This window comes from Streptomyces sp. NPDC048275 (assembly GCF_040652275.1).
In the GTDB taxonomy this organism is placed as follows: domain Bacteria; phylum Actinomycetota; class Actinomycetes; order Streptomycetales; family Streptomycetaceae; genus Streptomyces.
Window position 1 is genome coordinate 1 of sequence record NZ_JBEZLR010000089.1, and the last position, 41420, is coordinate 41420.

At 69.5% G+C, this 41420-nt stretch carries 40 protein-coding genes and 3 pseudogenes; 19 read left to right on the top strand and 24 right to left on the bottom strand.

Annotated features, from left to right (window positions below):
* Together AB0D57_RS36245 and AB0D57_RS36250 are read left to right on the top strand one after the other, a co-directional pair.
* Positions 1 to 593, top strand: a 593-nt coding sequence (locus AB0D57_RS36245) for a M1 family aminopeptidase (protein ID WP_362083305.1), incomplete at its 5' end; no start/stop codon positions are given.
* Positions 590 to 715 (top strand): hypothetical protein, encoded by a 126-nt coding sequence (locus AB0D57_RS36250; protein WP_362083308.1) that lies wholly within the window; start codon positions 590 to 592, stop codon positions 713 to 715. The genes AB0D57_RS36245 and AB0D57_RS36250, both read left to right, overlap by 4 nt.
* A 131-nt stretch (positions 716 to 846) precedes the next feature.
* Here AB0D57_RS36250 and AB0D57_RS36255 read toward each other — a convergent pair.
* Positions 847 to 1180: pseudogene (locus tag AB0D57_RS36255) on the bottom strand (cupin domain-containing protein); the annotation flags it as partial.
* Here AB0D57_RS36255 and AB0D57_RS36260 point away from each other — a divergent pair.
* The gene (locus tag AB0D57_RS36260) at positions 1167 to 1445 is read left to right on the top strand and encodes a hypothetical protein (protein WP_362083420.1); all 279 of its coding nucleotides are present in this window, start codon (positions 1167 to 1169) and stop codon (positions 1443 to 1445) included. The pseudogene AB0D57_RS36255 and the gene AB0D57_RS36260 sit on opposite strands and share 14 nt — an antisense overlap.
* A 214-nt stretch (positions 1446 to 1659) precedes the next feature.
* Positions 1660 to 2316, top strand: coding sequence for a hypothetical protein (locus tag AB0D57_RS36265; protein WP_362083311.1), 657 nt, complete (start codon positions 1660 to 1662; stop codon positions 2314 to 2316).
* Here the strand turns inward: AB0D57_RS36265 and AB0D57_RS36270 are convergent.
* The 3 genes from AB0D57_RS36270 to AB0D57_RS36280 all read right to left on the bottom strand — a co-directional run bounded on the left by AB0D57_RS36270 (position 2241) and on the right by AB0D57_RS36280 (position 5053).
* On the bottom strand, positions 2241 to 2765 hold the full coding sequence (locus AB0D57_RS36270) for an IS3 family transposase (RefSeq protein ID WP_362083414.1): 525 nt from the start codon (positions 2763 to 2765) through the stop codon (positions 2241 to 2243). The genes AB0D57_RS36265 and AB0D57_RS36270 overlap by 76 nt on opposite strands.
* Positions 2766 to 3033: 268 nt before the next feature.
* On the bottom strand, positions 3034 to 4035 hold the full coding sequence (locus AB0D57_RS36275) for a patatin-like phospholipase family protein (protein ID WP_362083417.1): 1002 nt from the start codon (positions 4033 to 4035) through the stop codon (positions 3034 to 3036).
* A gap of 316 nt (positions 4036 to 4351) precedes the next feature.
* Entirely contained in the window at positions 4352 to 5053 is a 702-nt protein-coding gene (locus AB0D57_RS36280) for an SDR family oxidoreductase (RefSeq protein ID WP_362083314.1), read from the bottom strand.
* 93 nt (positions 5054 to 5146) lie between these two features.
* Between AB0D57_RS36280 and AB0D57_RS36285 the strand changes: the two genes are divergently transcribed.
* From AB0D57_RS36285 to AB0D57_RS36305, 5 genes and pseudogenes are all read left to right on the top strand, one after another.
* Positions 5147 to 5755 (top strand): TetR/AcrR family transcriptional regulator, encoded by a 609-nt coding sequence (locus AB0D57_RS36285; protein WP_362083317.1) that lies wholly within the window; start codon positions 5147 to 5149, stop codon positions 5753 to 5755.
* 1079 nt (positions 5756 to 6834) lie between these two features.
* Positions 6835 to 7461, top strand: coding sequence for an NADPH-dependent FMN reductase (locus AB0D57_RS36290; protein WP_362083320.1), 627 nt, complete (start codon positions 6835 to 6837; stop codon positions 7459 to 7461).
* An 11-nt stretch (positions 7462 to 7472) separates the two neighbouring features.
* The gene (locus AB0D57_RS36295) at positions 7473 to 7919 is read left to right on the top strand and encodes a nitroreductase family deazaflavin-dependent oxidoreductase (RefSeq protein WP_362083323.1); all 447 of its coding nucleotides are present in this window, start codon (positions 7473 to 7475) and stop codon (positions 7917 to 7919) included.
* A gap of 460 nt (positions 7920 to 8379) precedes the next feature.
* Complete coding sequence (gene tnpA / locus AB0D57_RS36300; protein WP_362083326.1) at positions 8380 to 8787, top strand: IS200/IS605 family transposase; 408 nt, start codon at positions 8380 to 8382, stop codon at positions 8785 to 8787.
* A gap of 28 nt (positions 8788 to 8815) precedes the next feature.
* A pseudogene (locus tag AB0D57_RS36305) lies at positions 8816 to 10027 on the top strand (transposase).
* Between the two features lie 339 nt (positions 10028 to 10366).
* Here the strand turns inward: AB0D57_RS36305 and AB0D57_RS36310 are convergent.
* The 4 genes from AB0D57_RS36310 to AB0D57_RS36325 all read right to left on the bottom strand — a co-directional run bounded on the left by AB0D57_RS36310 (position 10367) and on the right by AB0D57_RS36325 (position 14381).
* Positions 10367 to 10975, bottom strand: a complete 609-nt coding sequence (locus tag AB0D57_RS36310) for a TIGR03086 family metal-binding protein (protein ID WP_362083329.1) — start codon at positions 10973 to 10975, stop codon at positions 10367 to 10369.
* Between the two features lie 468 nt (positions 10976 to 11443).
* Positions 11444 to 12352, bottom strand: a complete 909-nt coding sequence (locus AB0D57_RS36315) for an MBL fold metallo-hydrolase (RefSeq protein WP_362083332.1) — start codon at positions 12350 to 12352, stop codon at positions 11444 to 11446.
* A 96-nt stretch (positions 12353 to 12448) separates the two neighbouring features.
* Positions 12449 to 12910: a flavodoxin family protein gene (locus AB0D57_RS36320; RefSeq protein WP_362083334.1), complete on the bottom strand. Its 462-nt coding sequence runs from the start codon at positions 12908 to 12910 to the stop codon at positions 12449 to 12451.
* 241 nt (positions 12911 to 13151) lie between these two features.
* On the bottom strand, positions 13152 to 14381 hold the full coding sequence (locus tag AB0D57_RS36325; protein ID WP_362083337.1) for a Cmx/CmrA family chloramphenicol efflux MFS transporter: 1230 nt from the start codon (positions 14379 to 14381) through the stop codon (positions 13152 to 13154).
* A 242-nt stretch (positions 14382 to 14623) separates the two neighbouring features.
* Between AB0D57_RS36325 and AB0D57_RS36330 the strand changes: the two genes are divergently transcribed.
* From AB0D57_RS36330 to AB0D57_RS36345, 4 genes and pseudogenes are all read left to right on the top strand, one after another.
* On the top strand, positions 14624 to 15520 hold the full coding sequence (locus AB0D57_RS36330) for a helix-turn-helix transcriptional regulator (protein ID WP_362083340.1): 897 nt from the start codon (positions 14624 to 14626) through the stop codon (positions 15518 to 15520).
* Between the two features lie 45 nt (positions 15521 to 15565).
* Positions 15566 to 16216 (top strand): annotated as a pseudogene (gene cofE / locus AB0D57_RS36335) (coenzyme F420-0:L-glutamate ligase); the annotation flags it as partial.
* A gap of 277 nt (positions 16217 to 16493) precedes the next feature.
* Complete coding sequence (locus AB0D57_RS36340; protein WP_362083343.1) at positions 16494 to 16898, top strand: ester cyclase; 405 nt, start codon at positions 16494 to 16496, stop codon at positions 16896 to 16898.
* A 2-nt stretch (positions 16899 to 16900) separates the two neighbouring features.
* The gene (locus AB0D57_RS36345) at positions 16901 to 17926 is read left to right on the top strand and encodes an alcohol dehydrogenase (RefSeq protein ID WP_362083346.1); all 1026 of its coding nucleotides are present in this window, start codon (positions 16901 to 16903) and stop codon (positions 17924 to 17926) included.
* Between the two features lie 205 nt (positions 17927 to 18131).
* On the opposite strand, the gene AB0D57_RS36350 is transcribed toward AB0D57_RS36345, so the two are convergent.
* Entirely contained in the window at positions 18132 to 18755 is a 624-nt protein-coding gene (locus AB0D57_RS36350) for a TetR/AcrR family transcriptional regulator (RefSeq protein WP_362083349.1), read from the bottom strand.
* Positions 18756 to 19027: 272 nt separating this feature from the next.
* On the opposite strand from AB0D57_RS36350, the gene AB0D57_RS36355 reads away from it, so the two are divergent.
* Positions 19028 to 19642 (top strand): flavodoxin family protein, encoded by a 615-nt coding sequence (locus AB0D57_RS36355; RefSeq protein WP_362083352.1) that lies wholly within the window; start codon positions 19028 to 19030, stop codon positions 19640 to 19642.
* Between the two features lie 614 nt (positions 19643 to 20256).
* Here AB0D57_RS36355 and AB0D57_RS36360 read toward each other — a convergent pair.
* Positions 20257 to 20697, bottom strand: coding sequence for a helix-turn-helix domain-containing protein (locus AB0D57_RS36360; protein ID WP_362083355.1), 441 nt, complete (start codon positions 20695 to 20697; stop codon positions 20257 to 20259).
* Between the two features lie 564 nt (positions 20698 to 21261).
* Here AB0D57_RS36360 and AB0D57_RS36365 point away from each other — a divergent pair.
* Entirely contained in the window at positions 21262 to 24051 is a 2790-nt protein-coding gene (locus AB0D57_RS36365) for a SpoIIE family protein phosphatase (protein ID WP_362083358.1), read from the top strand.
* A gap of 87 nt (positions 24052 to 24138) precedes the next feature.
* Here the strand turns inward: AB0D57_RS36365 and AB0D57_RS36370 are convergent, their stop codons facing one another.
* Entirely contained in the window at positions 24139 to 25386 is a 1248-nt protein-coding gene (locus AB0D57_RS36370) for an MFS transporter (protein ID WP_362083361.1), read from the bottom strand.
* 93 nt (positions 25387 to 25479) lie between these two features.
* Between AB0D57_RS36370 and AB0D57_RS36375 the strand changes: the two genes are divergently transcribed.
* Positions 25480 to 26031 carry a TetR/AcrR family transcriptional regulator gene (locus AB0D57_RS36375; protein ID WP_362083364.1) on the top strand — a complete coding sequence of 184 codons (552 nt, stop codon included), beginning with the start codon at positions 25480 to 25482 and terminating at the stop codon, positions 26029 to 26031.
* 384 nt (positions 26032 to 26415) lie between these two features.
* On the opposite strand, the gene AB0D57_RS36380 is transcribed toward AB0D57_RS36375, so the two are convergent.
* Both AB0D57_RS36380 and AB0D57_RS36385 read right to left on the bottom strand, forming a co-directional pair.
* Positions 26416 to 27285 carry an aldo/keto reductase gene (locus AB0D57_RS36380; protein ID WP_362083367.1) on the bottom strand — a complete coding sequence of 290 codons (870 nt, stop codon included), beginning with the start codon at positions 27283 to 27285 and terminating at the stop codon, positions 26416 to 26418.
* Between the two features lie 113 nt (positions 27286 to 27398).
* Entirely contained in the window at positions 27399 to 28505 is a 1107-nt protein-coding gene (locus AB0D57_RS36385) for an alkene reductase (protein WP_362083370.1), read from the bottom strand.
* Positions 28506 to 28911: 406 nt separating this feature from the next.
* Between AB0D57_RS36385 and AB0D57_RS36390 the strand changes: the two genes are divergently transcribed.
* Entirely contained in the window at positions 28912 to 29613 is a 702-nt protein-coding gene (locus AB0D57_RS36390; RefSeq protein WP_362083373.1) for a transposase, read from the top strand.
* A gap of 49 nt (positions 29614 to 29662) precedes the next feature.
* Here AB0D57_RS36390 and AB0D57_RS36395 read toward each other — a convergent pair whose 3' ends face one another.
* From AB0D57_RS36395 to AB0D57_RS36430, 8 genes are all read right to left on the bottom strand, one after another.
* Positions 29663 to 30382, bottom strand: a complete 720-nt coding sequence (locus AB0D57_RS36395) for a hypothetical protein (protein WP_362083376.1) — start codon at positions 30380 to 30382, stop codon at positions 29663 to 29665.
* Positions 30383 to 30572: 190 nt separating this feature from the next.
* Positions 30573 to 30989: a nuclear transport factor 2 family protein gene (locus AB0D57_RS36400; protein WP_362083379.1), complete on the bottom strand. Its 417-nt coding sequence runs from the start codon at positions 30987 to 30989 to the stop codon at positions 30573 to 30575.
* A 286-nt stretch (positions 30990 to 31275) separates the two neighbouring features.
* Positions 31276 to 31935: an alpha/beta hydrolase gene (locus tag AB0D57_RS36405; RefSeq protein WP_362083382.1), complete on the bottom strand. Its 660-nt coding sequence runs from the start codon at positions 31933 to 31935 to the stop codon at positions 31276 to 31278.
* 269 nt (positions 31936 to 32204) lie between these two features.
* Entirely contained in the window at positions 32205 to 32459 is a 255-nt protein-coding gene (locus AB0D57_RS36410) for a hypothetical protein (protein WP_362083385.1), read from the bottom strand.
* A gap of 14 nt (positions 32460 to 32473) precedes the next feature.
* Positions 32474 to 32617 carry a hypothetical protein gene (locus AB0D57_RS36415; RefSeq protein WP_362083388.1) on the bottom strand — a complete coding sequence of 48 codons (144 nt, stop codon included), beginning with the start codon at positions 32615 to 32617 and terminating at the stop codon, positions 32474 to 32476.
* A gap of 40 nt (positions 32618 to 32657) precedes the next feature.
* Positions 32658 to 34262, bottom strand: coding sequence for an AMP-binding protein (locus AB0D57_RS36420; protein ID WP_362083391.1), 1605 nt, complete (start codon positions 34260 to 34262; stop codon positions 32658 to 32660).
* Entirely contained in the window at positions 34259 to 36577 is a 2319-nt protein-coding gene (locus AB0D57_RS36425; protein ID WP_362083393.1) for a CoA transferase, read from the bottom strand. The genes AB0D57_RS36420 and AB0D57_RS36425 overlap by 4 nt, the downstream gene beginning before the upstream one ends.
* 16 nt (positions 36578 to 36593) lie before the next feature.
* Positions 36594 to 37460 (bottom strand): alpha/beta hydrolase, encoded by an 867-nt coding sequence (locus tag AB0D57_RS36430; RefSeq protein WP_362083396.1) that lies wholly within the window; start codon positions 37458 to 37460, stop codon positions 36594 to 36596.
* A gap of 134 nt (positions 37461 to 37594) precedes the next feature.
* Here AB0D57_RS36430 and AB0D57_RS36435 point away from each other — a divergent pair, with 134 nt between their 5' ends.
* Positions 37595 to 38065: a MaoC family dehydratase N-terminal domain-containing protein gene (locus AB0D57_RS36435; RefSeq protein ID WP_362083399.1), complete on the top strand. Its 471-nt coding sequence runs from the start codon at positions 37595 to 37597 to the stop codon at positions 38063 to 38065.
* A complete protein-coding gene (locus AB0D57_RS36440) occupies positions 38062 to 38460 on the top strand; it encodes an acyl dehydratase (protein WP_362083402.1) in 399 nt (132 codons plus the stop codon). Before AB0D57_RS36435 ends, AB0D57_RS36440 begins: the two co-directional genes overlap by 4 nt.
* Positions 38461 to 38682: 222 nt before the next feature.
* On the opposite strand, the gene AB0D57_RS36445 is transcribed toward AB0D57_RS36440, so the two are convergent.
* The 3 genes from AB0D57_RS36445 to AB0D57_RS36455 are packed head-to-tail and all read right to left on the bottom strand — an operon-like array spanning position 38683 to position 41311.
* On the bottom strand, positions 38683 to 39651 hold the full coding sequence (locus AB0D57_RS36445) for a zinc-binding alcohol dehydrogenase family protein (RefSeq protein ID WP_362083405.1): 969 nt from the start codon (positions 39649 to 39651) through the stop codon (positions 38683 to 38685).
* Positions 39648 to 40469, bottom strand: coding sequence for an ABC transporter permease (locus tag AB0D57_RS36450; protein WP_362083408.1), 822 nt, complete (start codon positions 40467 to 40469; stop codon positions 39648 to 39650). Before AB0D57_RS36450 ends, AB0D57_RS36445 begins: the two co-directional genes overlap by 4 nt.
* Positions 40466 to 41311 carry an ABC transporter ATP-binding protein gene (locus AB0D57_RS36455; protein WP_362083411.1) on the bottom strand — a complete coding sequence of 282 codons (846 nt, stop codon included), beginning with the start codon at positions 41309 to 41311 and terminating at the stop codon, positions 40466 to 40468. The genes AB0D57_RS36450 and AB0D57_RS36455 overlap by 4 nt, the downstream gene beginning before the upstream one ends.
* Positions 41312 to 41420 lie beyond the last annotated feature (109 nt).

The following is a 41420-nucleotide window of genomic DNA, read 5'->3' on the forward strand; positions in this document are numbered from 1 at the left end:
CCCGCGCCGATGCGGTCCGCGCCATCGACGACCTCGGGAAGCGGTTCGGCCGCTACCCCTACGGCGAGGTCGACGCGGTCATCAGCGACCGGTTCGCTCCCATCGGCAGCATGGAGTTCCCCGGCCTGGTCCTGGTCGCGCTGGACGAGACCGGCAGCGGCATGATCCACGAGCTGGCCCACCAGTGGTGGTACGGGATCGTCGGCAACGACGAGTACGCGTCGCCGTGGCTGGACGAGTCGTTCGCCACCTACTCCGGTGACCTGCTCATCGGCGACCACGGCGAATCGTGTGCGGAGATCGTCGGCTGGGAGGACGACACCCAGGCGGTCACCAACTCGATGGGCTACTGGGCCGCCTACGGTCCCGGCTGGAGCCGCTTCGTCTACGTCAACGGCGCGTGCGTGCTGCACGACCTGGAGAAGGTGCTCGGCAGCCCGGCGATGGCCGCCATGCTGAAGCGCTACGTACGCGACCACTGGTACGGGGTCTCTACGACCACCGCCTTCCAACGCGCGGCGCAGGCGGCGACGCCCACCGACCTCACGTCGTTCTGGCGCGAGCACCGCATTCGAACAGGAACGGCCTCATGACGGCGGACCTACGCGAAATACCCCTGCCCGGAGGGCCGGTGGAGATCCGGGGCACCTTCGACCGGGAGCGCACCGCGGCCGGGCTGCTGCCGCGACGGCTGCCCGCGCGGACCCGCGCGTAGGGCGTGTTTCGAATGTGGGCGAATGTGGGGTCTCAAGATCCGTGACACAGTCTCAGCCGCGTTGGCAGGACGATGGCGTTAGTGCCGTGGGCGGGGCGTTTCCTGACGGTGTTGCGGACCCCCGAGTTCGCTCAGGTGTGACGGAGGTCAGCGGGTCGGTAGCGAGCTCTGAGGTGGAAGCGTTCGCCCTGAGGGCCGAGGATGCTGAGGAACTCCACCGGCCGCGCGTCGGCGTTGCCGAACCAGTGGGAGAGGTGGGTGTCGAATTCGGCGACCTCACCGGTGGCGAGGACGAGGTCTTGGTCACCGAGTACGAGGCGGAGCCGTCCGTTGAGGACGTACAGCCAGTGGTACCCCTCGTGTGAGCGGGGATCGGGTTCGAGATCGGTCGGCCAGGGGCAACAGCAGTTCCAGGCCCGGCTTGCGGTGCCCGGACTCCAGCCGGGACAGCGTGCTGACCGGAATGCTCCCGGCCGGACGGCCTCCAGCCGTGCAGCTGACCGGACTTGCCCTGGCCTCGCACACCTCGGGCGACGCCGGCAGCACCGACATGGAGGTGCTCGCCCGCCTGTGCGGACACTCACCCCACCAGGCCGCCGAACTGCTCGACCGGCTGACCGCATCACTCATACTGACCACCTGGCAGCACAACCAGGAAACCGACGAAGTCGTCTGGCACCTGCCCCAACAGCACGCCACAGCACGGCTTGATGAGCATCGATCGCACTGATTGCGGTCCGTGGATGACAGTGCGGCTGTGAGCACGGCATCCTCCGAGAGGAACAACCGACGCCGCTTGTCCGTACTATCTCTACACGGGGGCAACCCACAGCAGCCGCGGCCCACTCATAACCCCCATCAACTCCAGCCGGAGCACCAACCGCCCCAGGCGCCCGCTCTGCACTTCCTTCAGCCGCGGCCGCAACTGAGGAAAGGCCAGCATCATGCCTGACACCCAGGCCCTTACCACCGAGTTGACATCGCAGTACACGGCCCAAGTGGCCAGCGACCTTGAGCGCAATGCCAAGGAGCAGGAACGCATCGCTGCGGAAATCGACGCGCTGCGGGAACAGCTGCATGCCCTGCAGCACGACCACACCGTGCTGACCAACATGCAAAAGGCACTTGGCACCGCGGACACCGCCACGCAGCCCATCCCCGAAGAGACTGCAGTGCCCTCAGTGCCGCGGCAGAAGACCGACACGGAACCCGGCGCCGGCAAGCGCGTGCGGACAAAGCAGGACTCCGCTGTTCAGAACGGCAAGGCAGCCGCGAAGACGCCCTCCAGGAAGCCCGCAGCCGCAGCCAAGGCGCCGGCCACGAAGGCGACCCAGCCCACTCTCGTCGAGCTCATCCGCCGCCACCTCGCCGATCAGAGCGAACCCCGCTCCGCAGCCGAAATCGCCACCGCGCTCGGCCAGGCCCATCCCGACCGTGCCATCAAGACCACCGTCGTACGCACCACACTCGAAAATCTCGTCGCCAAGAGCCACGCCCAGCGCACCAAGCAAGGCTCCTCCGTCTACTACACCGCCACCGACACCCCGGAACCGGCCACCCCCGCAGCGCCCCCGGCCGACACCCAGCCCGAGGCGAACTGACCGCCAGGCACCATTCCTGGGACTGGCCGGGACCCTGCCGCCGGCACACCCAGCCTGATGAGCCCTTGCGTCGCCGGGCGGCCTCCCCGCATGTTCACAGCTGCCGGCGCACCTGGCCCGCCACGACCGCGTATCGGCACTGAGGTTCCCCCGTTGTGTGGGAGGTGCTGATCAGCTGAAGTCAGGGCGGGTTGACGGGGTTTCAGGTTCGCTTGTTCGGCCGACGCCTGGGCGGTGTAGCACTTCTCCTCGGACTCGATGGGGCTGAGCCGGCCGATCCGGGCTTGGATGCGCCGGCCGCCATAGAAGCCGTCGATGTACTCGAAGAGTGCAAGGTTCGCCTCGACGCGGTCGGCGAAGACGCTGCCGCGGCTGCACTCGGTCTTGATCAGTATCCACAGGTTCTCGGCCAGAGCGTTGTCGTACGAGTCCCCGACGGACCCATTGATGCCTCAATTCGCGCTCGTATCAGGCGAGTTGTGAAATTGATGGATTGTATTGTGACGTCGGCCCGCAACGGCCGGTCGGCTGCTGGCCCCAGCCCCGCTGCCGCGACCCGAGGACTTGGTGGAGGGTGCGAGCGGTGCGGGGACCTGTGGGGCCAGGCGCCCTCCAGGGCGTACTGAGGTGCTGGAACGGCATCTGCACCACCTGCCAACAGTGCCTGCCCAGCAGGACACACGCGACGCCAAGAACGAGACACCTGGCGGAGTCCTCTCAGGAGTCAGTGGCCGCCGGGTGTTCGGGCGTCGTACAGGTGCTGTGGGCCTCGTGGACGGCGGCGCGCCCGGCTTCCAGTGCGGTTTCGAGGAGGTCGCTCTGGCGAGCCAGGCGGCCGACCGGCGGTGTGCCCGGGGCGGGGCGGATCGAGACGATCGTCGGGTGGTGGGCCAGGTAGGCGTCGTCTTCGGCCAGGCGCGCTTCGCGGTCGAGGAACACCCGGCGCAAGGCCGCGGGCTCACGGCGCAGCAACGTCTTGGCGATGACCGGGGCGGAGCGCGAGGGGCGCGCCGTGTCGATGGCACGCCGGGATCGCAGCACCATGACATGGGTCGCGTCCTGGGCCAGCGCGGTTCGGTAGGGCACGGATTCGGAGACGCCCGCGTCGTAGAACCGGCGCCCGCGCAGCATCACGGGGTCGCCCGCCAGCAGAGGCAGGGCGGCGCTGGCCCGCAGCGCCAGGCGCAACTCCGCGGCGTCGCCGATGAAGGGCCGCAGGTCGGTGGAGTTCCCGGTGGCGGCGTCGGTGGCCAGCGGGTGGTACTCGATATCGCTGGCCAGGATCGAGGCGAAGTCCATCGGCGCAAAGTCCCGGTCGCCGTAGCGGTAGAGCACCTCGTAGAAGGCATGCAGGTCCACGAGCGGCCGCCCGCGCAGAGGGTTCGAGTGCCGGATCGCCGTTCTGGCGTAGCGGGGATCCGCCCAGAAGCGCAGCGACTGCGGGCTGCTGCTCAGCAGCCACGCTCCGGACGCGGCGCCGGCGGAGGCGCCGTAGACGGCGTCGAAGCCGTTGGTCAGGCCGAGTTCGTGCAGCGCCATGGCCATCCCGCCGGCGATGATGCCGCGCATCCCGCCGCCCTCGATGGCCAGTGCGACGCGGTGCCCGTCGGCGCGTGCGCCGGGCCGGCTGTCGGCCTGTGCGCGCTCGGTGAGCACGCGCCATACCGGGTGCGGCCCTTCGGGCTCTGTCGCCGCAGCAGGTGTGGCGGTCGTCGTCATCGTGGTCACGGCTCCAGGGGACTGCTCGGGGGCGGGATCTGCGCGCAGGATCGGGGACGGTGGGGCGTGGGCGCCGTCCCGGTGTTGCCCGGCTGCCACTGGCCGGCCTTGCGGGCGATGGCGGCCTTGGCCGAGTGCCACAGTGTGCGGCGGTTCTCCCAGCCGGGGTAGAGGCCGACCGTCCGAGCGACGCTGTCGGCGGTGGTGGTTAGAGGCCGACCGTCCGAGCGACGCTGTCGGCGGTGGTGGTTGCGGAGCTCATGGCTTGCGTCCTTCTCCGCAGTGGTTTTCGGGGCCCGACTTGGGCTCTGAGTGATCAGTGCGCAAGCTGCGGGTAGAGCGCGCCGAGGTCGCCGGACAAGCCGGCCTTGACCTGGCGGGTCACCTCGTCGGCCAGCACCTCGTAAGCGTCGGTTTCGACGCCGTCCAGGGCCAGCGCGGCGACGTTTGCAGGGGAAGACTTGGGGGCGTCGATGCGGGCGGCCAGGTCGGTGTCGACGTAGCCGACGTGCAGTCCGGTGACGTTGATGCCGCGGGGCTTGAGGTCCAGGCGCAGCGAGTTGGTCTGGGACCAGAACGCGGCCTTGGAGGCGCTGTAGGAGCCACCGAGGGCGATCCAGGACACAACCGAGTGCACGTTGAGCAGGTGGCCGCCGCCGTTGGCCTCGATGACCGGGACAAAGGCCCTGGTGGTGTGCAGCGGTCCGTAGAAGTTGGTCTCGAACTCGCGGCGCACGTCCTCGATCGGCGACGTCAAGTAGGAGGCGGCGACGGCCGCGCCCGCGTTGTTGATCAGGATCGTGACGTCCGGCGCGGCCGCCGCGGCGGCGGCCACCGAGGCCGGGTCGGTGACCTCGAGGGCCAGCGCGACGGCGTCGGGGTGGGTGACGGTCCTCGGGTCGCGGGCGGTGGCGTACACCTTCTTGGCGCCCCGCGTGTACAGGTCTTCGACCAGTGCCTTGCCGATGCCCCTGCTGCCCCCGGTGACCAGGACGGTCGAGCCTGCGATTGCGGTCATGGGCCTCTCCTCAAACGTTGGAAACCGATCGGTTTCAGGTCACCGTAAACCGATCGGTTTCCACGGGCAAGTCGACGACGTACCCTGGCTGGCATGAACGCGAGTTCCCCCGCCCCGACCGCCGCCGCGACGACAGCGCAGCCCGCGGCGACTGCCGCACCTCGCGAACGGCTGCTGGAGGCCGCAGCGTTGCTCTTCTACCGGGAGGGCGTCCATGTGGGAGTCGAGGCGCTGTGCCGGGCGGCGGGGGTGTCCAAGCGGTCGATGTATCAGCTGTTCACCAGCAAGGACGAGGTCCTGGCCGCGAGCCTGGAACGCGCAGCGCTGACCTACTGGGAGGCTCTGGTCCCGCGCGAGGACGACCGCCCGCCGCGCGCCTGCATCCTGCACATCTTCGAGCAGCTGGAGTCGCTGTCGCGCTCACCGGCCTATCGGGGCTGCCCGCTGGTGGCCACCGCAGTCGAGCTCAAGGACCCCGAGCACCCGGCCAGCATGGTGGCGCGACGCTTCAAGGACATGCTCACCGACTACTTCCACCAGGAGGCCCGGCGCGCCGACGTCCCGGACCCGGAACAGCTCGCGCACCAGCTCACTGTCGTCTTCGACGGATCCAGCGTCCGGGCCGTCGTGCAGTCTCAGCCTCTGCACGGCCTGGCGGTCACCACCGCGACCACACTGCTGGACGCGGCCGGCCTCCGATAAGAGCTTTCGAGCTCGTCGGCGCCGGCCCAGTGCGTGGTGACCGTACGGCCGTTGAGCAGCCCGGCCGCGGCGAGCGCGAGGCGCGCCGGTACAGATGGACGCGATGCGGGCGCCCCGGTCGAAGGCAAGCCTCAGGGCCGCCGTGACCTCGGGCGCCGGTGGCCGCCGATATTCCCCCTGGCCGGGCACGATGATCGGATCCGCCCCGGCGAGGGCAGGCAGCCCGGCTGCGCCTGCGACCGTGAACCCGGTACTGGTGGTGACGCTGCCACGGGCTCCGCCGCACACCGTCAGTTCGTACGGGGCGCTGGGCCGCGCGTTGAAGATCTGCGCAGGGATGCCGAGATCGGGGCAGCGCCAGAACCGCGACGCGGAGCCATGGCTCCGCTGTTACGAGCGACCGCGGCCGCTCGGATGTCCCGAAACTTACGGACAGTGGCACTGAGAACGGTCGTTGATCAACGTGGCTCCGACGAGAATCGACGGCAACGGCAGCTGCTCACAGAGACAGAAAGCCCTGTATGAGCACCGTCGAAGGCAGGACCAAGGCCGTCGTCCGTGAAGCTTTCGACGCTCTGTTCACCAAGCGGGACTAGGCCGCTGCCGAGCGGTTCTGGTCCCCCGACCACATCCAGCACAGCGCTCGGCGCTCGCATCGAGCCCGGCCGGGAGGGGCTCTTCGACCTGGTCAAGCGCCTCCCGGCGGAGCTGAAGCACGAATGCGAACCCGTCGGCGCCGCCCGCTTCCGGATGGCTGACACCCGTCGGCGGCCCCGATGCGCCACCCCGGCGCAACCTGGGGACCACGTGAGGGGCGCGGGCGTCGTACCGCCCCCCCTGCGCCAACGTGCGCCACCGCACGACGCGCCCGCATCGTGCGCCCGGACCCGGAGGGAGGGCCGGCCCGGGCACCGTGGATGACGGACGGCGCCTCAGCGCTCCCCGGGGAAGGCGTCTCGGTACATCTGCAGGCCGCTGCCGGAGGCACCCGGTGCGGATGCAGCACGCCGCCCCCTTTCCAGGCATGGACACTATTAGATATGTAGTCTACTTTGGAGACCTGCTCGAAGGAGTCCTAGATGCCCCACTCTGTTCTGCGGTGCACTCAGGTCGCCGCTGCCTTTCACTCCGGGTACGGTCACACTGCCGTCCGCGCAGAGGCCGTCCGGCGGGGCACCGAGAAGACCGGCGCACACGTGTCGCTCGTCGCGGTGGACATCATCACCGACGAGCAGTGGCACCGGCTCGACGCCGCGGACGCCGTGGTCTTCGGGTCGCCGACCTGCATGGGCAGTGCGTCCGCCGGCTTCACCGACTCCGCTTTCAAGAGCGGCGACAAGCTGAACACGCTGAACTTCCCTGCTGCCTTCGCGGTGCAGCACCGCATGATCTGGGTGAGCCTGGGACTGGCTCCGGGCTGGAACGCCCTCCAGGCCGGCGAATACGGCCTGAACCGTCTCGGCTTCGGGGTCGGCGCGGGCGCCCAGACCCTGCAGGACGGTGGTACCGAGACGGTGCACGAAGCCGGCATCGCCACGGCTGAACACCTCGGGGCGCGGGTCGCCGCCCAGGCCGCAGCCTCACCGCGGGCCGCGCGGCCCTGGCCTGAGCCGCCGCTTGACGGCACCGGCAAACACCCCCAGGCGGGACCCCACCGCCCATACCCGCCCGCGAACCCCGCGGTCCGTGTCATGAAGAACGACTAGGAGCACACGCAATGCCTCTGCACGGTGAGTACGAGCCCAGCGCCACCTCGTGGGTGCGCGACCAGGTCGCGCAGTACGAGGCCACCGACGGCGCGGAAGGCGGGACCTTCCAGGACCTGCCGGTCATCATCCTGACCACCATGGGCGTGAAGTCCAAGAAGATCCGCAAGATGCCCCTGATGCGCATCGAGCACAACGGCTCCTACGCCGTGGCCGCCTCCAACGGAGGCGCCCACACACACCCTTCCTGGTACAAGAACGTGCTCGCCCACCCCCTCGTCGAGGTGCAGGACCGAGCCGTCAAACAGGACATGACCGCCCGCGAGCTCCACGGCGAGGAGAAAGCCCAATGGTGGAAGCGCGCGGACGCCGCCTACCCGGACTTCGTCGACTACCGCGCCGGAACCGACCGCAACATCCCGCTCTTCATCCTCGAACCGGCTACCGACAAGCACTGACCGGCCCTCACCCGGGTGGAGCCTGCCGAACGGCACCGCTCCACCCGGGCACCCGGACCCGGGACGGCGCCATGACCGCCCGGGTCCGTCCCCGGCCCCGCAGGCGCGAGGCGGCACCCCGGCGGATGGTGCCTCTGCGGCCCGCGCCGGTGCGGCAGGCAGCGGCAGCTGGTCCACGTCCTGGACTCGGGCCGGCACTCATCAGTAAGGCTCCATGCCGCATCTGGCCGGCCTCCGCTCCAGACCGTCTGCGTGCCCTTTCTGCCTCCTGCCGGTTTCTCGCAAGTGGCATCCGACCCACAGGAAGTCCCCGAGCACCATCAGCTATCTAGCGTGGGGACCCGCGCGTTTACGCGTGGGGGGCATCGCTTCTCTGGGCTGCTCTGACCTCAACTGTGCGTACGGATCTGCACTGTTGACCCCAGCCGACTAGATGTGTGTCACGTGTATATTGATCGTCGTGACTGTGACGCGGAAGGTTCGCCGGTACTCCGGCGGCGTGTACGACTTGGGGCTGCACGTGGTGTGGTGCCCGAAGTACCGCCGTCGGGTCCTTGGTGGCCGTGTTGCGGTCCGGCTGCGTGAGCTGATCGAGGCCAAGGCGGCAGAGAAGGGATGGGAGATCATCGCCCTTGAGGTGATGCCTGATCACGTGCACCTGTTCGTCAAGCACGAGCCGAAGGCTTCCGCCTCGTACGTCGCGAACCAGTTCAAGGGCTTCACCTCCCGCGTGCTGCGTGCCGAGTTCCCGCACCTGAAGTCGCAGATGCCCACGCTGTGGTCCTCGTCGTTCTTCGTAGCCTCGGTCGGCGCAGTCAGTGCGGACACGGTGGAGAAGTACATCAACACCCAGTGGGAACGGCCCTGAACGAAGAAGCAGAAGGAGGACATCGAGCATGCACCGCGCGTATAAGTTCCTCCTCCGCCCCACCGTCCGTCAGACACAGGCCCTGTCCGAGATGCTGTGGGATCACTGCTCGCTCTACAACGGAGCCTTGCAGGAACGCCGCGACGCCTACCGGCACGCCTCGAAGACGAGTATCAAGTACGGGCAGCAGTCCGCGCAGCTCAGGGAGATCCGCGCGTTCGATCCGGAGCGTCAGGGCCGCTGGTCGTTCTCCAGCCAGCAGGCGACCCTGCGCCGGCTGGACAAGGCGTTCGCCGCGTTCTTCCGCCGCGTCAAGGCCGGGGACAAGCCCGGCTACCCGCGCTTTCGCGGGGTGAACTGGTTCGACACGGTGGAGTTCCCCAAGGACGGGGACGGCTGCCGCTGGGACTCCACCCCGCACGATCCCGTCACCCGCGTCCGCCTGCAAGGCGTCGGACATGTCCGCGTGCACCAGCACCGCCCCGTGCGCGGCCGGGTCAAGACGATCTCGGTCAAGCGCGAGGGACGCCAGTGGTACGTCATCCTCGCCTGTGACGAGATCCCGGCCGAACCACTGCCCAAGACCGGGGCCGTGACCGGCGTCGACATGGGCATCGCCACTTCCTGACCACCTCCGAGGGCGAGCACCAGCCCAACCCCAGGCACGGCAAGCGCCACGCCGAACGCCTGGCCGACGCTCAGCGCGCCCTCAAGACGTTCCCACGCCGCAAGCGCGAGAACCGCACCGGCAAACACCGCCGGGCGGTCGAGAAGGTCGCCGCTCTGCACCGCAAGGTGCGCCGTCAACGCACCGACCACGCGCACAAGACCGCCCTGGCGATGGTGCACACCTACGACGTCATCGCACACGAGTGTCTGAGCATCGCGAACATGGTCCGCGCGCCCAAGCCCAAGCCCGACCCCGAAGCACCCGGCAGCTTCCTGCCGAACGGCGCGGCGTCCAAGGCCGGACTGAACAAGAGTATCCACGACGCGGGTTGGGGGGGTGTTCCTGGGCATCCTCGCGCACAAGGCTGAAAGCGCCGGTCGTGTACTGATCCCGGTGGACCCCCGCGACACCTCCCGCACCTGCCCCGCCTGCGGGCACGTGTCCGGCGAGAACCGCACCACACAAGAGAAGTTCGAGTGCACCAGTTGCGGACACACCGCCAACGCCGATCAGGTCGGCGCACTCAACATCGCTATCAGGGCCGGGCTGGTCCTTCCCGACGTGGCCTAGCCACGACAGGAGAAGCCCCCCGGATTTATCCGGGGGGAGGAGTCACGGAGGTTGGTGACAGGCGTGCTAGGCGTGCTGGGTGCTGCCTCCCTGGCGGGACCTTCTCGGCCGCGGGCGCGGCCAGTTCCTCCAGCGGCTCGTTGGGCAGACCGTTTTCGGGACGCCGGCACCGGCCTCACGCACGCGCCCTCAGCCCTCTCGCCGGCCCGGGCAACAACACGGCCTCAGCATGTGCCATCAGGTGTGACTCCTACGTGAAGTCACACCTGATGCATGGCACTCCCCACACCACCGCACCGGCAATCAGTCTTGCTGGTCACACCGGATGCGGTTGCAGAACTATCGCGTGGGTCGACTCCAACGGGGGTCCCGGCCGGTCAGGCCCAGCGCGCGGTCGAACAGGGGCGCATCGGCCTCTTGCGGCACCTCGTCGCCGAGAAGGCCCAGGCCGCGCATGCGAGGTGCCTCACGCGTATAGGTGTCGAACGCGGCACTGGCCAAGGACGCGGGGATGTCGATGGGCTGACCGGCGGCTACAGCCATGTCCCAGGCATGGATGGCGAATTCGGCGATGAGGATCCCGCCGAGCGCGGTAGCGGCCATGGGCGGTCCGCCGACGGTCGCTTCCCCTTCCCACGCCGCGGGCGCGGACCATGCCCTCACTGCCGGCTCCGCCTTTTCAGCGATCAGCCCGGCCCAGTCGGACTCCGGTCGTCCGGCGAGAAAAGGCATCGCGTCGGCAGTCAGCAGGCCGGCATCCGGTGCCGCCCGGGTGCCCGCGTCCCTCGTCAGCAAGAGCATCATGGCGATGTGATTCACGAGGCCTCGCACCGTGAATTCCGAACACGGGGTCGGATCCTGGTACTGGTCCACCGACACACCGCTGACCACGTCAAGGGCCAGATCGATGCTCTGCGCCAACAGGTCCACCCTGGTCGATTGCGTCATACGGCGTTCCCTCCTTCTCTTGCCCCAAGCCGGGGCGAACGGTCCTGATTTGATGGTCTGTTGAACGATGTTGCATGTGGACGATGTTGTATGTGGTGATCGCACATTGGGCTGTGTATGGCGCTTCGCCCAAACGGCTTGTGGGCGACCGCCAAGCCGCTGATTCCGTAGTCCGGGGCGTCCCGAGTCCGCCCGACGTGAGGGCCAAGAAGGGGCGAACACACAGTTCCGCGCCCTGTGGACCGGGCAAGCCGGTTTCCCGGTGCGCGTCCTGTCGGCTGAAGCCCATGGCCCGCAAGGGAACCGGGTCGGGCGGACGCCGGGGCCGAAGGCGGGTGATCGAGCCGGAGATCTCCTGACCGCCCAGGCCCAGTCCCCGCCACGCCCCGGCAACGCCCCGGCCTCAGACCTGCCGCGGCCCTGTGCCGCTACGGACACCACATTCCCTCACCGCGCAAGGCGCTCGTCTCAGTCGAGGAAGAGGCTCCATGCGACGGCGTTGAGGTTGTCGGCGAGGAAGATGTCGGTCCCTCCCAGGCGCTTGTCATAGTCCGGCATCAGCTCGGCCGCGCGAGCGACGACCGCGTCCATCCACACCTTCAGTTCGGCCTGCTTGTTGTTCGCCGGCACCTTGAGGGCGGCCGCGGCCTCCTTCAGGTCGACCGTCCGCATCGCCTCGGCCGCGGACTTGCGCAGGTCGTTGATGTAGTCACGGTTCGTCGCCACGTCCTCGGGCGTGCCGTACAGGGACATGTGACCGCTCACGACGGTGTCGAAGTCGTACTCCAGCAGCTGGTCCATGGCCTCGAAGTACGCGGGCACGTGGGCGGAGAAGACGAGGCGGAAGAACGGCGGGTTCTTGACGGAGAAGCTGTCGATCGCCGCCATGGTCCTCAGTTCCGGGACGTGGATGAACAGGTTGCCCGCCTGGTGCCAGTCGCCCGTGTAGTCCAGGGTGAACCGGGTCCCGTCGATGTCCAGCGCCTTGTGCGGACCGCTGAAGGTCACGTTCGGCAGGGGACGGCGGTCGTCGTGCGCCTCCTCGATGAACCGGCCGGTCAGCTCGTGGCCGATGATCTGCAGACCGTCCCGGTTGAGCTGGTGAGCCGCACCGATGTGGTCGGCGTGCGAGTGGCTGTAGATCAGGTGTGTGAGCGGCTTCGGGGTGACCGACTCGATCGCCGCCAGCAGATTGTCGCCCCCCAGGGCCGGAGGAGCGTCCACCAGGACGACACCCTTCTTGGTCTCCACGAACATCGTGTTGACCATGCCCTGGGTGACGCCATAGGCGCCGCCGCCCAGATCGGTCACGACGAACCCGGACTCCGGGATGTCCGGACCCAGGGCGAACTCGGGCATGGGCTTGAATGCGGTCATCAGTGATCTCCTTCTTGTGCCACCCGCCCGGCTGGACAGGTGCATTGGTGTGACAGTGAGTGGAAGATGATCGAGGGTTTTGTTCGGTCACAGGCCTCAGGGCCCGCGGCAGTGAGGTCCTCGATCACGGCGATGGAATGTCAGGCCCACACGGCCGCTGACTGCCGTGTGGTTGCCTGACCAGTCCGGTGGTCGTTCAGGGGGCCGGACCTGCCAGAGTGGCGCGGCCCGCGACAAAGGCTGCGGTCTGCTCCGCGACGCGTGCCCCGAGATGTTCGGCCGTGGCGATGTCCGAGACCGACGGCTGGTGGCCTGTGCGAACTTGCGGAAGCCGGCGGACGCACCACCCATGTAGGTGGGCGTTCCGAAGATCACGGCGTCGGCGGCGTCGAGTTCGCTCCATTGTTCATCGGTGGTGGCGTCCACCTGGATGAACGCGACGTGCGCACCAGCCTTCTCGGCGCCGCGCCGTACCGCCTCGGCAAGGACGGCAGTGTGGCCGTATCCGGAGTGGAAGGCGATGGCGACGCGCGGCTGCGGAATGACGTCTTGGAACATCAGGGCTCCTGATCTCAGGGTTTCTTCAGAGTTCTGGTGCGTGATGGAGTCGGTCGGGTCGGTCGGTGCGAGGCGGGCCGCGCGGGGGGTGGTTCCACGACGCGCCCTGGCCCACGCTGCCGGTCCTGCCGGACAGTTGCGCGCCGGCCTGGACGGCCGCACCGCCCTTCGAACCTGGGCGAAGGGAAGACTCCTGACCTCGTCGCCGGGTCAAGCAGATGCCGGCGGGCTGTGTGGGGTGTCAGTGGGTGGCGGCAGTGGCCTGCTGCAGGTCGGGGATGGCCGTGAGCAGTCCGGCTCCCGGCGTGACCGTCTGGGCCTGATGGCGTCGGGTGAGGTGGCGGTCCAGCAGCGTGCTGCCCATGGCGGTCACCGCGAAGGCTGCGCCGATCCAGGCGGTGCCCGCCAGTCCGAGTCCGGTGTCGATGACGAGACCGGAGACGATGGGGGCGGCGGCGATGCCGATGTTGAAGGCGGCGATGTTCACGGCGCCGCCCAGCGTTCTGGTCTCGCCCAGGATGGAGAACACCCTGGCGTTGACCGCGGGGGTGACGGAGAATTCGGCCGCGCCCAGCAGCACCACGAGCGGGATCGCCGCCCATGCGCTGCTCGCGGTGACGGCGAGCACGACCGCGACCACGGCGAAGGAGCCCATGCCGGCGAGCAGGACGGTGAAGGGGGCGCGGTCGGCGTTGCGTCCTCCGACGGTCAGGCCGGCCAGCGCGCCGACTCCGTAAAGTCCCAGCACGAGGGGTATCAGGCCGTCGCTGATGCCGGTGACGTCCTCGAGGAGGGCGCCGAGGTAGGCGAAGATCGCGAAGTTGGCGGCTACGGACAGTGCGGTGGTGGCGTAGGCGACCCACAGCCGCGGCACCCTCAGCGAGCGCAGCTCCGTGCCCAGGCGGGGCTGTGCCGCCGTGGTGTCACGGCCGCCTGGCAGGACGACCAGCAGTGCGACCGCGGAGAGCGCGGTGAGCGCGGCCACGGCCCAGAAGGCCGCCTGCCATCCGGCGTGCTGGGCCAGCAGAGTGCCGGCCGGGACGCCGACGATGGTGGCCACGCTCAGCCCTGAGACGACGACCGATATGGCCCGGCCGCGCTTGGCGGCGTCCACGAGCGAGATGGCCGCGACCGAGGCCACGGCCCAGAACCCGGCATACGCCATGGCCGACACCACGCGCATGACCAGCAGGAACCCGAAGTTCGGGACGAGTGCGGCGGCGACATGGGCGGCGATGAAGACGAGCTGGAAGCCGATCAGCGCGGCACGGCGCGGCATCTTCAGGGTGGCCAGGCCCAGCAGGGGCGCTCCGGTGAACATGCCGACGGCGAAGGCGGACACCAGCAGCCCGGCGGAGGAGAGGGGGACGTCGAGATCGAGGGCGACGGAGGGCAGCACCCCGGAGAGCATGAACTCCGAGGTGCCCTGAGCGAAGATGCCCAGCCCCAGGACATAGATGACGAACGGCATGATTCAGCTGCTCCGTAAGATGGTCGAACGGCTTCCGCTCCGCTCCTGCGGTCACTGCGCACAGGTGCGGGTTCCGCTTCAAGCCGTACATCGCCGGTGAGGCGGCGCTGCCATCCCGGTTCACCTCCAGCCTCGCGCCCTCCCGGCCCTTGCGGACCCCCCGCGCGCGCCTTGCTGGACCTAGGTCCAGGTGGTCCACCTTCACCGGACCCGTCAGAGCGCTGCGGGGTAACACTGGACACATGGATCAGAACGGTGAACTGGGTGACTTCCTGCGCTCACGGCGAGCCCGTCTGCGCCCCGAGGACGCAGGGCTGGCGTTCAGCGGCGGCGCGCGCCGGGTACCGGGGCTGCGCCGCGAGGAGGTCGCACACCTGGCCGGGGTGAGTACGGACTACTACGCCCGCCTCGAACAGGGCCGCCACCCCCACGTCTCGGAGACGGTGCTGGAGGCCGTGGCCCGCGCTCTGCACCTGGACGACACCGAACGCGGCTACCTCTTCGAGCTCGCCCGGCCCAAGACACCCGGTCCCGGCCGGCACCGACCGGCCCGCGTACCGCGGGTGCGGCCGGCGGTCCACCGCATGCTGGACGTCCTGGACAACGTCTCCCCGGCCCTCGTCCTCAACCACCGCAGCGACGTCCTGGCAGCCAACCACCTCGCCCACGCCCTGATCACCGACTTCGACGCACTCCCCTACCGCGAGCGCAACCTCGCCCGCTTCGTCCTGCTCCACCCCGCCGCCCGCGACCTGTACACGGACTGGGACAAAGCCGCCGAGACATTCGTCGCCAGCCTGCGCCTCGCGGCCGGCCGCCACCCCGACGACCCCCAACTGAACGAACTGGTCGGGGAACTGTCCATCAAGGTGCCCGAGTTCCACACCTGGTGGGCCAGCCACCGCGTGACCCAGTGCGCCCACGGCACCCAGCGCCTCCATCACCCCGTGGTCGGCGAACTCACGCTTTCCTACGAAACCCTGGCCCTTCCCACTGACCCCGACCAGACCATCTGCCTCTACACCGCCGAACCCCACTCCGCCTCCGCGGAGACACTCCGGCTCCTCGCCAGCTGGAGCACCCCAGCAGGCACAGAAACAACCTCCCCATCCAGGCACGGCACGGCGCACCGGAACTGACCGTCCCGGTCAGTTCCGGTGCGCCTCCAAGGAGGTGCGCGGAGCATGAGTGCCTACCAGGTTTTCGGAGTTGACGGGCTGCCGGAAGTGACAGCGGGCGACGACCTTGCCTCCTTTTTGCTGGCCACCGGGGTGCGCCTGGCCGACGGCGACGTGCTGCTGGTGACCTCGAAGGTGATCAGCAAGGCCGAGGGGCGCCTGATGCACGCCGCCGACCGTGAAGCGGCCATCGACGCGGAAACCGTCCGGGTCGTCGCTCGCCGGGGAGCGACCCGGATCGTGGAGAACCGGCAGGGGCTGGTCATGGCCGCCGCCGGGGTGGACGCCTCCAACACGCCGCCCGGCACCGTTGTGCTGCTGCCCGAAGATGCCGACGCTTCCGCTCGTGCCCTGCGCGAGCGGCTGCAGAAGATGACCGGCCTGCGGCTGGCCGTCATCATCACCGACACCTTCGGACGGCCCTGGCGCAACGGACTGACCGATGTCGCCATCGGCGCGGCCGGCATCCAGGTGCTCGAGGATCACCGAGGCCGCGTGGACGGACACGGCAACACGCTGGAGCTGACGGTGACCGCGACAGCCGACGAGCTGGCCGCTGCCGCGGACCTGGCCAAGGGCAAGGCCAGTGGCACTCCCGTCGCCGTGATCCGGGGCCTGGCCCATTTGGTCATCGCCGGCGACGGAGAAGGCACCCGCCCCCGCCCTCATCGGCAAGGCAGCCAAAGACGCTTCCCTCGCAGAGCGCACCTGGGTGGCACTGACCGAGGCCGTTCCAGGCGGCTGGGGCATCGGCGGGCACGCCTACACCAACGAGGAGATCGTGCAGACCGCAAGGAAGCTCCTCGGCAAGGACTGAATACCCGAACGATCGGAGCTCAGGCGACATCCGGTCGGCGGCGCGCGGCTTGACCGGCCAGTCTTCCAGGGTGCTTGCGCCCATTTCTGCAAGCGGCAGACAGAAGGTGACTACCCCATGAGCAGCGTCGAAGATAGGAACAAGGCCGTCATCCGTGAAGCTTTCGACGCTCTGTTCAACAAGCGGGACTACGCCGCTGCCGAGCGGTTCTGGTCCCCCGACTACATCCAGCACAGCGCTCGCATCGAGCCCGGCCGGGAGGGGCTCTTCGACCTGGTCAAGGGCCTCCCGGCGGAGCTGAGGCACGAATGCGAGCTGATCATGGCGGAAGGGGACATGGTCATGGTGCGCGGGCGCTTCTCAGGGCACGGGCAGTCCGCCCCGTGGATCGCCGCCGACTTCCTGCGCATGGAGGACGGCATCCTGGCGGAGCACTGGGATGTGATCGAGGAGGAAGCCTCCCGACAACAATCCCTGAGCGGCCTGCCGATGTACGGCGACAACTTCCCCGAGGAGCGCTGAAGATGAGTACCTATCGAGTCGCGCAGGTGACCGCCCCGAACGGCACGTTCGAACTCGCCGAGCGCGAGGTGCCACAGCCAGGTTCCGGCCAGGTCAGGATCGCCGTGGAGGCATGCGGTGTCTGCCACACTGACGCGGCTTTCGTGAGCGGCGGGCTACCGGGCGTGTCGTTCCCCGAGGTTCCCGGGCACGAGATCGCCGGGCACATCGAGGAGCTGGGCGAAGGCGCTCAGGACCGCGGCTGGCAGGTCGGCGACCGGGTCGCGGTCGGCTGGTTCGGCGGCAGCTGCGGGCACTGCAAGCCCTGCCGGGAGGGCGACTTCATCGTCTGCCGGAACCTGAAGGTCCCCGGGTGGACATACGACGGAGGATTCGCCGAGAAGGTGACCGCGCCCGTCGACGCGCTGGCCCGGATCCCCGACGCGGTGTCGGCGAGCGACGCGGGGCCGATGGCCTGCGCGGGCGTGACCGTCTTCAACGGGCTGCGGCGCAGCTCCGCCCGGCCCGGAGATCTGGTCGCGGTGCTCGGCCTCGGCGGCCTCGGGCACCTCGGGGTGCAGTACGCGGTCGCGATGGGCTTCGAGACCGTGGCGATCGCCCGCGGCCCCGAGAAGGCCGCCTTCGCCAAGCAACTGGGAGCCCACCACTACATCGACAGCACCTCCGGCACGCCGGTCGCAGAGGCCCTGCAGTCCCTCGGCGGCGCCAAGGTCGTCCTGGCCACCGCCGGGAACTCCGAGGCCATCACGGCCACCGTGGACGGCCTGGCCCCCCGCGGGGAGCTCGTGGTCATCGGAGCGGACACCGCGCAGCTGGGCATCAACCCGGCCCAGCTGCTCATGGGCGCCTACATCGTCCGCGGCCACCCGGCCGGCACCTCGCAGGACGTCGAGGACACCTTGGCGTTCAGCGCGCTGCACGGCATCCGGCCGATGACCGAGACCGTGCCACTGGACCGTGCGGACGAGGCCTACCAGAAGATGCTCGCCGGCAAGGCCCGCTTCCGGATGGTGCTCACGGTCGGCTGACACCCGTCAGCCGGTACGGCTCTCCAGTCATCCCGCCTCGGCCGATTCCCTGGCGCTCGATGGTGAGTTGCCGGTGTCCAGCTCGCCGTGCCGGCGCACGACTTGGAGGACCTGGCCGGCATCGGTTGGTCGAGGTGGCGGAAGGCGGCCGGTTTGAGGCGGCGGATCTCCATGCGTCCTGGCTGGCTGGCCAGCTGCCGCCGCCTCAAGCACACGAGCGAGGTGGGTCTGCCCTCGGAATCAGGGCCACGGCGGATCGCGCCGTCTGCTCGAGCGTCGCCGCGTCGACATCCGCCTTGGCGATGGAATCGATGCCCCGGATGACGCTCAGCAGCAGATACCCCAGAGCCGAGGAGTCGACATGGTCGGCCACTTCCCCTGCGTCCTGGGCGTCGCGGATCGCGGCCGCGAGGACGCCGGCGAGGTCGTCGAACGCACGGCGGGCCGTCTGTGCCACCTCCTCGTCCTCACCGGCGCGGTCCGCGGTGACCTTGGTGAGGAAGCATCCACGGTGGGGCGACTCGCCTGCGAAGGTGCTGGCGAGGGAGACGAGGTAGCGCTCGAGTCGCGCCACCGGCGAGGCAAGCACCGCTTCCGGGCCGCCCTGCAGCTGCTCGCGGGCCTGGGCGACGAGGTCCTGGCAGTAGTCGGAGAAGACACGCACGTACAGGTCGTGCTTGTTGCCGAACGCCTTGTAGATGCTGCCCTTGCCCAGCCCGGTCGCTTCCATGAGGTCATAGGTGGACGTGCCGGCAAATCCGGTCGTCCAGAACCGGTCGCGTACGACATTCAGCACAACGGCCTCGTCGAAGCCTCGCTTTCTCCCCATACCTCCTAGGGTACACATTGTGGTCCGCCTGGACCACAACGACTGGCGACCCGCTCGCCACGCGCGACATCCTCCCGGCCGCGCCCCCGCCCGGGCGAGGAAATACGGGCCCCGCCCCTGCCGGGCCCGCACAACCGTTCCCGTTACAACGCACCCAACATCACACCCGCACACTCCGCCGGGCATCTAAACTCCTTTTTGCATTTGGACACCAAAAGAGGTTTGGTCTACTTTAGAGACCACACTCGATTCGACATACCAAGGAGTCCCAGATGCCCCAGGTTGCCGTCCCCCAGCCGCGCGTAGTTGTTGCCTTCCACTCCGGATACGGACACACCGCCGTCCTCGCCGAGGCGGTCCACCACGGTGCCGAGAAGGCCGGCGCGCACGTGACGCTCGTCGCGGTGGACACCGTCACCGACGAGCAGTGGCACCAGCTGGACACGGCCGACGCGGTGATCTTCGGGTCGCCGACCTATATGGGCGGCGCCTCCGCGGGCTTCCACGCGTTCGCCGAGGCCAGCAGCGGCAGATACCTCAACGGCACCTGGGCGGACAAGATCGCCGCCGGCTTCACCAACTCCGCCTCCAAGAGCGGGGACAAGCTCAACACGCTGAACTTCCTGGCCGCCTTCGCCGCCCAGCACCGCATGATCTGGGTGGGCCTGGGACTGGCTCCGGGCTGGAACGCCCTCCAGGCCAGCGAAAACGACCTCAACCGGCTCGGCTTCTGGGTCGGTGCGGGCGCCCAGACCCCCCAGGACGGTGGCATCGAGACGGTGCACGAAGCCGACATCGCCACCGCCGAACACCTCGGGGCGCGGGTCACCGCCCAGGCCGCCGCCCTTACCGCCGGCCGGGCCGCCCTGGCCGAAGTCACTGCCTGACCCGTCCCGGCACCCCCATCCCCGGTGCCTCCGGGGGCCTTCTGGTGAAGAGCGTCTCTGGAACTCTTAAGGATCCTGGGTTGTCGCGTGGTCCCGAGGGGTGGAAGCGGTAACGAGCGCGGACGAGTCCGGGCCGATCCTTGAGCAGAGCCCGTATGCGGCGTCACTGGCGGTGACGCGATGCCGGGGCGTCCGGACTACCTCCGGCTCTTTCGAGCGGGGGGACCCTGGGATCGCCGCACAGTCGGAGACCCTGGATGCCCGGCGTCGCCGGCACCGTCCCGGACACCGGCCGGCAAACCCGCACACTCACCCTGCACGAACGGCGGACGGCTCGTCGAGCGGCTGCTCGACGAGGGGAAGTGGTTCCACCACTACCGCTTCGATGACCCCGGCCCGATTCCGGTGGCCGACTTCACCGCCTCGATCGCGGTTGTCGAGGACGGACCGGACCGGTCTGCGATCGAGTGAGCGGGGTCCTTCGAGCCTGTCCCCGGCGTCCCCGCCGACGAGGCCGCGGCCGCAGTGGGCGGCTTCTACCAGGCGCGCCTGGACCGCATCACTGCCTTGCTCGGCACCATACGGCGGAACAGCCCACGCGGACCGGTACCGGGTCACTCACCGCCGGAGTCGGCTCGCATCCCCTGGGCGGAGGCGTGGCGCTGGTCGTAGGCGATGCGGGCCGCGTGCACACGCGCGGCCCGCTTCTCGGTCCAGGAACACAGGGCCCGGGTCTCCTCGGCGATCTCACTGCCGAGGTCGGTCAGCCCGTACAGCACCAAAGGCGGCGAGACCTCGGGGTCGACGCTGCGCAGGACCAGGCCGTCGCGTTCGAGCGTCCGCAGGGTCTGCGACAGCATCTTGCGACTGATCCCACCCAGGGACCGCTGCAGTTCCGAGTACCGCTGGGCACCACGCTCACGCAGGCTCGCCAGCATCAGCAGGGCCCACTTGTCGGCCAGGTTCACAAAGACATCACGACTGGGACAGGCCGCATCGAGGATGTCCATCGGCCGGTCCGGGTCGATGGACACTGACCGCTCCTGCTCTACCATGACCACATTCTATACCAGGAAACCAAGAGTCCTCATAAACTCTTTCGGAGTCATGGTCTCCAGTGGGCCTTGCCGAGTGAAAGCTCATGGCCCTCGGGCAGCCGGTAGATCCTGAGGAGGCCCGTCGGCCAGTACTCGCCTCGATGCGGTCCGTGCCTGCGGTGCGAAGACGGCCGCAACCTGCGGTGGAAGCGACCCGGGCGGCGGCCTGCCCGCTCGGAGCCCATGCCGCTGCGGGCGGCACGGGCCAGTTCACCGGCCGAGGGCCGCGTGGCCGCCACCGCCGGGATGCGGCCGGCCGGGCGCTTTCACCTCCACGCGCATCGGCTCGCCAAGCCGGTCGTTGTGACGTCGGAGCAGACCGCCCATCCACCAAGGCCAGAATCTCCACCATTTCGCCTATTCGGATAGGTTTGTCTATATCTTTCCTTGCCGGATTGCAGGTGGGAGACGATGTCGGGCGAGAGCAGGTGGGCCCAGCACACGCAGGCGGCGGAAGGCGCCCCCTGCGGCGCCCCGGCACAGGCTCCTCACTCCCCCTTGCCGCCCGCACACAGTGCGGATGTGAACGCTTACGACATGCTGCGGCTCGGACTGAACCGCGCGGTGGCAGTGGCTCAGGCCGTGGGCGGCATGGTGCACCTCGGACCGCTTGGGAGCAGCTGCCTGTACTTGGCGGTGGGGAGCGACTTCGAGGGGCCGGCGACGCAGCGCTGGGAAGAGGTCGACCGCCGCTCGCCGGAGGCTCCCGCCTACGCGGTGCGCACGAACGCCCCGGCATGGACGGCGCCGACGAGCCCCGAATTCGCCGCGTCCTTGTCCGGCGTGCCCGCAGAAGCCGGACTGCTCTCGGTTCCGGTACCGGCCTCGGGCGAGCCCCTCGGCGCGCTGTCCGTCTTCACCCGTATGCCGGAGGAGCCGGCACTGCACCAGCAACTGACGGCCGTGGCAGGCTGGATCGCCGACTGTCTGCGCGGCAGTCCGGAACCTCCTCAACCCGAGGATGCGGGGCGCCCGGCCGGCTGCGACACCGCGGGACTCCCCGTCGGATTCTGGGGCTGGGATTTCGGTACCGGCACGGTGATCTGGGATGGTGCCGCGCTCGGCATCCTGGGGATCGACTCGAAGGGGTTCGACGGGCGGATCCGTACCTGGCGGCGGCTGGTCCACCCGCAGGATCTGCCGCAGGTGCTGGCCCGGGCCGACGAGGCCATCCGCGCCCGCACGCCCTACCAGGCGGAGTTTCGGGTCCGCCAGCCGGATACCGGCATGCGCCGGGTGGAGGTCCGGGGCCAGACGTCGAGTGCCGACGACGGCTCCGGCCCTCGCCTGGCCGGGATCGTGCGTGACATCACCTCAGGCCACCTGGCCAAGGAATCGGCGGAGCGAGCCCTGTGGCTCATGCACGGCGGATTCCTGGCCGTCGACCGCACCTGGCGGATCATCTTTGCCGATCCGGACGCCGAGCGCCTCCTTGCCCCGTCACGGCAGTTGCTCGGGCAGGTGCTGTGGGATGCGGTTCCCGCGCTGCGCTCGCCCGGCATGGAGGAAGCCGGCAGGCAGGCAGCGGCCGAGGGCAGACCGACCGAGCTGGACATACGCTCGGACACCGGCCGACGGCTGCATGTGCGACTGGCCCCGTTGCCGGACGGCCTGACCCTGTGCATCACCGACATCAGCAGCACCCGGTGCCGGGAAGAGGCCGCCGCCGAGGGCGCTGCCGTCGAGCGCACGATGCGAATCGTGGAGCTGACCCGAGCCCTTGCCGGTGCGGTCACCGGACATGACGTGGCCGATGTCATGGCCACCCACATGGTGCCCCTGTTCGACGCCAAAGGCGTCGGCGTCTGGGCTCACGAAAACGGCCGAGCGTTTCTGATGGGCAGTGCCGGCCAATCCGAGGAGAGCCTCCGCCGGTTCGAAGGCGCCCGCATCGCAGAGCTTCCGGCGTCCGCCCAAGCCTTCATCGAGGGCACTTTGGACTTCATCTCCTCCGCGGAGGAGTTCATCAGCCGCTTCCCGGCGCTTGCCGACCTGCCCGCTGCGAGCGGGGCCCAGGCGTGGGCGGTCCTGCCGCTGATCGCCTCCGGGCGCGCCGTGGGCGCTTCCTGTGTCATCTATGAGCGTCCGCACTCCTTCAGCAACGAGGAACGCACCCTGTTCACAGCGATGAGTGGCATGGTCGCCCAGGCCATGGAGCGCGCCCGGCTGTACGACGCCGAGCACCGCCGGGCCCAGGAATTCCAGCGCGGTCTGCTCCCGCGGCGCCTGCCCGCCCTGCCCGCTGTGACCACCGCCGCCCGCTACCAGCCCACCGGCGACGGCACGGATGTCGGCGGCGATTGGTACGACGTCATCCCGCTGTCGGCCGAGCAGGTTGCCCTGGTCATCGGAGACGTCATGGGTCACGGCCTGTCCGAGGCTGTCACCATGGGCCGCCTGCGCACCGCGGTCCGTACCCTTGCCGATCTCGAGCAGCCCCTGGACGAGCTCTTCTTCCACCTCAACGAAGTCGTCAGCGGCCTCGGGGACGACTTCTACGCCACCTGCCTGTGCATCGTCTACGACCCGGCCGGCCGCATGTGTCAGGCCATCACCGCCGGCCATCCTCCGCCCGTAATCCTCCGGCCCGACGGAACCAGCTACTTCCCCGACCTGCCCGTCAACTCCCCGCTCGGTGCCGCCACCCCGCCCTTCGACACAGCCGAGTTCAGCCTGCCCGACGGCGCAATCCTCGCGCTCTACACCGACGGCCTCGTCGAATCCGGCGGACTGGACATCACCGAAGGCATGGGCCGCCTCGCCCGCCACCTTCACCCCGCCCATCCTCAGATGACAGAGACCCTCGACGACCTGTGCGACCGCCTGATCACCACCCTGCTGCCCGACCAGCGCAGCCGCGATGACAGCGCACTGCTCGTCGCCCGCACCCACGCGCTGGCTCCCGAGGACATCTCCTGCCGGCAGCTGCAAGACGACCCCACAGCCGCCGGCCAGGCCCGCGCGCATGTCCGGGCCCAGCTCGCCGCCTGGAACCTGGACGAGCTGATCATGACCACCGAACTCGTCGCCAGCGAGCTCGTCGGCAATGTCGTCCGCCACGCAAGAGGACCGATCGCCCTGCGGCTGCTGCGCGGCCGAACCCTCACTTGCGAAGTCGCAGACGCCAGCCCCGCGATGCCCAGAATCCGTCGAGCGGCCGACACCGACGAGAACGGCCGCGGGCTCCAGCTGATCGCCGCGGTGACCAGCCGGTGGGGCGCCCGCTACACAGCGTCCGGCAAGTGCATCTGGACCGAGCAGCCCCTGCCCACCGACCCGCTTGGTGAGCGAGTCTCGTACGAGTCCGTATGAGGCGGGTTCCCCGTCCCGATGCAAGACGTCGACCAGCCTGCGTGCCCGCCAGACGTGCCGCTCCCGGCAACCTGCGCGCTTGCCGGGTCAGCGGCGTGTGTTGACGCGGTGCTGTGCGAGCAGCCCGAGGGCTGCGACGGCCAGGATGACGACGCCGTAGCCGAGGACGGTGGCCAGCAGGCCGGCCGGAGCGATCAGGAGTCCTGCGATGATCGCCGGCACTCCGAAGCTCAGATAGGCGACCAGGTAGACAGATGCGAAGAGTCCTGCTCTCTGGTGGGGCTGTGCGAGCGGGGCGATGGTGCGGATGGCGCCGGAGAACGAGGCGCCGAAGCCCACGCCGCCGATGATGCCTCCCACCCACAGCAGCGAGAGCATTCCAGCGGCGACACCGGCCTCGATCACCGCGGTTCCCAGCAGCACACCCGCACCGCCGACGAAGATGGTGCGGCGTGCTGTCAGACGGCCGAGGAACAGGCCGGCCACGGCGGCTGCCGCAGGCTCGACGAAGGCCGTGGCACCGTTCAGGAGACCGCTGTGCAGGCCCAGCAGGTCCCGGATGATGGTGGGCACGAGCCCCATGAACAGTCCGGCCAGCATCCATGCGGCCATGTGAACGGGAATACCCGCCAGGAACTCCCGACGTGCGGCCGGGGGGACCGAGACACGGGGAATCAGGGCGCGTGCCGCTCCGGGACGGGGGGAGACGGTCTCCGCCGAGAACGCGGCGACGCCCGTGCCGACGGCCATGACCACCGCGAGGGCCGAGAACACGATCACCGTCGCGTGGCTGCTGAACTGGACCGCCGCGCCGGTCAGCAGGGCACCCAGGCCCAGTCCGCCCGCCGGAGCGATGCTGGTGATGATGGTGCCCAGTTTCCTGTGGCGTTCTGGAGCATGTTCCACGACCGAGGCCGAGAAGGCGCTCGTGGCTGCGCCGGTGGCGATGCCCTGGACGGTGCGGGCCGCGATCACCCAGCCGATGTCCGAAGCGAAGACGAACATGAGCATCGCCCCGAGCTCCACCAGAAGCGACCCGACCAGGACAGGCCGGCGACCGATGTGGTCGGACAGCGATCCGGCGACCAGCAGAGCCGCCAGCAGGCCGAGCGCGTACGAAGCAAAAGCAACCGTCAGCACCCAGGCGGGGAAATGCCACTGCTGCTCGAAGACGACCAGCAGCGGCGTGGGCGCGCCTGCGGCCACGTAGAGCGCTGCGAAGACGCCGGCCGACCCGGCGAACGCCGTGGAGGAAGGGAGCAGCCTGCGGGACCGGCCGGGGTCAGAGGCCGCGAGGCCAGGGCTGAGGTCATGGCTTGATTCGGTGAGGGACACCTCAGAGCCTCCTAAGGCAAAACTTTGTGCGTTAGCTTCACCGTAAACCCGGAGGAGTCTTAATGCCAAGCGGTGTGCGTTACAATAGGGTGCATGGTTGCAGAATCGTCCCCGCGGCGGCGCACCGGCGGCCGCAGCGCCCTGGTGCTGACATCGATCAGGAAGGCCGTCGAGGAACTGATCGCCGAACGGGGCAGTGACGCCGTCACCATCCCCATGGTCGCGGAGCGTGCGGGAGTGAATCACTCGAGCATCTACCGACGGTGGGGCGACGCGCGGACCATGATCAATGACCTGGCGACGTACCGGCTCGACCCAGACCGCGGCCTTCCCGACACCGGAGACCTGCGTGCCGATCTGACCGCATGGGCACAGGAGATGCTCAGCCACTACAGCATCTCGGTGAACGCCGCCCTCTTGCGAGGCGGGGCCGCCGCAGCCGGTGAGAGCGAGTCGGACTGCCTGCGCGACCGGCGGGCGGAAGCAGCCGGCTTCGCCGCACGGCCCGGCAGCACCTTCAGCGGCGACGAGGTCATCGACCGGCTGGTGGCCCCCATCATCTACCGGGTCATCTTCCTGCCCTGGACGCTGCCCGAGGTGGATGTGCGTACCTACGTCGACGAACTCTGCAACCGATCCAACTGATCCCCACCTCGGGAACCGGCGATACCGGTTGCAGTCTTCGCCGCCCTCGGGTCGCCCCCGTCCAGGAGCCCGGCGAGCGCGGCACACAGATCAGGTGCGGCTTTGGTGCCGCCCTTGCGGCGAAACCGGCCAACGCCATTCCGGGCGCAGTCCTCGGACGCAGTCCTCGGGCGCCTGGCGGCATCTCGTCTCGTCGATCCGCACCCAGCCCTCGTCGCACTGGGCGAGGATTCGCCTTTCCTCCTTCGTGCGCGACGGCCGAGCTTGATGTGGTGTCACAGCCATACCCCTCGACACGCGCGGCTCCGAGTGGTGCGCGACGCGACCCAGGGGGTGGCTGCCGAGAGGGAAGGCACAGGGCCCGCCGCTGAGGCGGGGTGCCGGTCAGACGGCCTGGCCGAGTGCCCGGAACTGAGCGTCGGACACGGCCACCTGCGCGGCCTGGGTGTTCTCCTCCAGGTGAGCCACGCGCGAGGTACCGGGGATGGGCAGCATCACCGGGGAGCGCCGCAGCAGCCAGGCCAGGGCCAGCTGGGAGGGGCTCGCGCCGAGCTCCTTGGCGAGAGTGTCCAGCGGGCCGCCCGGGCGCGCCAGCTGGCCCGTGGCGATCGGGAACCACGGGATGAAGCCCAGGTTCTCCCGCTCGGCGTACTCCAGGACGTCCTCGGCACCGCGATTGGCCAGGTTGTACAGGTTCTGCACGGAGACGATGTCCGCGATCTTCCTGGCCTCCTCGATCTGCTTGACGGTCACCTCCGACAGGCCGATGTGGCGGATCTTGCCTTCCCGCTGCAGCAGGAGCAGCTCACCGACCTGGTCGGCCAGTGGGACCTTGGGGTCGATCCGGTGCAGCTGGTAGAGGTCGATCCGCTCCACACCCAGGTGGCGCAGGCTCAGTTCGGTCTGCTGCCGCAGGTACTCGGGGCGGCCGAGCGCGCGCCAGTCCCCCGGGCCCGAGCGTGACAGCCCGCCCTTGGTGGCGATCACCAGGCCCTGCGGGTACGGGTGCAGGGCCTTGCGGATGAGCTGCTCGCTGACGAACGGGCCGTAGGAGTCGGCGGTGTCGATGAAGTTCACGCCCAGCTCGACGGCCCGGCGCAGCACCCGTACGGCCTCCTCGGGGTCCTCGGGATCCCCCCACACCCCCGGGCCCGTCAGCTGCATCGCACCGTAACCGAGCCGGTTGACCGGCAGGTCGCCGCCGAGGCGGAAGACCCCGGAGGCGTCGGCGGGGCGTGCGGTTTCCTGTGCCATGGCCTGTACTCCCTCATCGAATGAATGTCCGGCGTGATGCCAGTGCTTGCGCGGGCAGGCCGGGTCGCTCACTTCCGGGACCACCGGCCCGACACGTGGCCGCCGGTTCTGCCTCACGCCTCCAGCGGTGGGTAATCGGTGTAGCCGGCGGCGTCCGCACCGTAGATGAGGTCCTGCTTCAGTTCGGCGAGCGGCGTATGGGAGGCGAACCGGGCAGGCAGATCGGGGTTGGCGATGAACGGCTGCCCGTAGGCGACCAGATCGGCCAGGTCGTCGGCCAGGACCGTGTTCCCTCGGTGCTGGTCGAACCCGACGTTCGCGATGACGGTGCCTTGATAGACCTTCCGGAAGTGCCGGAACATGCCATCGTCGGCCAGCTCCTCCAACGGCCCTCCGGCAGGGTCGGCCATCATCCCCATGAGCAGAAGATGTGACAGTTCATAGTCGTTGAGCCGACCGAGCACGTACTCGCCGTCAGCCAGCGCCTCGAGCCCGGAGACAAATTCTCCCGTCTCGGACCAGGCGGGTCCGGCCTTCACCCCCACGCGCCGCAGGTCGACAAACTCGCCGACGGCTTCGATGATCTCGAAGAGGAAGCGGGCGCGGTTCTCGATCGAGCCCCCGTAGCGGTCCGTGCGCACATTGGTGCGGGGATTCAGGAACTGGCTGATCAGATAGTTGAAGCCTGCCTGCAGCTGCACACCGTCGAATCCTGCCGCCATGGCGTTGCGAGCCGCCGTCGCATAGTCGGCGACCGTCTGCCGGACATCGTGCGCCGACATCGCCATGGGCTCCACGGTCGGCTTGCGACCACCCGACGTCGGGGCCAGCAGCCCCGGGTTGACGGCCGAAGGCGCAAGAGGCGGGCGACCCTCGAAGAAATCGGGGTGCGAAGCGGACCCGGTGTGCCACAGCTGAGCGAATATGACACCACCCGCGAGGTGGACCGCGTCCGTCACCTGCTTCCAGTGGGCGACCTGCTCGTCGGTGAACAGCCCCGGGACGTCATGCCATCCGACCGCGTCGCGGCTGATCCACACACCCTCGGAAATGATCAGACCGGCCGACGCCCGCTGAGCGTAGTACTCGGCGTGGAGATCAGTGGGCAGCAGATCGCGGTTGCGTGCACGACTCCGCGTCAACGGGGCCATGACCACGCGGTTCGCCAGGGAGAGGTCCCGCATCCGGTACGGCAGAAGCAGAGACTGATTCAAACTCATATTCGATTCTCCTGACGCGAGGCCGAGGGTCGGCAGGTCCTGGGCGGCCGCGACACCTCGCGCGGCACCGACCTTTAACGCACGGATATGCGCTTTAGGTCGATGGTAGCACTCGTGCGCCCTAACGCAAATAACTGTGCTCCAAGGTGGCCCTCCCCATCGGCGGCCCGCACACGTGGATCACCGTGGAGATGTTGGCGAGCCCGGCCTTGCGGCAACTGGACAAGGTCTCCGGCGCCGGCCAAAAGGGGACGCCGATCCGGCGATCGGACCACGGGGCAACCCCAAGGCACTCAAGGCGGGGCCGACTTGCGCTGCTCCCAGGCGCGCGTGCAGCTGATAGACGGCATACGCTGGCGCACCCGCGCTGGTGCTCCCTGGCGGGACGGCCCGAGCGGTACGGCCCGTGGGAGACGGTCTACGGCCTGTTCCGGCGTTGGCAACGGGACGGCACCTGGCATCGCATCTTCGAGCAACTGCAGGCCCGGGCCGACGCCGAGGGACTGATTACCTGGGACGTCTCGGTGGACTCGACCATCGCCCGCACCCACCAGCATGCGGCGGGTGCCCGCAAAAAGGGGATCTGCAGGTCGAGCCGCCAGGTGGTGTCTTCACCGAGCCTGCCGATCACGGGCTCGGACGCTCCCGGGGCGGGCTGACGACCAAGCTCCATCTGACGGTCGAGCAGGCCCAGAAGCCGATGTCACTTGTGATCACGGCCGGGCAGCGCGGTGACTCCCCGCAGTTCCAGGTGGTCCTGGGCCGTATCCGGGTGCCCAGGCTCGGACCGGGCCGCCCGCGCACCCGGCCGGACAAGGTTCGGGCCGACAAGGCGTACGGCTCCCGCGCGAACCGCGCCTACCTGCGCAAGCGTGGTATCCACTGCACCATCCCGGAGAAGCGCGACCAGATCGCCAACCGCAAGAAACACGGCCCCCACGGCGGCCGGCCGCCGAAGTTCGACACGGCCAACTACAAAGACGCCACGCGGTGGAGTGCGGAATCAATCACCTCAAGCACCACCGCGCGGTCGCCACGAGATACGACAAGCTCGCCGTCCGCTACGAAGCGACCGTGCCGGGTCGCAGCCATCAACGAATGGCTGTGACCAGCACTTTCGAAACGCGCCCTAACGCGGCGGTGTACTCGTGCCGCGGTCAGGCAACAGAGATCTCGGTGAGGTCGATGGCGACGAGGACCGGCTCGGGCAGGACCCGCGCATCTTCCTGAATGGGCAGGACGTACCGGTGGGTGGGGAAGACCAGTCCCGACGCCGTTACGTGCTTTTCGCACAGATGCGCAGCCGGCGCGCCGCCGAGCACCTCGGCAGCGTAGTCATGACGGCGCAGCAGCCCGGCGGTGTTGTAGTAGAAGTCCTGTTCTCTGGCGTGTGTTGCGAGAGCATCGGGGAAGGTCGCCCGGAGCCGTCGCCAGTTCTCGCCGGCTTCCTGCCAGGGCTCCAGTTCCTCCACTGCAACGCCGGGGCGCGTCAGCAGGTAGGGGGCCGTGAGGTAGTTCCACATGGCGTAGCCCGCGAAGTACAGCACGTGGAGCTCGTCCCAGGGGGTGTCCGGGCCGTGGCCGGCGAAGGCTTCGCGTGGGGAGGTCCGCTCGGCCACGACCTCACCCTCCCTCCCCTCGATCGCGACTCGGCCGGGCGTGAACACGCCGCGCAGTCCCGGGCCGGTGAAGCCGTCGAAGACCACGCGCTGCTGCTGCACGTCAACGGTCATGTCTGCCGTGGCGAGGATTCCCTGCCGGCCGCGGAGGGTCCACAGGAGTCCGCCTATGGACCCCTTGGCGTGGATGGTTTTGGCTTCTTGCCACCGCCGGAGGCCGCCATGGGCCTCAAGAACAAGATCCAATAGGTTCGTCATGGGTAGGTCTCCGTGGTGGGTGACGCTGCCTGTGTGCCGATCTTGCTGCGGCGTTCGCCTGTGGCGCGCGTTCGGCGTGCATGCGGCGGAAGCCGCTGAGGTCGGCGGGGCCTGGCCGGGGTCGGTGTCGGGTCTTTGCGTCGGGCGCCGCCGCGGAGTGCGTACCCGAGCCGTCGCGTCGCCGGCCGGGTCAGGCCTGCCGGTCGGCCAAGCCGGCCTGCGGGTTGGTGAACATGGGGTTGCCTGCCACGGTGTCCTCCGCGGCCACCTCGTCCTGCAGGACGTCCCAGTGCTCCACTACCAGGCCGTCTTCGAAGCGGAAGATGTCGATCCCGAGGAGGGGCTTGTCGGACCCTCCGGAGTACCGGCCGTGGACCATGACCAGGTCTCCTTCGGCGATGATCGCTCCCGGCTCGTAGCGGGTGGCGTCGGGCAGATCGGCGATGAACCCGCGCAGCCCGGCCTTGGCCGGCGGGATGAACGGGTTGTGCTGCACGTAGTCCGGGTGCAGGTACCGGTCCAGCGCGGCGAAATCCTTGGAGCTGAACGCGGTCGTCAGGAACTCAAGGATGACGGCCTTGTTCCGCTCCGTCTGAGTCTGGTGCATCGGAATCCTCCACTAGGTTTGTTGACCGATTGGACCACTATGAAACACGATGTGGTCCAATCGGTCAACAAATCGCCTATGCGGATCTCAGTCGCAAGACGGCCTCAGGCAGCCTCCGGAAAGGCAAGATCCACATGAGGTCAGAAAGCGGCCGACGCCACTCGTGAGTGCACTCGCACACGCACTCCGCAGACGGCACGAGGAACGGTCCACCCGGCGCCCGGCATCCCAGGAAACTCCGACTGAATCGATCAGACCTCCCAGCATCGCAATGGGGCTGGCGCTATCAAGCTCCGTGATGCATCCGAGTACCGGCCTGCTCGCCGATCCATGACTCGGCGAAGCGTGTCCATGTCGATGCTTCTCCAGCCCCATGGGCAAGGCCCAGGCTGTGGGGGCCGTGGGGGAAGACGTGCACCGTGTGGGGCACATTGTCGGCGGCCAACGCCTCAGCGAGGCGATAGGTGTGCTCAGGCGGAACGTAAAAATCCTCCGCCGTGTGCCAGAGGAAGAACGGAGGAGACGACGGAGTCACCAGCGCGTCGAGCGAGGTCGAACGACGCAACTCCGGCGACGCGTCCTCACCCAGCAGAATGAGCTGCGAAGGGCGGTACGTCTCGGTCTCCATCGACGTGATCGCGTAGCCGAGAACAGCGAACTGAACCGATGTCCGCTCGTCAGCGTTCGGAGCGAGGGCTGCCAGGCCCGCGAGGTGCCCACCGGCCGAGAAGCCCACGACCCCGATCGTGTCGGCCCCCTTGTCCCGTAGGCGCCGGATCTCGGTCTGAAGTGCCGCGAGCGGCGCTGGATGCCGTGTGTTGAGCGGATACCGGAAAACGCTCGCCTCCAAGCCCAATCCTTCGAGCCAATCGACGATCGGCTGGGCCTCGTGCTCGGCGTGCACCTCGTAGCCGCCTCCTGGCAACACGATCACATGCACAGACATCTCATCGTCCTCTTTCCTTGCCGAGGAGTGCACCACGTGGCTGACGTTTTCGTCATTGGCGTAGGGGTGACCGCCGATGCCCCACCCGCCGATTGATCATGGCCGTGCGCCGGGGATCTCGGTGTCCGGGCGGGGCCGGGGGACATCGGCGTCCCGGGGACGCAATCCGATGGTCTGCACGTAGAAAGTGCCCTCCGCTTGGACCGACAGAACCTCTCAGCAAGGTTCATCGTCCCAGGCCAGGAAGGCACATTCGCGTTTTCGCCCCATCAGCTGCCGTCCCCAGATGAAACGGCGAGGTCGCCGGCCTGCTGCTGTCCGCCACGTCCTTCGTCGACGACGAGAAGCGCGCCCGAGCCGGCCGGCGCAAGCCCGTCGACCACGTCGAGCCGGAACCCGACGGCTCGCACCTGGTCGAGCTGTGGAACCGTCGTCGGGGCTTCTACCGGGACGGCGAGGAGGCCGCCCTCACCCGGTACGTGGTCGACGCGCTCACCGTGCTGGAGCGGGCGGAGGAGGGCCATGAGGCGGTGCACCGCTACCGCATGGAGGAACGGCTGCCGTACGCCACCGCCCGCACGCTCGCGGTCTCTGCGCCCCCGGGGACCACTACTGCCTGCCGGGCCTGGAGAAGTTCGCCGCCGCGCTCGGCTGCGGGACCCGGGTCCTGTCCTGCGGTCATGTCCCCGTCCCGGAGCAACTCCCCGAGGAGTTCGCCGAGGTCATCCTGGAGTGGGTGTCGGCGGCCTGAGGGCGCCACCCGAACCCTCGCCCGCCCAGCCCTGACCCGCCGTTCCCCCGCCCCCCGTGCGGTCCCATGTCGTGGCCGTGACCCCACGCTCGCGCAGCACCGCCTTGCGGACCTTGCCCGTCTCGGTGAGGGGCAGCTCCGGGACGGTGTCGATGTAGCGGGGAACGGCGAAGGCCGGCAGTTCGCGCTCGCACTGGCGCACCAGGTCGAGGGGATCGAGTGCGAGACCCGGCCGTGGCACCACCGCCACCATCACCTCGTCCTCGGCGAGCTCGGAGGCCACGGGGAAGGCCGCGGCGTCGGCGACCGCGGGATGTGCGCGGATCGCCGACTCCACCTCGGACGAGGAGATGTTCTCGCCGCGGCGCCGGATGACGTCCTTGACGCGGTCGACGAAGCGGAACCAGCCGTCGGGTTCCCGGATCACCCGGTCGCCGGTGCGTCGCCAGGCGGCGGGGTTCGGTTCGGGCTCCCCCAGGTATCCGGTGGAGAAGGCGAATCGCCGATGGCTGCGGACGACCAGTTCGCCGGGCGTGCCGTCCGCAACGGGAGCGAGGTGTTCGTCGACCACGCGCGCGGAGAAGCCCTCGCGCAGGGTGCCGACGTAGCCGGGCCGCTGGTCCTCGGGGGTCGATCCGATGACGAGGTTCGTCTCCGTGGAGCCGAAGCCGTCGACGAGCGTGACCCCGAAGCGCTCGCGGAACGGCTGCCAGGCGGTCTGCGGGGTGGCCGGTGAGAGGCCACGCCACGCCCCGTGCGCACGGTCCCGGGGGCCGGGCGTCTGGGCGAGAAGCATCGGCACCATCGCGCCGAGCAGATAGACGGCGGTGGCGCCGGACTCCGCCACCCGGTCCCAGTACCGCGTCGCGGAGAACCGCTCGTCGATGCTGCAGGCCGCGCCCACGGTCAGGGCGTGGGCCAGCGTGTTGAGGGCGTTGGTGTGGAAGAGCGGGAGACAGGTGTACAGGACGTCGTCGGCGGTGAGCCGCAGCGAGTCCGCCACGTTGCTGCCCCACCGGACGGTCTGGGCGTGGGGGCAGCGCACACCACGCGCCGGTCCCGTGGTGCCCGAGGTGAACAGAATGAAGGCGGTGTCGTACGGACGTACCCGGGCCGGCGGCAGCATGCGAGCCTGGCCCGGCGCCGGGATGTCGTCCTCGCCCACGGTCCACAGCGTGCCCCGGAAGCCGGCCTCGACGGCACGCCCCGCCGTTTCGGGCTCCGCGAGCAGGTATCCCGGATCCGCCTCGCGCAGGACGTGCCGCAGCCCGGCTGCGCGCAGAGCGGTGTTGAGGGGGACCAGCACCGCGCCGAGCCAGGCGCAGCCGAGGATCAGGTCGACCAGCTCGATCCTGTTGCCGGCCATGGCGGCGACGTGGTCGCCCGGTCCGCAGCCGCGCGCCGCGAGCGCTCCCGCCGTCTGCGCCGCCGCCGTACGGGACTGCTCGTACGTCCGTGTCACGTCCCCGACGCGCAGGAAGACGCGGTCGCCGAACTCCTCGGCGGCCGCGTCGAGGAGTCCGGCAAGCGTGCCGGGAGGGGGCTTGGGACGGGGGCCGGGACCGCGTCCGGTCACCGCAGGACCCCGGCGTCCCGCAGGAGTTGGATCCGCTCCACCGAATACCCCGCCACCTTGCTCAGTACGGAATCGGTGTCGGCGCCCAGTACGGGCGCGGGTTCGCGGATGCCACCGGGTGTGCGGGTGAGGCGAAGGGGGACGCCCTCGTGGAGGAAGGCTCCGGCGACCGGGTGCTCTGCGCGGACGTAGAAGCCGCGGGCCCGCAGCTGCGGGTCGTGCTCGACGAGTTCGCGGCCGTCCTGGACGGCTCCGGCGGGGACACCGTGTGCCTGGAGCAGTTCGGCGGCGGCGTCGGCCGGCAGGGTGCGGGTCCATGCGCCGAGAGCGCCGTCGACGAGGGCAAAGGCGTGTCTGCGGGCCGGTGCCGTGCGCGTCCGCTCGTCGGTGGCGAGTTCGGGGCGGCCGATCACCTCGCACAGCGCCGCCCACTCGGTGTCGTCGCGCACGCTGACGGCCAGCCAGCGGTCGTCGCCCAGGCACCGGTAGACGCCCTGCGGGCTCCATGTGGGGTGGGTGTTTCCGGCGGGTTCCTTACCCGGCCCGGCGAGCAGGCTGGTGCCCATGTGGGCGGCGATCGCCTCCAGTTGGGACAGGTCGATGTGCTGGCCCCGGCCGGTTCGGGTGCGGTGTTCCAGCGCGGCGAGCGTGCCGAGCGCCGCCTGCAGGCCGGCGACGATGTCTCCGTGGCCGTAGATCACCCCGACCACCTCGTCCGGTCCCCAGCCGGTCAGCCCGGTCAGCCCGCCGCTCGCCGAGACGGTGTCGGCGTACGAGACCCAGCCGTTGCGCGGTCCGGTGTGCCCCATGCCGGACATGCTCACGTACACGATCCCCGGGTTGATGCGGCGCAGTTCCTCGTAGCCCAGGCCGAGCTTGGTCATGACCGTGGAGCTGAAGTTCTCCACGAGGACGTCGCAGCGGGCGATGAGATCGCGCAGTACCTCGACGCCTTCGGCGGTGCGGGTGTCGAGCGCGAGGCTGCGTTTGTTGCGGTTGACGTCGTTGAAGTAGCCGTTGGTGTTCGGGTCCGTGTGGGGGCCCCGGGAGAGGTGCATGAAGGGGGCGAAGCGGGTGGGGTCGGGGCGGCCCGCGGACTCGACCTTGATCACTTCGGCGCCGTGGTCGGCCAGGATCTTGGTGCAGTACGGCCCGGCCAGCACCCAGGTCAGGTCGAGGACGCGGATGCCGTGGAGGGCGGGGCGTACCGAGTCCTGTGGGTGCGCAACCGGAGGCGCCGGACGGTGTTCGCCGAGCACGTCCTGGTCCGCGCCCAGGCCGGATACGTCCAGCTCTTGGATCCGGCGGCCTTCCGGAAACGCGAAGGGAAAGCCCAGGTCGGTCCGCTCGCCCTCGGCTGTCCGTACCCGCGTGAAGAAGCCGCGGGCCGCGAGCTGCGGGTTGTCGGGAAGTTCGTGGGGCAGGTCGACGGCGGCCCAGGGCAGCTTCCTGGCCTGGGCCCGCTGCGCGAACTCGGCCTTCGGCCACCTGCCCACGAAGTCCTGGACGACCTTGAAGACGTGCTCCTGGTGCTTCTTGCGCTCGACCGGGTCCTGCCAGCGCGGCTCCGCGAGGTCGGCCGCCGCACCCTCCTCGCGCAGCCAGTCGAGCAGCGCGTCCCACATGCGCGGGCTGCCGCCGAGCCCGCCGCCCAAGTAGCCGTCGGCGGCCCGGAACAGGCCGTGCGGAACCAGCGGATGGACGCGGCCCGGGCGCGGCGGCACCCGGTCCTCGTGCAGATAGGCGAGGGTTCCGGCCTCCAGGGCCGCCGCGACGCACGCCTGCGCGGAGACGTCGACGAGTTGTCCGGGACCGGTGCGTCGGGCACGCAGGCCGAGCAGGGCGGCGATCGCCGCGTTGACGCCCGCGAGTTGCTCGGCCTGCTGCTCCGGGAGCCGCAGCGGTGGGCCGTCGGGGTCGCCGACCTGTGCGAGCATCCCGCCCAGCGCGGCCACCACGAGGTCGGTGCCCTGCCAGTCGCTGCGCGGGCCGACCAGCCCGAACGGGGTGACCCGTACGTGGACGAGGTGGTCGAGGCCCTCGGTGTCCGGCTTGGCGCCCGCGGTGGTCCCGTCGAGCAGGACGTCGGCGCCCTCGATCAGGCGGCGCAGTCCGGCGGCGCCGTCGGGCGTGGCGGTATCGAGGGTCACGGAGCGTTTTCCGGCGTGCCAGTGGACGAAGGCGTCCCCGCCTCGCTCGTGTCGGGTCGGGTCTCCTTGCGGGGGCTCGACGAGGATCACCTCGTAGCCGAGTCCGACCAGCAGCCTGCCCGCGAACCGGGCGAACGGCCCGGAGAGTTCGACGACGCGCAGCACATTTCCTCCCGGAGGCTCAGTGGTGGCGCTGGTTCAGGAAACCGGTGACCACGCTGTGGTAGTCGTAGGGCCGTTCCTCCTGCGGGTGGTGGGAGGCCTCGCTCATCACGTGCAGGTTGCCCTTGGGGATCATGCGGGCCAGCATCAGCGGATAGTCGGGGGTCAGGAACGCGTCGTGCATGCCCCACAGGAAGAGCGTCGGCGCGGTGATCCGGCCGAGTGCGGCGGTGAGGTCCTGCCAGTCGCCGCGCGGGTTGTCGGAGGCGCCGGCCAGCGCGGTCTCCTCGGGGTCGAGGCTCTGTTCGTAGCGCAGGGTCACGGTGGCGTCGGGGACGGCGTCGGGGTCGTACCACTCCAGGCGGGCGATGAGCTGGCGCATCTTCTGCCAGGAGGGGCCGGTGCCGCCGTAGTACACGTCGCGGGCGTTGCGGCCACGGCGGCCGCCTTCCGGCAGGGGGGCGAGAGGACCGTAGAAGACGGGCATGCTGCCGGTGATCACCAACGACCGTACGCGCTCGGGGTATGTGGCGGCCAGGTTGAGCGCGATGGTGCCGCCCCACGAGTTGCAGACGAAGTCGGCGCGCTCGATGCCGAGTTCGTCGAGCAGGGCGACGGTCTTGGCCGCGTGATAGTCCCACATGGGGCCCTCGATGACGGGCTTGGCGGACTTGCCGTACTGCAGGATGTCGACGAGCAGGCACCGGCGGTCCACCGCGAACAGGGGTGCCACCTGCCCGAAGTCCGACCAGCCGGTGCAGCCGGGGCCGCCGCCGTGCAGGAACACGACCGAGCTGCCCTCCCCCAGTTCGACGTAGTGGTACTTGACGCCGTCCGCTTGCGCGTAGGCGCCTTCCGGGGGCGCCTGGATGTCCATGAGGTCCATGTCCCGATGGTGTGGCGGCGGCGATCTTTGCCCAAGCGGATCGGTCCGCTGAGCGGGCCGGTTCCGTGGCCGTCCTACGGTGCCGTCCCTACCGTCCGGACTCTGGCGGAACAACCTGAGTGGAAAGGCGGCGCATGACCGCGTTGGAGCTGGCCGAGAAGCGGGCCCGGGCCGTGCTGGGGCAGTGGGAACACCGCTGTCTCGGTGTCGTACGGGCCGAGGACGCGGCCGAGTTCGCACGGGCGGCCGGCGAGAGCGATCCGCGGCTCGTCGACCCGGGGCACGCCGACTTCACCGTCCACCCGATGTACGCGGTCAGCCTGCTGCGCGCGGCGCCGGGCGCCGACTCCGCGGAGTTCCGGCCGGACGGCATGTACCGCGACGAGGTGCCCGGCACCGACGGACTCGGCGTCCGCCTGATGGCGGGCGGCCAGGACGTGCGCTGGACGGGCGAGGTGCGGGTCGGCGACCGGATCGAGATGCGGCGCGCCCTGACCGCCGTGGAGCGCAAGAGCGCGGGATTCGTGCTGCTGACGGTCGAGAAGACGTACGGCACCGCGCGGGACACACTGATCGAGGTCACAGAGAGGTTCATCGTCCGATGACGGTTCACACGGGGCAGCCGGTGCGGCCGGTCGAGTTCACCGCCGACGCGATCACCCTCCTGCGTTTCGGCGCGGTCACCCGCAATGCCCACCGCATCCACTACGACGCCGACTTCGCCCGCTCCGAGGGGCTGAGCGGTCCGGTCGTCATGGCGCAGCTCCACGGCTGTCTGTTCCACCGGGCCGCCGCGCAGTTCGCGGGGGCGGGCGGGCAGGTGCGGGAGGTGGGCTGGCAGAACCGGGCACCGGCGTGCGCCGGTGACCGGCTGGTGGTGACCGGTTCCGTACGGGCGGTGGACACGGTCAGCGGTGAGATCACCCTGGATCTGATCGAGCGCTGCGGCCCCGGCGACGTGGTGTGCTGCCGGGGCCGTGCGGTGGTCGTCCTGGGCTGAGGCGGGGCGTCGGGATCCGCGAATCGGCTTGTCAGGCCGTGAGCATGAGGGCTTCGAGGCGGGAGGTGCGGGTGCCGCCGAGCGGGGTGCCGGTCAGCCATCGGTCGATGCGGATGATGTTGAGCGCGGTGGCAGCGAAGACGTGGCCGAGACGGGTCGTGTGCAGGTTTCGGTAGCGGGTGCGGCGCAGGCCCCTGTCGAACCACGTCGGTGGATCAAGGCTTAGCGACGGGTAGTTGACCCCAGGTCCAGCACCACCTTTCCGACCGCCTCCCCGGTGCGCAGCCTCTCTGCGGCCTCGGCCAGCGCGTCGAGGCCGTGGCGTTCGATCTCCAGGGTCAGTGCCCCCGTCCGTAGATCCGCCAGCAGCCCCTCCGCGTCCGCCGCGACCTCCTTGCCCCGCGACATCAGGTTCACCGGCAGCAGCGACACGTCGGCCAGCAGGAAGTCCGCGAGGTCCACGCCGAATTCACGTCCCGCGGTGTAGCCGACCAGCGCGGCGCGGCCGCGCGGGCGGACGAGCGGGAGGGCGTCGCGGAGCACCGGGCCGCCCACCGTGTCGATGAGCACGTCGACCTGTCCGCCCACCGACTCCACGGACATCTCGGCGGCGAGGACGGGCTTGGCGGGAGCCGGGACATGGGCGAGCTTGGCCGGCCGGCCGACCACGCCGACCACCTCGGCCCCGGCCCGCGCGGCGACCTGCACGGTCAGTGCCCCGACCGCGCCCGCCGCCCCGGTCACCAGCACCCGCTCCCCCGCCCGTACGGCCGCGACCGCGTGCACCGCCGCCCACGCCGTGCCCGCCGGTGAGAACCAACTGCACGCCAGGGCGGGGTCCGTGCCCTCCTCGACCACCTCCACCGCGGCGTCCGGCACGAGTGCGTGCTCCGCCCAGCAGCCGTCCCGCCGCAGGCCCAGCCCCTTCCCGCCGAGCCTGACGAGGCTGCCCTCGGGGTGGGTGTCCGAGGCGAGGACCACCCCGCATCCCGTGGTACCCGGCACCGCCGGCAGGTCCGGGAGGATCCCGAACCTGCCGTCCACGACGTTCAGATCGAGGTGGCCCACCTGAGCCGCCCGCATCCGTACAAGGGTGTGGCCTGGCCGCGACTCGGGCACCGCTCGCTCCACCAGCCGGGGCAGCGAACCGAACCGCTCCAGAACCAGGGCGCGTGAAATACCGACCGTCACAGTTTCACTCCGTATCGACGCAAGACCCGGGACGCCACGATCCGCAGTACGCGGTCGAAGACGAACCCGAGGATTCCCAAGGTGATGATTCCGACGAAGACCCAGTCGATCCGCCCGTAGTTGCGGGAGGTCCAGATCAACGAACCGAGCCCGACCTGCGCGGCGACGATCTCGGCGGAGACGATGGTCAGAAAGCTGTTGCCCATGGCGAGGCGTGCCCCGGTGACGATGTGCGGCACGGTCGACGGCAGCACGATCCCCCGCAGGATCTGGCGGCGGCTCGCGCCCAGATTCTCCGCCGCGCGCAGCTTCGAGTCGCTCACCGCCATCACGCCGGCGCTCGTGTTCACCGTGACGATGAAGACGGCCGTGTAGAAGATCAGGACGACCTTCGACGACTCCCCGATGCCCAGCCACACCACCGCCAGGGTCACGAACGCGACCGGCGGGATGAAGCGGAAGAACTCGATGTAGGGCTCCAGGAGTTGGCGTACCACCGGGATCTGCCCGACGAGCAGTCCCACCGGTACGCCGACGAGCACGCCGAGTCCCCAGCCGATCAGGATCCGGCGGCTGGAGGCGATGATGGAGTTGGTGAGGGTGCCGTCCGCGGCCAGCTCGCGCGCCGCGGAGAGGGTGTCTGTCGGGGAGGCGACCAGCGAGGGGCCGTACTTCATCGCCAGCAACTGCCAGACACCGACGCCGATGAGGACGGAAAGGGTGTACATGCCGAGCGTGCGCAGCCGCCGTACGCTCGCCCAGGCCGGGTGCCGCTCGGTCCCCTGGCCGGCGGGGGCCTGCGCCGTGGCGACGGTCATCGGAGGTCCTCCTCGGGGTCGAGTCCCTGGTCGCGCAGTGCCTTGCGTACCTCTTCGCCGATGTCCTCCCGCAGAGCGCGGCGCAGTTCGACGGCGGCCGGGTCGGCCTCGTCCCTGGGCCTGGGCAGGTCCACCGGGTAGACGGACTTCACCGAGGCGGCCGGACCGGCGGTCATGACGGCGATCCGGTCGGCCAGCAGGATCGCCTCGTCGATGTCGTGGGTGACGAAGACGACGGTGCAGCCCGAGGCGCGCCAGATGCGGTCGGTCTCCTCCTGCATGACCTGCCGGGTCTGCGCGTCGAGCGCCCCGAACGGCTCGTCCATGAGCACCACACTCGGTTCGTTGGCCAGCACGCGGGCGATCTGCACCCGCTGCCGCATGCCTCCGCTGAGCTGGCCCGGGAAGCGGTCCGCGCAGTGGCGCAGCCCGACCAGGCCGAGGTACTCGTCGGCCAGTTTCGCCTGCTGTGCGCGCGAGGCGCCGCGCATCCGTGGTCCGAACGCCACGTTCTGGCGCACCGTCATCCAGTCGAAGAGTGCCTCGCTGCTCTGGAAGACCATGCCCAGTTCCGGGTCGGGGCCGGTGATCGGGGCTCCGTCGGCGCAGAGGGTGCCGGTGTCCACGGTCACGAAGCCCGCCATGGCGGACAGCAGGGTGGACTTGCCGCAGCCGCTCGGGCCGAGCAGACAGAGGAACTCACCGGCGGCGATGTCCAGGCAGATGTTCCGGACGGCCTGGAAGGAGTCGAAGCGGATGCCGACGCCGTCGGCGGACAGGGCCGCGCCACGGCCACGGGCCTGTGGGAGGGGGGTTCGATCTGCTCTCCAACGAGTGTCCATAAGTGTCCTTTAGGTGTCATGAGTGATGTATGATCAGGTGCATGAACCTGACGGAATGGGCTCGCGCGCAGGGGATCGCCCCGCGTACTGCGTACCGCTGGTTCCGTGA

Coding starts and splice junctions, on each gene's coding strand:
- AB0D57_RS36250 (WP_362083308.1), top strand. CDS start 590: ATGACGGCGGACCTACGCGAAATACCCCTGCCCGGAGGGCCGGTGGAG.
- AB0D57_RS36265 (WP_362083311.1), top strand. CDS start 1,660: ATGCCTGACACCCAGGCCCTTACCACCGAGTTGACATCGCAGTACACG.
- AB0D57_RS36275 (WP_362083417.1), bottom strand. CDS start 4,035: ATGACGACGACCGCCACACCTGCTGCGGCGACAGAGCCCGAAGGGCCG.
- AB0D57_RS36280 (WP_362083314.1), bottom strand. CDS start 5,053: ATGACCGCAATCGCAGGCTCGACCGTCCTGGTCACCGGGGGCAGCAGG.
- AB0D57_RS36285 (WP_362083317.1), top strand. CDS start 5,147: ATGAACGCGAGTTCCCCCGCCCCGACCGCCGCCGCGACGACAGCGCAG.
- AB0D57_RS36290 (WP_362083320.1), top strand. CDS start 6,835: ATGCCCCACTCTGTTCTGCGGTGCACTCAGGTCGCCGCTGCCTTTCAC.
- AB0D57_RS36295 (WP_362083323.1), top strand. CDS start 7,473: ATGCCTCTGCACGGTGAGTACGAGCCCAGCGCCACCTCGTGGGTGCGC.
- AB0D57_RS36310 (WP_362083329.1), bottom strand. CDS start 10,975: ATGACGCAATCGACCAGGGTGGACCTGTTGGCGCAGAGCATCGATCTG.
- AB0D57_RS36315 (WP_362083332.1), bottom strand. CDS start 12,352: ATGACCGCATTCAAGCCCATGCCCGAGTTCGCCCTGGGTCCGGACATC.
- AB0D57_RS36320 (WP_362083334.1), bottom strand. CDS start 12,910: ATGTTCCAAGACGTCATTCCGCAGCCGCGCGTCGCCATCGCCTTCCAC.
- AB0D57_RS36325 (WP_362083337.1), bottom strand. CDS start 14,381: ATGCCGTTCGTCATCTATGTCCTGGGGCTGGGCATCTTCGCTCAGGGC.
- AB0D57_RS36330 (WP_362083340.1), top strand. CDS start 14,624: ATGGATCAGAACGGTGAACTGGGTGACTTCCTGCGCTCACGGCGAGCC.
- AB0D57_RS36340 (WP_362083343.1), top strand. CDS start 16,494: ATGAGCAGCGTCGAAGATAGGAACAAGGCCGTCATCCGTGAAGCTTTC.
- AB0D57_RS36345 (WP_362083346.1), top strand. CDS start 16,901: ATGAGTACCTATCGAGTCGCGCAGGTGACCGCCCCGAACGGCACGTTC.
- AB0D57_RS36350 (WP_362083349.1), bottom strand. CDS start 18,755: ATGGGGAGAAAGCGAGGCTTCGACGAGGCCGTTGTGCTGAATGTCGTA.
- AB0D57_RS36355 (WP_362083352.1), top strand. CDS start 19,028: ATGCCCCAGGTTGCCGTCCCCCAGCCGCGCGTAGTTGTTGCCTTCCAC.
- AB0D57_RS36360 (WP_362083355.1), bottom strand. CDS start 20,697: ATGGTAGAGCAGGAGCGGTCAGTGTCCATCGACCCGGACCGGCCGATG.
- AB0D57_RS36375 (WP_362083364.1), top strand. CDS start 25,480: ATGGTTGCAGAATCGTCCCCGCGGCGGCGCACCGGCGGCCGCAGCGCC.
- AB0D57_RS36380 (WP_362083367.1), bottom strand. CDS start 27,285: ATGGCACAGGAAACCGCACGCCCCGCCGACGCCTCCGGGGTCTTCCGC.
- AB0D57_RS36385 (WP_362083370.1), bottom strand. CDS start 28,505: ATGAGTTTGAATCAGTCTCTGCTTCTGCCGTACCGGATGCGGGACCTC.
- AB0D57_RS36395 (WP_362083376.1), bottom strand. CDS start 30,382: ATGACGAACCTATTGGATCTTGTTCTTGAGGCCCATGGCGGCCTCCGG.
- AB0D57_RS36400 (WP_362083379.1), bottom strand. CDS start 30,989: ATGCACCAGACTCAGACGGAGCGGAACAAGGCCGTCATCCTTGAGTTC.
- AB0D57_RS36405 (WP_362083382.1), bottom strand. CDS start 31,935: ATGTCTGTGCATGTGATCGTGTTGCCAGGAGGCGGCTACGAGGTGCAC.
- AB0D57_RS36410 (WP_362083385.1), bottom strand. CDS start 32,459: ATGGCCCTCCTCCGCCCGCTCCAGCACGGTGAGCGCGTCGACCACGTA.
- AB0D57_RS36415 (WP_362083388.1), bottom strand. CDS start 32,617: ATGACCGCAGGACAGGACCCGGGTCCCGCAGCCGAGCGCGGCGGCGAA.
- AB0D57_RS36430 (WP_362083396.1), bottom strand. CDS start 37,460: ATGGACCTCATGGACATCCAGGCGCCCCCGGAAGGCGCCTACGCGCAA.
- AB0D57_RS36435 (WP_362083399.1), top strand. CDS start 37,595: ATGACCGCGTTGGAGCTGGCCGAGAAGCGGGCCCGGGCCGTGCTGGGG.
- AB0D57_RS36440 (WP_362083402.1), top strand. CDS start 38,062: ATGACGGTTCACACGGGGCAGCCGGTGCGGCCGGTCGAGTTCACCGCC.
- AB0D57_RS36450 (WP_362083408.1), bottom strand. CDS start 40,469: ATGACCGTCGCCACGGCGCAGGCCCCCGCCGGCCAGGGGACCGAGCGG.
- AB0D57_RS36455 (WP_362083411.1), bottom strand. CDS start 41,311: ATGGACACTCGTTGGAGAGCAGATCGAACCCCCCTCCCACAGGCCCGT.